The following is a 55,023-nucleotide window of genomic DNA, read 5'->3' as shown; positions in this document are numbered from 1 at the left end:
TCACGTCGAAGCTGTACCAGGCGTCATCCAGCCAGGCTTCAGCCCAGGCGTGACTGGCCAGGTGTTCGCTGTTCTCGCTGTACAAATACCCCGACACATAACGCGAGGGAATGCCCAGGCTGCGGGCGCAGGCGAGGAACGCATGGGTGTGGTCCTGGCAGACACCGGAACGCCCGGCGAAAGCCTGGGCGGCGCTGGTGTCTACTTCAGTGGAACCCGGCGTGTAGGTCATGTGCTGGTTCAGGCCATGCATCAAATCGATCAGCGCCGTACGATCCCGGCGTTGTTTGCAGGCCTTCTCGGCGAATGCGCGCAGCGCTTCGTCGGCCTCGGTCAGGCGCGTGAAGCGCAGGAACGGCAGCGCCGACTGGCTTTCATGCTCGGCTTCGCGCAGTTCGTCGATGTCCACCTGCCCTCGGGCGCCGATAATGATTGCCTCGTGGGGTTCGTCCAGGGTCAGCACATGCAGAATGTTGCCGAATGGATCGAGTTGCGCGCGCACCGGGCGTGGCAGGTCGAGCTGCCAGCTGAGCACGTGTTGGCGCTCGCTGTCGTGTGGGGTCAGTCGCAGGTACTGGATGCTCGCCCGCACCTGATCTTCGTAGTGATAGGTGGTCTCGTGGCTAATGGAAAGTCTCATGCAGCCTCCAGGTAGGAACTGTGTATGGCGTTGCCCAACTGGCGCACCAGCGGGATGAACTCGGTCAGCCAGGCATGCAGGCCTTCGTCGAGGATTTCGTTGATACCGGTGTAGCGCAGGCGCGCGTCCATTTCTGCCGCCAAACGCTGGGCAGGACGGCCGTTGGCCCCCGGCAATTGGGCGAGGATCTGGTCGATTTCTTCGGTGCAGGCCCGCAAAGATCGCGGCACGTCGGCGCGCAGCAGCAGCAACTCGGCCACATGCCGGGCGCCAGGAGCGTCGCGATAGATCTCGGTATAGGCCTCGAACGACGACAAAGCCCGCAGCAAGGCGCTCCACTGGTAATAGGCGTGAGCCGTGCCGTCGCTGACCGCTTCGGCCTGATCGCCGGCCATTTCGTAACGGGCGTCGAGCAGGCGCAAGGTGTTGTCAGCCCTTTCGATAAAGGTGCCAAGACGAATGAAGCGGAACGCGTCGTTACGCATGATGGTGCCGTAGGACGCGCCACGGAACAGGTGGGAACGTTCCTTGATCCACTCACAGAAACGGCTCATGCCGTAGCGACTCAAGCCCTGCTCGGCGATCCCGCGAATCTCCAGCCAGGTGGCGTTGATGTTTTCCCACATGTCGGCGGTGATCCGCCCACGCACCGCATGGGCGCTGGCTCGCGCAGCACCGAGGCAGCTATAGATGCTCGCCGGGTTGGCCGCATCCAGGGCGAAAAAATGCAGCAGCCGTTCGGCGTGCAAATCGCCGTGGCGCTCCAGGTAATCGTCCAGAGTACCGGTGATCAGCAACGGCATGGCGAGTTCGTGCAAGCCATCGCCACGACCGTCCTGAGGCATCAGTGACAGCGAATAACTGATGTCGAGCATCCGTGCGAGGTTTTCGGCCCGCTCCAGGTAACGCGACATCCAATACAGATCCGAGGCAGTTCTACTTAACATGGCAGGCTTCCTTCAATCCTCGACCACCCAGGTGTCCTTGGTTCCGCCGCCCTGGGAGGAATTCACCACCAGGGAGCCTTCGCGCAAGGCGACACGGGTCAAACCGCCGGGCACAACCCGGGTTTCGCGGCCAGACAATACAAACGGACGCAGGTCGATATGGCGTGGAGCGATGCCGTTTTCAACAAAGGTCGGACAGGTCGATAAAGACAACGTCGGTTGGGCGATGTACGCGTGGGGCTTGGCTTTGATCCGCTCACGGAAAGATTCGATTTCCGCCGCCGTCGCCGCCGGCCCCACCAGCATTCCGTAACCACCGGAGCCCTGGGTTTCCTTGACCACCAGTTCTGGAAGATTGGCCAGCACGTGGGACAGCTCAGAGGGATTACGACACTGCCATGTCGGCACGTTCTTCAGGATCGGCTCTTCATCCAGATAGAAACGAATCATGTCCGTGACGAAGGGGTACACCGACTTGTCATCCGCGACCCCGGTGCCGATGGCATTCGCCAGCACCACGTTGCCGGAACGGTAGGACGACAGCAGACCTGGAACGCCGAGCATCGAGTCCGGGTTGAACGCCAACGGATCGAGGAAGGCATCGTCGAGGCGACGATAGATCACGTCGACGGCTTTCGGCCCGTCCGTGGTGCGCATGAACACCTTGTCGTCACGCACGAACAGGTCCGCGCCCTCCACCAGTTCAACGCCCATTTCCCGAGCCAGGAACGCATGCTCGAAAAACGCGCTGTTGAAGCGCCCCGGCGTCAGTACCACCACGCTCGGGTTGTCGATCGGACTGGAGCTTTTCAGGGTGTCGAGCAACAGGTTCGGATAGTGGTCGATCGGCGCGATGCGCTGGGCGGCGAACAATTCGGGGAACAATCGCATCATCATCTTGCGATCTTCGAGCATGTAGCTCACGCCGCTGGGGGTACGAAGATTGTCTTCGAGCACGTAGTACGTGCCGTCGCCATCGCGCACCAGGTCGACGCCGGAAATGTGCGAATAGATATCGCGGTGCAGATCCAGCCCCTGCATCGCCAACTGGTATTGCTCGTTGGCCAGCACTTGCTCGGCCGGGATGATGCCGGCCTTGATGATGCGCTGCTCGTGATAGAGGTCGGCAAGGAACATGTTCAATGCCTTGACCCGCTGAATGCAGCCGCGCTCGACGACCCGCCATTCACTGGCGGGGATACTGCGAGGAATGGTGTCGAAGGGAATCAGGCGCTCTGTCCCTTGCTCATCACCATAGAGCGTGAATGTAATCCCGGCACGATGAAATAACAGATCGGCCTCGCGTCGCCGTTGTGCCAAAAGCTCGTCAGGCGTTTCGGCCAGCCAACGGGCAAACTCCCGATAATGCGGGCGGACCTGGCCGCCGGCATCGTACATCTCATCAAAATAGGTGCGGATCATGCCGTACTCCTTGTCACCCGGACATCCAGACCTTCGCAAGGCCCGTGCCATCGGCATAAACGCTTTGATATCAATCAGTTGGATAATGACGCAACACGCACCGCACCAATTCTGTGCGGTAAATGCCCCAACCTGATTGCCCCCGCTTCATGGCGAAGCAATGCTGTCGCCTATCAGCAGCATAGCCAGAGTTGATTTCACTGCCCGGGGGGCGATGCGGATAATCCGCGCATTCGCTGGAAAACCTGACCGAAACTTCCCTTTAGCCGCCTGCTCAGGCGGTTTTTTTTGTTTTTTTGAAACGTTATGAATCAAAAACCCAGATCAAAAGATCGCAGCCTCGTTTCACCTGTAGGAGCTGTCGAGTGAAACGAGGCTGCGATCTCTTGATCTTCCCCCCACAAACGAAAACGGCCAACCCAAAGGTCAGCCGTTGCTGAGTGTTGTCACTGTTCATAAAGTTATGCGAGTAGCCCTCGTACCTCCTGCTTGACGCCCCATCCTTCGATGATACCGCCCAGAGGCTCGACCACCGCCTCGAAGTCCTGCTCAAAGTCGCCGATCCCGTCGTAGGTGGCGTACATCACTTTGCTCAGTTCCAGATGCCACGCGCCGTCATCGCGCACGCTGATCTGGGCATTCAAGGATTCACCACTGAAATGACCTGCCGCCCTGCGTGCCCGCTCCTCGTCCGGAAAAATGGCGTAGAACTCGATGGGATGGAATCGTGAAAAGTCGAAACCGCCTTCTTTCATGCGGCGCAGCACGCTGCTGCTGATGTCTTCTTGATAGGCTGTGCTCATGAAACGTCCCCCTCAGACTGATGGATAGACTTTCCGTATTCCCTGCACTTTCAACCGATTGGTGAGAGCGATACGGCAACAGAGGTTGCCGATGGGAAACAAGCATGTAGCTGACAAGACCAGACCTTAGCGAGTCATTCGCTGATCTCGCTTGCAGAGTAGCCCCAAGATAGAGCTGCTGCCAAGGTCTGGGTGTGAATGTGACAAGAGGTGTATCAGATCGGGGTAATACTGATGATTTCAATGCTGTTCTGGGATTTCAGACTTTTGACGGTCGGATCATCGGTACGACCCTCCAGATCATTGAGATCCAGTTCGGCAGCGATCGGCAGGCGTCGGGCGCGAATGAGTTTGGCGGCTTGCTCGCTATTCGGGCATTCCTCGCACTCGAAGAGTTCGTCCACTGTTTCACCGTGATCATCCACGAAAGTGATTTTCCACTTTTGCATCGGTGCCTCCTCGATAAAACCCATGGATGGGCTTACTTCTATCTGGACTTTACCCCTGACTGATCGTTCAACGGATTACCGCGTGTCGGCATGAAAAAACACAGGACCTGTGGGAGCGTGGCTTGCCCGCGATAGGATCGCCGCGTTGCAGCTGACAGACCGCAGCGCCTGCATCGCGGGCAAGCCACGCTCCCACAGGTTCAGTGTTGCAGGCGAAACAAGTCAGATCCGCACATTGCCCCTCGGCCCGGCGATGGCCCAGATGATCAGGCCCAGGACCGGCAGCAGCAGGATCAATAGCACCCAGATGATTTTCATCCCGGTCTCGGCGCCACTTTTAAGCACGTTGATGATGGCCCAGATATCCAGGGCAAGAATAATCAGGCCAACCAGGCTGTTGAACGTGGAACCCATGGTGACGCTCCCGAAGAGTGGTATGCCCTCTTAGGATAGTCGGGCCTTACGAGGGTTCCGTTTTATTACCGTCCTGGACAGCTTCAGACGTGGATCGCGACTTTCAAGGCTTCCAGGGATGGCGCCGCGGCGATGCCGACTTCGGCGCACAACTCCAGCACCCGTGGCACGTCATTACCGTAGACCAGCACCACTTGCAGTTCGTCGTCGAGCAACTGGCTGAAGTTCATCAGCGTGTAACCGCCGTTTTCCTTGTTCATGCTGCCCATCTGCACCTGAATGCGATTGAGCGCCGTCAGGGCTTCGGTCTTGGCCAGTTGCTTGGGTTTGATGTTGAAATCGACGCCGGGGCCGAACGAAGCGACGATCTGCGCGAACAGGTCCATGTAGGTGTCGGCCTGGAACAGCACGGTTTCCGGCAAGCTGCCGACGACCACCCACTCACCCAACGGGATCGGGAAGGTGTCGTCGTAGTTGATGTCTGGATTGGCCGTCAGAAAAGCTTCTGGATCGGCGTAGGCCTGAGCCGCTTCGTCAGCGACTTTCAGGATTTCGTCATCGCTCATGCACCCGGAGCTGATTTTGCTGATGAGTTCGACGAGTGCGGCTTTCATGAGGTGGATCCTGTAGCGAGGGAGGTTTGAGGGCGCGAAGGATAACGCATTTTGTGGCGAGGGAGCTTGCTCCCGCTGGGTTGCGAAGCAGCCCCAAAATCAGCCACCGCAGTCGTTCAGATAGACCGCATTCGCCGGATTTACGACTGCTTCGCAGCCGAACGGGGGCAAGCCCCCTCGCCACAAAAGCCCCGCAGCACCACAGAGGTCAGGCCAGGAGTTTCTGCAATTGTGCTGTGGTATCCACCGCCCCCATGGTTTTGGCCGCGTCCAGCGCGGATACGCCATTGGCATCCTTGGCTTTCGGATCGGCGCCTTTACTGATCAGGTAGTCGACGATTTCGACGCGGTTGAACATTGCCGCCATCATCAACGCAGTGCGACCGTCGAAGGACGAACCTTCCACTTGCGCGCCACCTTCCACCAACGCCTTGACCACCGCCAGATCACCTTTGAATGCCGCGCCGGCAATCGGGCTCTGGCCGTTGTCATTGCGGATTTCCGGGTCGGCCTTGTGCTCGAGCAGCACTTTTACCGTGTCGACATGGCCGTGGTACGCGGCGAGCATCAGCAAGGTGTCGCCCTTGTGGTTGCGCAGGTTCGGCGGTAAGCCCTTGGTCAGCAGCGCAGCCATCATGGCCGCATCGCCCTCGCGCGCTTTGTTGAACACCTGTTCGGCAAATTCAGCAGCTTCTTCGGGCGTCATCTGGCGGCTTTTGTCTGACATTGGGGACTCCACATTCGGTCAATCGGAAAAGCGGATAGTTTCCCGAGCGGTCTGGAACCTGTCACTTCTTTTTTCTCATGAATAGCCATAGCTACATTTAATAAGAACCACATTCAATAACGGTACTTGCCGTCCTGGATATCCGCCAGCACCTGCTGGGTGACTTGCACGTAAGTCTGGGTGCCCGGCAACCAGGCGTAGATGGGGTCATCGCCGGTTTTGTTCGGGTCGAAGGCTTCATCCTTGAGCCGCGTCTTCTGGTATTTGAAGGTCCCGGTGGTTTCCATTTTCACTTTCACCCGTAGGAAAAGTGGCACCGCATAGGCAGGCATTTGCTGTCTGGCGAAAGCCAGCAACTCGCTGAAATCCAGGGTCGCCAGGGATTCAGCCGGCGTGATTGCCGCCATCCCGGCACGCCCGTTGGTGTTGTGGATTTCCACACCATAAGCCACGGCTTCGGCGATCTGCGGATGTTGCAGGAGGATGTTTTCGACCTCGGTGGTCGAGACGTTTTCGCCCTTCCAGCGGTAGGTGTCGCCCAAACGATCGACAAACTGCGCATGGCCAAAACCGATGTTGCGCAGCAGGTCACCGGTATTGAAGTAGCGGTCGCCCTTCTTGAACACATCGTGGAGCACGACTTTTGCGGTCTTCTGCGGATCGGTGTAGCCGTCCAGCGGCGCCTTGTCGTCGATCCTCGCCAGCAGCAAGCCCTGCTCGCCCTTGGCCACTTTGCGCATGAAGCCCTTGGTATCACGGGTGGGGGCACCGCTGTCGTGGTCGTACGCCACCAGTTCCCAGGCCATCAGGGAAAAACCGATGGTGTTGTCGAAGTTGAGGATGTTGGTGAAGCCGATATTGCCGTCGCTGGCGGCGTACAGCTCGCAGATATGGTCAATGGCAAAACGCGTCTTGAACTCGCTCCACGCGCCGGGGCGCAGGCCATTGCCGATCATCTTCGTCACGCTGTGCCGACTGTCGTCGACGCTGCGCGGTTGATCCACCAGGTAGCGGCACAATTCACCGACGTAACCGAGGGTGGTCGCCCGGTATTTGCGCACGTCACTCCAGAACTGGCTGGCGCTGAACTTGCGGCGGATGGCAAACCCCGACGCCCCGCTGATTGCCGAGCCCCAGCACACGCAGAGCCCGGTGGCGTGGTACAGCGGCAAGGTGCAATAGACGACGTCCTGCGGCTGCATGTCCAGGGCAATCAACCCGAAGCTGGCGGAGCTGCGCATCCAGCGGCCGTGTTTGAACACCCCGGCTTTGGGCAACCCGGTGGTGCCCGAGGTATAAATGTAGAAACAAGGATCGTCGAGAAAAACCTGCTGGCTGCTGACGGGGTTATCGCTGCACGCTTGGGCGCTGACTGTCATCAGGTTGATGAAGTCATCGGGCGAATTGCCCGGATCGCGATAAGTGTCACGATCGGCGACAAACCAGGTACGCGCAGCGTCGATGGACACCCGCTCGCGAACCGCATTGAAGGCCGGAACCAGCTCTTCTCCGACCACGATCGCCACCGGCGCCACCAGGTTCAGGCTGTGGGCCAGGGTATCGCGGGTCTGGGAGGTATTGAGCAAGGCGCTGATCGCACCGACCTTGGCCACCGCCAATATCGTCACCAGCAGTTCCGGACGGTTTTCGATAAAAATCGCCACCACATCGCCCTTGCCGATGCCTTGGGCAATCAGGTGATGGGCGATTCGATTGGCCCACTGATTGACCTGGGCATAAGTGAGCGCCACCTCACCCTGCAGCAAGGCCGGGCCATCGGGGTTGCGCAACGTCGCCTGCTCGAAGCTCCAGCCGAGGCCACACGGTTGGGTCGGGTCCTTGACGTTGGCGGCTTTCATGCCCTTCACCACGCGGGGAATGGCTTTGGCAATGGAAGGCAGCTTGCGGAGCATCATGCCCCAGGTAATCGTGTCGTTCAGCGTGCGGCTCATTGATGCTCCCGTTCGATTTTCTTATTGTCGGGTGGCGTTGTTTGAGGCCGAAAATACGTCAGCGGTTCTTGAGCTGTACACGCGGTTTTTGCAATGTTTTGTATCCGGAACCCTGGCGTAGCGATTGGTTCCATCGAATTCGCGACCGACCACGCAAAATGCAGGATGCACGATGGCCATTCATGCAGATTGCACGAAAGCATAGAAATACAATTTTTATAACTTATTGATTTATAAGTATTTTTAAAAAATCAGGTGCTGGCACAATCACTGCAACTACCTCTCCATGTAGCCCTTCAAAGCACTCACGGAGCTGATAGACATGAGCCTGATCCAGGAAAAATTTTCGTCGCTATTCTCCAACTTCGAAGTGACCACCCAGCCACGGCCTGACGGCGGCATTCTGCTGACCCTGCGCAGTACGGACGGCAAAGTCTTCAAACGTTCGATTTCCTACCAGCAATTGCATGCCGGCGATCAGCTGTCGTGGGTGATCAGCGCGATACGTCGTGATGTCGCCGAACAGGCCAGCGAACTGCCGCAGATCTCCATGCTGCAAAGCCAGCAACGGTTCGCCTTGCCGACTTATCACTCGGTTTAAATCCTGCAGTTGTAAAATAAACACGCTACAAACAAACAGGCCGTGAACGCTTTCGCTTCACGGCCTGAGTTGTTTCCATGTGCCAGATTCCTCGCCTCCACAGGATCGGCTCAGTCCTCGAGACGCGGGAAACGGCTGGCGATGTCATCGCCGGTGAAATTGGCCACCCAGGCTTCGGAGTTGTTGAACAGGCGGATTGCGACGAAATGCGGGTGCTCGCCCATGTCGAACCAATGCGGCGTACCGGCAGGCACCAGGATCAGGTCGTTTTTCTCGCAGAGCACGGCGTAGACATAATCGCCGATGTGCAGGGAGAACAAACCACGGCCAGCGACGAAAAATCGTACTTCGTCTTCAGCGTAACGGTGTTCATCGAGGAACTTGGCGCGCAGTTCGGCTTTTTGCGGGTGATCGCTGTTCAAACTGACGACGTCGACAGTGAGGTAACCGCGCTCGGTCATCAATTTGTCGATTTGCTCCTGATACGCGGCGATCACTTCTTCCTGGTTGGCACCGGGCTGGATTTTCGCCGTGGCTTGCCAACGGTCGAAGCGCACGCCCTGTTCGGCCAGGGTCGAGGTGATGTCCTCGAGGTGGGTCAGGACTTTGTTTGGTATTTCAGGGCTGGAGACGTGATAAACGGACAGGCTGCTCATGGCAAATCCTCAAAGGTTCAAGAGGGAGCGCGTCTTCAACTCGCACTCGAACAAAAATTCAAAAGCCTCGATCTGCCGCAGCGCGTCGCTCATGCGCGCGCCCTACATGTAGAGGCCATGGCTACGGATGGCAAGGCTTCGGTCGGCGACAGGCGGGTCGAGTATTTGCTGCTGGTGGCCGGCGACCAGCGGCGGTCATACAGAAAACGCCCCGCATCGATGATTTCCTGGGCGAGATGTTCGCAGGTAAGGCTCATGGCCTGTCCTCTTGCATACGTGTGGCAATGATAACGGCAGCGGCGAAGGCTGCGAGACTGGCAATACTAAAGGTCAATGTGGCGCCGAGGGCATTCCAGCTGTAACCGGAATACAACGCGCCCAGTGCGCCGCCGGTGCCAGCCAACGCGGCATACAACGCCTGGCCCTGGCCTTGCTGACGGGCGCCGAAGCTACGTTGCACGAATTGGATGGCAGCCGCGTGAAAGCTGCCGAAGGTTGCGGCGTGCAGCACTTGGGCAAACAGCAGCACCCAGAGGAATTCAGCAAACGAACCGAGCAACAACCAACGCAACGCCGCCAGCAGGAAACTCGCCAGCAGCACCCGGCGCACCGAGAAGCGTGCAAGGATCTTGCTCATGGCCAGAAACATCAAGACTTCGGCAACCACGCCGACCGCCCAGAGCATGCCGATCAGCCCACGACTGTAACCAAGTTGCTCAAGGTGCAGGGTCACAAAGGTGTAATACGGCCCGTGACTCATCTGCATCAGCGCCACGCAACCATAGAATGCCAACACGCCGGGGTTGCGCAATTGCTGGAGGAATCCCTCCCCCGCCAACCGTTCACTCTGAACCGGTTGCGCGTTGGGTACCCACAAACTGCTGACCACGATCCCGGCCATGATCAGCACCAGTGCCAGCGGATAGATGTCCAGGCTGAGCCATTCGAACATCCGACCGAGGGCGACCACGGTGATAATGAAACCAATGGAACCCCACAGGCGAATCTGACTGTAGCGAGACGTTTGGCCGTTCAAATGCGCCAGGGTGATGACTTCGAACTGCGGCAACACCGCATGCCAGAAGAACGCGTGCAAGGCCATGACCATTGCCAGCCACGCGTAGCTTTTGCTGACGAAAATCAGTGAGAAGGTCAGCAGCGTACAGACCGCGCCGAACCGCACGATGGCCAGCCGTCGCCCGGTGTAGTCACCGAGCCAGCCCCAGATGTTCGGCGCCACGCAGCGCATCAGCATCGGGATCGCCACCAGTTCGCCAATGCGCGCACTGGAAAAGCCCAGGTGATCGAAGTACAGCGCCAGGAATGGCGCTGTCGAACCGAGCAAGGCGAAATAGAACAGATAGAAACTGGAAAGCCGCCAGTACGGAAGCGCCGTCACGTCGTCAGGCCCCGGCGGCTATGAGGCTCTGCACAAAAACTGCCTGCGCGACGAGTTTTCGTACAGACCCTGCGTCAGCCATTAAAGCTGACCCAGCACCGGAGTGCTCACGCGCACATCGACGTTCTGCCCGCGGTGACGCAGCAGGTGATCCATCAATACGATGGCCATCATCGCTTCGGCAATCGGCGTGGCGCGGATGCCGACGCACGGGTCGTGACGGCCCTTGGTGACGACCTCAACCGGGTTGCCATGGATGTCGATGGAACGGCCCGGTGTGGTGATGCTTGATGTCGGCTTAAGCGCCAGGTGCGCCACGATCGGCTGACCGGACGAGATGCCACCGAGAATGCCGCCGGCGTTGTTGCTGAGGAAACCTTCCGGGGTCATTTCATCACGGTGTTCGGTGCCGCGCTGGGCGATGCTGGCAAAACCGGCGCCGATCTCAACGCCTTTGACCGCGTTGATGCTCATCAGCGCATGGGCCAGTTCCGCGTCGAGGCGGTCGAAGATCGGCTCGCCGAGGCCCGGCATCACGCCTTCGGCGACCACGGTGATTTTCGCGCCGACCGAATCCTGGTCGCGACGCAACTGGTCCATATAGGCTTCCAGCTCCGGCACTTTGTCCGGGTCGGGGCTGAAGAAGGCGTTTTCTTCCACCGAATCCCAGGTCTTGAACGGGATTTCAATCGGGCCGAGCTGGCTCATGTAGCCACGAATGACGATGCCTTGGGTGGCCAGGTACTTTTTCGCAATCGCCCCTGCCGCCACGCGCATGGCGGTTTCACGGGCCGAACTGCGACCGCCGCCGCGGTAATCGCGCTCGCCGTATTTGTGGTGGTAGGTGTAGTCGGCGTGGGCCGGGCGGAACAGATCCTTGATTGCCGAATAGTCCTTGGACTTCTGGTCGGTGTTGCGGATCAACAGGCCGATGGCGCAACCGGTGGTGCGGCCTTCGAACACGCCGGAGAGGATTTCGACTTCGTCGGCTTCCTGGCGCTGGGTGGTGTGGCGGCTGGTGCCGGGCTTGCGGCGATCCAGGTCGCGCTGCAGATCCTCAAGGGAAATCTCCAGGCCCGGCGGGCAGCCATCGACAATGGCGACCAACGCCGGACCATGGCTTTCGCCCGCGGTGGTGACAGTGAACAGCTTGCCGTAGGTATTGCCGGACATGCGGGACGCTCCGTGAAATCGAAACTAAAATACGTAATGCGCGCCAGTATACGCAGGCTACCCGACTAGTTCATCCTCGAACCTTATGCTCGAACCTTATGGCCGCCTGCGAGTCCAACCGGCACCGAGTGGATGATGGCGTGATGATGCTGCGAGTTCTAGCCTTGAGCCTTACCCTGTTTACCGGCTTTGCACAGGCCACTGTCCTGCAACGCCCGATTACATTGGACACCGGCAGCGGCGAGCTTTTCGGCTCACTGTTGCTGCCCAAGTCCGACACGCCTGTGCCGGTTGTCCTGATCATTTCCGGCTCCGGTCCTACGGATCGTGACGGAAACAACCCCGACGGCGGACGCAACGACAGCCTCAAACGGCTGGCCTGGGTGCTGGCCAAACACAACATCGCCAGCGTGCGCTACGACAAACGCGGCGTGGCGGCGAGCCTGTCTGCGACTCCAGACGAACGTAATCTGTCGGTGGACGCCTATGTGGCCGACGCCGAAGCCTGGGGCCACAAGCTCAAAACCGATCCGCGCTTTGGCAAACTGATTTTGCTCGGCCACAGCGAAGGTGCGTTGATCGCCAGCCTCGCGGCACCAAACATCGATGCCGCGGCGGTGATTTCCATGTCCGGCAGCGCCCGACCGATCGATCAGGTACTGCGCCAGCAGTTGAGCAATCGCCTGCCGCCACCGTTGATGCTGCGCAGCAATGAACTGCTCGACAGCCTCAAGGCCGGCCACACCGACGACAACGTGCCACCTCAGTTGCAGGTGATTTTCCGCCCCAGCGTGCAGCCGTATCTGATCTCACTATTCCGCCAAGACCCGGCGGCGGCCTTCGGCAAATTGAAAATGCCGGCGCTGATCATCCAGGGCAGCAACGACATTCAGGTCGGCGTCGGTGATGCCCAAGCGCTCAAGGCGGCCAAACCGGACGCCGAACTGGCGCTGATCGAAGGCATGAACCACGTGATGCGCATCGTGCCCAACGACGTGAAGCGGCAATTGGCCTCCTATAAAGATCCGCAATTACCACTGGCGGCCGAACTCGGCGCGCGAATCCTCGAGTTTATTGACGGACTTCGCACCCGTTAAACGCTGTCAGAAGGCGTTCTCAACCAGTTTTCACGCCGTGAAAACCGGTTGAGAACGTCCCTGGCCCTCCAGTCCTGAAAAAAACGGCCGATAAGCCTTTGTCGCCAGCGCACTGGCTGGTGGCAAGCAGGGCTTGGACAGGATCTCGCCGTTATGACTGATACCCAGACTTCACCCGACACCACCGCTGAAAAAGACGCACCGCCAGCGGTCGAGCTGCCGTGGGCGGACGTCCACGTCGAGCACCACAAAATGCTCCGCCTGGCGCCGTTGAAAACCGACCGCAACACCGGTGGACGGCCGTTGCGCTTTGTCGAATTCGGTTACGCCGAACGCAATAGCAAGGAACACAGCCTGCTGCGCATGACCATCAAGCTGCCGGGCCAGCGTGTGCGCAAAGAACAGAATCATCTGGATGTCTGGGTTGATCACGCTGCCAAACGCGTGCATTTCGGCCCGGAAAGTGGCTTGCAGATCGAGCCGTTGAACCGTGGCATCGGGCGTTACATGGCCGCTCAGGGCATTACGTGGGCGAAGAAAAGATGGCCCGCCTACACCGTCGATGGTACTGACCTGAACAACAAGGATGCGCTGAACGAAGACACTCGCCTGCGCCGCGATCACTTTCTGCGGGTGCACGGTTTTGACGTGGTCTACGCCGACGCCCAGCATTTGAAGGGCAGCGTTAAAGAGGTGTCGGTAGGTGATTTGCTCGGCGACTGGAACAGCGAAAAGTTGCAGCAGGTGGAAATCCTCGAAGCCGCGCAGATGCTCCAACAAGCCGAGCAGAACCTGGCGGAACAGGAAGTCAAACTGAAGAAGCACGAAGAAAAAGTCAGCAAGTACAAACGCGAAGACGCCGGGCTGCGTTTTACCATTACCTGTCTGGTGGCGTTTGCGGTGTTTCAGGCGGGATTGTTGATCTGGATTGCTACGCACCGTTGAAGGCTTGAGACCGCAGCGCTGCCATCGCGGGCAAGCCACGCTCCCACAGTTTTGTGTTGTGTCCAATTGATCTGGCACACACAAAACCTGTGGGAGCGTGGCTTGCCCGCGAAGGCTTTCTAGAGTCAGACGCGAGAAGCGAACAACGCCTGATGATCGCGGCACTGCTGCGCCGTCAGCATGAACACCCCATGCCCACCGCGCTCGAACTCCAGCCAGGCGAAGTCGACTTCCGGGTACAGCGCCTCGACGTGAACCTGGCTGTTACCCACCTCGACAATCAGCAAACCTTTCTCGGTCAGATGATCCGCCGCTTCGGCGAGCATGCGGCGCACCAGGTTCAAACCGTCGTCGCCACAGGCCAGGCCCAGCTCCGGTTCGTGCTGATACTCGTCCGGCATGTCGGCGAAATCTTCCGCATCGACGTAGGGCGGGTTCGACACAATCAGGTCGAAACGTTGACCTGGCAAGCCATCAAAACCATCGCCCTGAACAGTGAACACGCGCTCATCGACACCGTGACGCTCGATGTTCTGGTTCGCCACTTCCAGCGCTTCGAACGACAGATCGGCCAGTACCACTTCGGCGTTCTGGAACTCATAAGCACAGGCGATGCCGATGCAACCGGAACCGGTGCACAGGTCGAGAATGCGCGCAGGTTCGGCACCCAACCACGGTTCGAAACGCTTTTCGATCAGCTCGCCAATTGGCGAACGCGGGATCAGCACGCGTTCGTCGACAATGAACGACATACCGCAGAACCAGGCTTCGCCCAGCAGGTAAGCGGTCGGAATGCGCTCTTCGATGCGACGTTTGAGCAGGCGCTGCAAGTTGACCAGTTCGTCCTCTTCCAGATTGCAGTCGAGGTAGCTATCGGCGATTTCCCACGGCAAGTGCAGCGCACCCAACACCAGTTGACGGGCTTCGTCCCAGGCGTTGTCGGTCCCATGGCCGAAAAACAGATCCTCCCCATGGAAGCGGCTGACGGCCCAACGGATATGGTCACGCAGGGTACGAAGTCGGGAAGTGATCACGGGGCAAACTCCAGAAAAAACGACTGACGATTCTAACAGCCAAAAGACGCCACGACGACGCAGGAAAAACACCGGACCAGATGTAGGACTCTTCTATTTTTTCAGCAAGCTATTGAACAGAACGAGTATCTTGACAAGGCTGCGACCCAACAACGGCGGTGCCTACGATGGTAGCGATTCACAGAAGCGCTCAGCCAGAGGACAATGTCGCAAAAGCCCCACTCGAAGGAGCCCCAGAATGTCCGTTCCAAAAACGATGTTTCAACTCAGCGGCCGTGGTTATGCAGCGGCCAATCTGGGTCATGCGACCCTTGTCATCATCGATGCCCAGAAAGAATACCTCAGCGGCCCCTTGGCACTGAGCGGCATGGATGCTGCCGTCGCGAACATCAAGCAACTGGTGGCCGCTGCCCGTGCAGCCGGTCGGCCGATCGTGCACGTGCGCCACCTCGGCACCGTCGGTGGGCTGTTCGACCCGCAAGGCGAGCGCGGTGAGTTCATCCCGGGCCTGGAGCCACAGGGCGATGAAACCATCATCGGCAAATTGCTGCCGAGTGCGTTTCATGGCACCGAACTGCTGGAGCGCCTGCAGAATCTCGGCTCGCTGGACCTTATCGTCTGCGGCTTCATGAGCCATTCCAGCGTCAGCACTACCGTGCGCGCCGCGAAGAACCTGGGCTTTCGTTGCACATTGGTTGAAGACGCCTGCGCGACTCGCGACCTGCCCTCCAAGGGTGGCGTCCTGAGCGCCGAGCATGTTCAGCACACCGAGATGGCGATCATGGCGGACAATTTCGCCACCCTCGCCCAGACCCGCGAACTGATCTGATCGACCGTCGATGAGCGGCCCATGCCGCCGCTCATCCGCAAAAGCCTCTCATTTGCTGTAATTGCCCTAGCCTCAGGAACATCCCGGTCAACTCCCGGTCGAAGGGCCGATACCCATTGAGGAAGGTCGGAATGAAGTTATCCGATGGTTTTGATGCACGCCGCTTGCGGCCCAAAGGCCAAAGCAACTGGCGTTTTCGCTTCGGCGCAGCCATTGCCGCTCTGCTGGCGATGTGCGGCGTGCTGCTGGTGATGGCAGGTGCCGCCAGCCTGCTCGGCCAAGCGCCCGCCCTGGGTGAGTTGAATACCAACCGGGTCGGTTCGGCAGTGATTTTGGCGATTGGCCTGTTCGTGCTGTACATCGGCGTGTGGCTGTGGCGCCGCTGCCGCCGCCGTTCGCGTCAATCGCAAGAGCTGAACATGTCCCCGCATTTGATGAAAAAACACGACTGAGCCGAACGCCACGCGTTTTGTCGCGCCCCATTCGCTTCGACTTGGGTAAACTGGCCGCCCTTCGCGGAGGCTGACATGCAAGACGACGATTTTTCCCTGTTCAAAAGCGCGATCCAAGGCGTCAAGCCGATCAAGCACGATCGCGCCGAAACCGGCAAACCCAAGGCCGACCGCGCGCAAATCGCCAAGCTGCGCCAGGCCGCCACCGTGCGCACCGATGCCACCACCGTTGATGGGCTGTCCGATCAGTTCGTCATTGATGTCGGCCCCGAAGATGAGCTGATGTGGGCCCGCGACGGTGTCCAGGAAAGCCAGATGCGCAAGCTCAAGATCGGACAGATTCCGTTCGAAGGCAGCCTCGACCTGCATGGCATGAACGTGGAAAAGGCCCGTGAGACCCTATGGGCCTTTCTGGCCGAAGCGACCAAATTCGAAATCCGCTGCGTACGTGTCACCCACGGCAAAGCGGTGCGCCTGGACGGCAAGCGGCCGATGATCAAAAGCCACGTCAACACCTGGCTACGTCAGCATTCACAGGTGCTTGGCTTCACCTCGTGCCAACCGAAACACGGCGGCGCCGGAGCGGTTTATGTGATGCTCAAACGCACTATGATGGAAGGTCGCGACGAGTGATGCCGTCGCTTCACGCTTGCAGCGCCGTGTCCGTCACCGTACCCTTGCCCTTTGCGTAAAATCCCACAGGTAGTTTCATGTCCCTGGAACAGAATTACACCGACATGTTGAGGGGTGTTTGCTAAGTCGCTAGGGGCAATGAAATCAGGGGTTTGATGCCCAGGCGAACTCAGTTTTTCGTGCTAAAACCCACCTATTGGTACAAAAATTGGTACGAGATCCTTTCCCTTCCTAAGGGGAAGGTCGGTAGTTCGAACCTGCCCTGGGACACCATATATTTCAATGGTTTCACAGTTTTAGCTCCGCGCAATTTTAGTTCGCAGGTGCGTAGTGGGTGCAAATGGATGTGAACCCTTCGCTTCTCAGGCCCGCAAATCTTCCGGGTCCCTCGTCAGGGGCATTCATCCTTCTGCATCTTTCATCATTCGAATGCAGGATGTGTCCATGAGTCGAGTTCTTAAACGTATCTACTGTTTTAGAGTCATCAACCCTGCTGGCGACCTGGTGAATTGCAGTCCAGCGCTTATCGATATCTCCGATAAACTGAGTATCGGCCAGACAGAAATCCAGATGTTTGAAGATGTCGTGCGTATACAGCGGTTTCGAGATTCTCCGGTGGGGAGGCTCTACCATCTCGCAAGATACTCACCTGGCACCCATAGCTCGACGCTAACCCCAAAGGCAATTGGCAAGCTCGACGATGAGGGCGTTTTAGGTGCACCTGCAGGCAAAGAGATCAAGACTGGGGAATGTTACGCACTCATAAGCGAGCACAACGTGTTGTTTTGCGGGCATGGACTGACACATCAAAAATGTGCGGGTTATTTTTTCATGCTCATGAAGTCGCAAAAATACCAGCTCAACCCTATAAAATTTCACGCCTCAAGCAACATTGACAAAGTCGCTATCCTTAATGCGCAAGGGGCGAAATCTATCCGGTTAAATGTAAATGCCTATAAGTTGAGTCTGCCGAAGGCAGATGAAGGATGGCTTGGCGGTGTACTTGCCTCCGTAGGGGAAGAAGTGATGGCGCTGATTGGCAAAGATCCTAATCGCTCCCAGGAAAAGTCTCTCCAGGACATGACCGTAGCGCTAGAGATAGGGTTGGATGGCAATTCTCGGGCCACGGTCGAGTCCCAAAGTACAATCACTGACTTGGCGAACGAGATCCTTTCTGACGATGACTCTCCTGTCGATAGCTTCACCATTCTGACGCGCGATGGAACACCGATCACTAGCGATGATGTCAAACTTCACTCTGCCATCAGCGTTGAGAAAAATGGGACATCGGTAAATCATGTCGAGATTTGGGATGCTATGGTCAGGTACTTGGGGCAACTCAAGAATCAAAAATTGCTGGAGCAATAATGAATATTGACTGGCGTCGGCTTCTATTCTTCCTGGGTGCGGCCGTTGTCAGCGGCTGGTGTGGTTGGTATGGGCAACCTTTGGTGCACGAGAATAACGACGCCAGGGCAATGATTACTGACGTTTTCTCGATCTTGGCCGGTTTTCTGATGACCGTCCTTACTCTGCTGATTGAGCCTAAGCCCACCGCTAAGATTTGGCGAGAAGCGGCAGCAAAGAAGACTACCTTCATAAACCGCATAATTCGCTATAAATGGCTATTTATGCTCTATCTTGCGGTTCTAGGACTGGTATTTGCCGCGAACCTTTTGGGCAAGAGCAAAGATTCTGTTGAGCTACTTCTCTGGGTGGAAAGGGTTTATCTGACGCTTGCGACCTTGGCCTTCATTGTCTCTTTGACGCTGCCAAATCAGCTGATGCAACTTCAAGTCGGGAGGTATAACGAGATGATCGATGAAAGGAAGAAGCCAGAGGTCGAAAAGATTTCAGGTAATTAAATCTTTTATACGCATACGGTGTTGCTAGTGTTGCGTATGACAGCCTGGAACCTGCTACCCGCCTGCTCGGCCAGCAGCCGGCGCTCCAGGGGACAAGATGAATGTGAGCGACGAAGCACATCGACTAAGATTGCCGACACGGTAATGGCCGTTCAGCATGTCCGCTAGGGGTCGAAAGCAACCGGTGACAACTTCACTAGCTGACCATGCGCCAATTGTGCTTGGATATGTGGTGGTTTTGGTGGGAGAGGCCCGTGTTTGTTGGCCGTAACGCGCTTTCTTGCCTGCTTGCACAAATGCATAGTGGGCATTGAATGGCATGGTTTGCGTACGGTTTGCTCCATTTTTGCCCCATTGTTCCCCTATACCCAAATCTGCTGCGCTCAGCCACACCACCCTTTCGCCTCGACAACTTCTTCCAAGCTCCAACTGCGGCCACTGTCGTTGCTATGCTTAGGCTTTCTCGGAAGGAATCGACACAATGCCAAGCGATTATTCATTGCCAGATGTACTGGAGAGGCTGTATGAAAACCAGCACGCCCTGGAGGCGGCCATTATGGAATTGACACTTCTGATTGAGGAGCAAGGGGCACAGGAAGTGGGCGGAAATGTCCGTGGTGCACTGTGGACCATGGCTGAAAACGCTGGTCATATCAAACAAGGCCTGGCTCGATTGAAAAAATTGGACATCGGTTAGCCGATTGCATATCCAAGGCCCGTCGACAGTCATTGTCGAGGTAGATTCGAGGAACGAGTCCGGTTCACCTCACAGACAGCTATCGGCCAGAAGCAGCAAATCCACAGGAACAGGGCGTATCACAAGTATCAGAAACTAATTGAGCATCAAGGCTCGCTCTCATACTTGTCCCGACCCATCACTTTGAACAAGCTTGCCGAGCCTTATAACTCTACAACTTCCATTGGCAACTACTGACCGAAGTGCTCTAGGATCATTATCAACACTTTCAGAGGCTAATACTCTTCCTCTATTATTATTAAAGAGATCCATGGATTTTTCCAAAATAGGATTCTCCGGAAAATCCTCATGCGCTGACGACCATTTCTCTGCACTGCTTAAGCCGATTGACGGATTTGATGCCATCAAAAAATTCCAGTACATATGCCTATAAGCATCTCCACTTCCATTATGCAACGAGCTTGGATCATATAAAGTACTAGACACATCTAAGGCTGTACGAGCTTCTAAAAAAACGCGCCCCCCTAAAACAGGATCCGAATTAAAAATTAATCTTTCCGCATCATTGAGCTTTGATTCAACATACGGCAAATCCGAATAATCTTGTAAGGTGACGTCTCCCCCTGAGTCAATTTTATCAATCAGTAACTTTATTTTATTCAATTCTGGCAAGTAAGCCAATCTCCACAGCGAATCACCATCATCCGCAACGGAACTAATTGATTGAATATCATACACCTGGAATAACTTTACCGTAACAATCAAATCGTTGTAATCGTCATCTGCCCCATAGGCGTCGTCAAACTCAATTACTGTGATTTTACCGTTAGCGTCTTTTTGTTCGCGCATTTTAGATGGCCGATTCTCACCAGAAAAACCAGCAATCACAATTTCAGTAGATTGAGAGACTGCACGTACCTCTCTTAAATTCTGACTGGGAACAATATTTGGGTATGGCGCATCCTTTCCGTTTCGCCGTAATGCCAATGTTGCATAATTGTATGCTCCTGCAGCACTTGCCGCCGCCACGGTAAAACCGAAGCCGGCCGGAAGCTTAATTATCGAAGTGTTACTCATGATTCAAAACCTCGCTGACCGGAACTAATAGGGAATCCATAAAATGTTTTAGGCCAATGATTCTTCGCTGATCTTCAGATTGATTACTTAACGGCTCACTTTTAACACTTTCTTTAATGTTATCGTACTGAGATAACAGAGAGTTTATCTGCGCTTTTTTCCCCAAGAGCCAATCACAATCCGTCGGTGCAAGATTAAGCTGTTTGAATACCTCTTCCGAAGCAATCTCCGTCGCGCGCTCATCAACCTCACCATCATATTTTTGTCTAAGCCGCGAAGTTCTAATTATAGAGTTAGCTTGCTGTGCAAGCGCTAAAAAACACTTAGCCTCCGTCTTCATACTCTCATCACCTTGTGACCTAGCGATAACATCAGTGGCTACATCATCGGAAATGTCGGATCTGAGAAGCGGCAGTCGAGCCCTCCAATATAAATCAATATATTCAGGCAGCTGGAAAAGTGCATCATCGCCACAGGATTTCACATTAGCAGCATACATACATCCCGAAAGCCATTCCTTCAGAGCAGATATTTTTTTATCCAACTCAAGCATTGATTTTTTAATATTGTCAGCGCCTCTAGTGCTCTCTTCAATTTGTGCAACGTAGAAAAAGTTCAATCCAGCTTTTTGAGGATCCCCTCCAAGATTACCTATCAGTTCTTCGTACGCTAAAGCCAGATCATTTTTGACACTCTGAAGCCGAAGTAATTGCCTTTGAATTTGATTTGCGCTGATCCAATAACCTACATTTGAGAGGCCAGCGAAGGCTGGAAGCGAATCATACCTCACAACTGTCATATAAATCGGGGATGGATTGGTTTTTGCCACAGTTGGTAGAGTCTTATAAGCCAATATAACACTCTCTTTGTCCGAGGGAAGCGACTGATAGTCGCCGCCATATTGCCATGTATCTATCCTCAACTTAGCTTTTTTCTTTTCTACTTCTTCCTGTATTTTTGATTTGCCATCTACCTTAAACATATCTCCAGGACCAGAAGCATTTAACGAAATCTGTAATTCTTTTTTTTCATTAAATTTTAAACTATCAAACTGCAACGTACTTACAAAAAATGCTCCTAACGCTATCTGAGCAACATAACCATCACCACACAATTTTCTAAACTGATCAAATTTTCCACTGGTGACCAGCTTCAACGCTTCCGGCTTTAAATCAATTACCGGCAACTGGCCTACTACTTTTGCACCTAGTTGTGGCGGCTGGAGATTCATAGCGCTTGTGATAAAATCAGCTTTGGCAACTACTGTAACCTTGGTTGTTGACGTCTTAGTTTCGATATCCTGCGAATATGACCCGCCACCAGAGTATCCAGCATAGTTAGCGCTAGCACTTATACTCGAACTCACCTTCCTCCAATACATCTCATCATCAGTAACTTCGGACAAGTAACTAACAGCAGAATTTACAGAACTCGACTGAATACCACCATAATCAATACAGACAACTGGCCGCCTAACTCCTTTTATCAAGTCATATCCTTCGGCAGGGTATACCAAATCGACTGGCTGCGTAGGCAATGCAACAACAAACGATTCCGCCGCCGTCAGTGACCTTATATGCTCAGGACGGGCTGCATTTGGTTTTAAAAAAGTATCGGCTCGGCCTAACTCAAAAGCCTCAGCGTTTGTCGCGAGCGCAAACACCAAAATCATTATTTTTTTAATTTTGAGGCCCTCCCTTTAACTTGATTAAAGACGGTAGATCAGAAAATAAAAAGTTTCAATTTTTCCGTTATATAAAATCGAAATACGCAATCTATCAAATAGACACATAGCAGTGACAGGCATCAAAAATAGAACTCACCGCCTGAAGTCATTTTGATCTCCCGACTATCAAGATCAATAAATAACGCCGTATATTTTTATCGGAGCTAGATCTTACACACCACAGATAACATGAGGCGTGCCTATTAGACGTCTAAGTATTAACGCAGCTTGACTGGCGGTCCATTGCCCCTTCCCGGCTGTTTGAGATCAACCAGGTCAACCTTGGATCTACCATATCGAGCCTTTGTACTGAGTCGAGCAGCACGGATCAGCCGATGTCGCCTTGGTCGAATGCGGTCATTGCAATGACTTTCGAGGAAAGCGTAGATAGGGATTCGAACCCCTTCAGGTGGACGCCAAGACCGCTACAGGCCTCATAATCAGGCCTTACGGACGAGTCGGCGTGGCCTAAAGCGGCCTATTGCGGCTCCCGTTCTGCCCTAAAAATGCCCTAAACCTTTCGCCTTTTGAAAAATCAAACCGAATCTGTGATCGAACAAAGCAAAGGCTTTCGTGCTACCCGCTACCGCTTCAGAACCTATCTAGGTCGCTTCCCCTCCACGAAGGCGTGAAAATCTTCGTAGGAGATGGGAATCTTATTGTGGAGGAAGGTACGAGACGCGTGTTGATAGAAGTTCTGGGGAGACTTCACAAATTTTTTGGCTTTGGCACGTTCTGCTCTCACCAAATCCCGACTCCGGTATCCGGCTTTCGCAACCTGGTTGCTCACGATCTGTTCGACGATCTCGCTGCGGCCCGCTGCGTTGAAGCTCATAACCATAAACGTTGCCAGGGTTCTGTAGAACCACTCGCCGCTGTGAAACAACATGAGCTGATCGTCAAGTGCAACGAGCCCATCTTGGAGGTCCCCAGATTTCACTGTCGCCTTGTAGAAGCCCATTATGACGTCTTGAAGCTGGCCAGCTCGTATCACATCCTGCGCTGCTATGACAAAGTTGAAGGGACAGGGGGCTGTGAAGTTGACGAACTTAGATATCTCGAACCCGTAGCACGCCGCAAGAACGATTCCTACGTTGTTGTTAGTGGCTTGGTTGATTTCGGCTACGTGTCGGACCAATTCATCCCACCCCACATACTCATTACTCGCATGGACGTAGAGCCCTTTATCTGGGTCGCCATGGCACTCAAAGTGGAGCACTGGATAGAGGACACCGGATTTACATTCGGTGAGCACTGACTTCAGAGCCGCGATCATCATCTGTTTGCTTTTGATCGAGTAGTACGTGCAATAGCCTCGCCGGCCTATTTCATGGCTGTAGTCGAGGAGATCCTCGTGAAGTCGCCGCCCCGTTTGCAGCTCAGCCTCGCCAAGCGCATCAAAAATAATAAGTCCGTTGTTGCGGCAAATTGAGGTGTATGTCAACTCGTGCATGAGGATTTGGCGGCTCCGACAGAATGGCAAACACTATGCCTGTAGCCGGCGCATCGTTCCATACGCCAATTGTGCTGGGGTATGTAGCGGCTTTGGCACGGAAAGCCCGGGTTTACTAGCCGCAACGCTCATCCTCACCCGCTTGCATAAACGCATAATGGGCATTGAATGGCATAGTTTGGCGTACGGTTGGCCCCATTTTTGCCCCACATGCCCCTCCACAGGAAAAACGCAGGTGTATTCTCGCTACATTGCGCATGGGATACCGCCTGACTATCTTGTCCAGATAGACCGCGAGATCGTGGCTGAGGAGAAGGAATGGATAGTAGAATTTTGGAGCTTATAGCTGACAACTCTTTTGAGTTGGGCCTGTACGATGCAGCCGTTCGTAACCTCGCCGATATAAATAATAAATTGCGATTCAACAACTTCGCCTATGCCATGAGAGAGCTGAGTCGTCACATATTATTCCGCCTTGCCCCCGACTCAGAGGTATTACAGTGCAGTTGGTACAAGAACGTTACCAACCGCCCTCACGGGATCTCCCGAGTCCAACGCGCGATCTACGCTACCCAGGGCGGCCTGTCAGATCATTACGTACGAAACAAACTGAATCTAGACCCAACAGCGGCGCATAAAGCCCTTCAAAGCGCTATCGATGGCCTGAGCCGTTACACCCACATTGAAATGGACGTATTCGACCTAGCTCCCGATGTAGTTCAACAGCTCGCCCAAGAAACAACCGAGGCTGTCGCCGGATTTGCCGAAGTGATCAAGGCTTGCCGCAGCCATGTCATTGATGGGCTAGAGGATGCCATCCAAGACAGCGCAATTCAGGAGGTGCTTGATGACTCCCTGCCAGCTATAGATGAATTGGCGACGCACTTCTCACTCGAAGAAGTCTATGTCGACTCATCAGAGGTCACCGACATAACCCACGACACTATCCATTTCCAGGCTAAAGGATCTATCTCAGTAACTTTGCAGTGGGGATCAAACTCCGACCTTCGGAACGGCGATGGAGCGGAGCTGGACCAGACTTTTGGCTTCACCTGCAACCTTACATGCCCGTCGACCTCCCCTACACCTGAGAACCTTGAAGTTGAAGAGGACTCGGTGATGGTCGATACTGGCAGTTGGCGAGACGATCCCCGGGATGATGAATGGGATAATATTGAGCTATTACCCCCCAACACTGAGGACCAAAGATTCTAATCGATCGATATTAAATTGAATTAGAAAGGCAAGCGAACAGCTCAGACTCTAGAGATGTAATAATTTCAATCTTGTGTCCGCGCCGCATAACTTTTTGGGCAACCACCGCATCGTACACATCTTTTAAGCATCGGCAACTTATATGCCCACGGTGAAAAGTGGCATAGCTTGCCAACACCTCAGCACGCATATAGGTAAGATCGAAGGCATCAATCGCTTCTATGCAGCATGCGTGTGAGTCATGCTGCAAAAATGGGTGCTCTTCTTGCGAGACAAGAACATGAAACTGGTCTTGACCTCTAACGATATAGAATTGATTAACTTCAGAATTAATCACCAACACCAACAAACGGGGAGCAATCGACGCAACTAACAAATATTTATTCTTCGGCGGCGTGCAAAAGTCACACCACGTATACACCACCGAACCTACCTTTAGATTTCGCAGCAGCGCTTCTTCTACCCAATTCAATGCTATGAAATCCTTTTCAAAAAGTTCAGTATCTATTAGATACCAGAGCCTTCAACAACTCAGAATCATCGAGAGATTCTAATATATAATCATCAGGCATGTAATGCTTGTTTAGCTTGCGCGCTTTAGTCCACGCGTCATCATGACTCAAATCACCCAAATCTTTTGTGCGAGAAAGCTCAATAACTTCGTCAATGCACTCTAAATCAGACTCACTAAACAGCTCATCATCAAATGACCGCTTAACAACTACCTTTATCCCCTGAACACGAACAGGAGAGTCGATCTCACATACCAAACTGCCTGTCTCACGCAGCTGTTGAATCAGAGTATATGCGCGAGAGGGAACCGGCCCCTTATTCATCGCCACATAACTTTCATCAAATATAAAACGACCGAACCGCTCCATATGCATTTTATCCGCCAGATAAAACACCTTCAGAACATTATATATATTATCTTTATTTCTATTTTTTTCAGCAATATATGCGAACGCCTCAAGCGTCCGCTTTGTTTGCTCAATAGCTTTGCTATCCATAGTCATAGCCATTTTCTTCACCTCTGCGTTCCGCCCCCGATGAGGGCGCGCGTATTCTATAGAAATCGCTTGAAAAAATCTAAAAAATATTTTTCAGCTTTTCCGTTTTCGAGGCTCTGTCCAATAATGTAGCCCCATATTCGTGACCGTGTGAACCTTCCTGCATATTTCTTTTGACCGACCACAGTGCCAATGAGTTCGAGAGGCGATCCCCATCTCACCATCCACAATTGACCCAAACGGGTCCTTATCGGTGAGCGATACGAGGTAGACGTGCGCAGTACGGATATTCAGCACCTCATCCAGCGAAATCAGTGCCTCGATGTGATCGGCCGCTGGCGACGAAAAGCCGACCGGAACGAGACACAGCGGCACCTTCAAGGCGTCTTGAGTGATGGAGCCTCAAATTGAGTAGCACATGACGCAAGCCCCAAATACTGTACATACATACAGTTAACTTTTTCTGAAGACTTTGGTCAATTGATGTGGAAAAAATCTGACAGGCGGGAGAATGTGTCCCGGAGATATCTAAGCAGGCTTGCGCGCTGTTTCCCTTTTTTCAGAGATGTCCTACAGCCCTCCCCATCCTGCCTGAGGTAACGTCTCGCCCACTTCTCTGGGCAAACAAGGACGCTCATGGCTCGCAACAAGGACATACCTCGGATTGCAAACCCACCCTCAGGTGACGGCCATCTCATCACCCATCGCTATATGACAGCCACTGAGCTGGCCGAGCGGGATGCCAGGCAGAAATCCTACGACGACATGCTCAGTCGACAGCAGGCATATGAAGATCGACGTACGCAGCATCAGAAAGACAAAGGACCAACAGCTGGCTGCGTGTTCACCAAGAGCTGCGCGCTGCCAAACGGCGTGATTGATTACACCAATCCGTCCGGATTCATCCCTACCAGTGGAATCAGCGATTACGGCAATTTCACTTTGCTGGGCGGACGCGATGCCGATGCCGAAGGGCTGACGCCCCTAAAAAAGATCAGTGGCAGTAAGTTACCCAGCAGCGTGACAAACCTTGCACTCGGCGGTATCGCTGTAGGCGCGGCAACTGCATCTTGTGCTGGCCTCTGCGCGGCCGGTGGCACGATTGCAGGTGCTGGAGCCACCACAACAGTAGCGGCCAGCAGCACCGGAGCACTGACGGCCGGTGTAGTGTCTGGCGGATTGATGGGCATCGTTGCCCTGTTGTGGCCGTCGAACTTGACGGACAGCAGCCTTTACACCGAGGAACAGCTGCAATCGCTGAAGGAAGGACGAACGCGTGTTCGGTTGCATGTAGAACAGCAAGCAGATGGCACTCTCAAAGGCTACGGGTACAACACCCAAAAACGCCGCGACTGGGAAATGATCCCTGTGATTCAGTTCACGGCTCAGGGCACCCAGCAGGTGGCGGACCTCGGTGACGGCGTGACATTGATTTGGACGCCTTCGGTTGATCCGACCAACGTAACCGGCATTCCACCGCTTGAGGCACCACCACAGGCGCCGCAAATTTGGATTTATCCGCCCACCGAACAGGCGGATAACATCATCATTAATCCGATCTACCCTCCCGAATACCAGGACTTCATCCTTCTGTTCCCTGCCGACTCAGGCGTGCCGCCGCTATACGTTGTAATGAACGTCCGCAAGATTCCCGGCACCGCCAGCGGTCACGGCGAGGATACTCCAGGGATCTGGCTCATTGGAGCTGGCTCAGGCATGGGTGTTCCCATTCCTACCCAAGTGGCAGATACGCTGAGAGGCCGCAACTTCAAAAGCTTTGACGCATTCAGGTCTGCCCTCTGGGAGGCCGTTTCTGCGTCCAGTGCTGCGGATCAATTTATCCCCCAGAACGTCGACCGGATGAGAACTGGCCGAGCTCCGAGGGTGCGAAAAGCCGACCGCGCTGGAGGTAGACTGTCGTACGAACTGCACCACTTGGAAAAAGTCTCAGAGGGCGGCGGCGTTTACGACATCGATAACCTGCGGGTCAACACGCCAAAGAACCACATCGATATTCATCGGAACGAATAGCACAGCCATGACAGATACCCTTACGAAAAACAGCATCACTGAGTACACAGAAGCCGAGTTCGTCGAGCTGCTGCAGGAACTCGCCAATGAGGACGCGCAGGCCAGCACGGACGACCGAGCCGATTTGTTGCTGCTGCATTTTGAAAAAATCAGCGAGCACCCTGCTGGCTCTGATCTGATCTATTACCCGGAACCAGGTGCAGACAGCTCACCTGCCGGCGTCACAAAAATCGTGAAGCAATGGCGCGCTGCCCAAGGCTTGCCAAGCTTCAGAGCTTAAGACGAATTCACACGAAAGGTGGCCGATGGCGACGGCCACCCACCTTCCCCGCATGAGCAACTCTGCAGCGATCGGAAACTAAGCGACCGACTGCATGATTTACAGGTTTCGTGTAAAGAACAGTTTAACTGTGCATTGCAAAATATATCGACCAACTCAGTCAGAACAAGCTTCTCCAGCCACTTCCTAGGATTTTAACTACTGAACAAGCAACTAACGCCTGTGCATGTTTTCCACTTTTCGTGTAAGAAACAGACGTAGGAAACTGCTAATAAATAGTTCCCCGCAGATACGCCGCGCATACACCCAACACCCGAATCCCAATCCCCCCCGCACACACCCCCAACCCTCCAAAAACACAGCGTATACACCTTAAGCCCTAGGGCAATGTGGGCAAATTGGACACAACGGGCTTAATGGGAAGATTGGTTAAACAGGCAACTTACAACGAAGACTTTCTTCATCTTTATTTACCCCAAGGGATTGACGGCACCCAGCTTAAACCTCTAGTTTAAATAACGACCTACATCACCCACGAACACCGCGCCTCACTGCGCGGCATGTTTCTTTGCGAGAAGAAAAAATGAATGTGCTGCTTCTTCTAATGGCAACTGTCGAGTTTCTTATCAAACTCACTGAGCTGCTGCAGCTTTGGGGCATCGGTTGCCCAGGGTTCGGGCCATGGTGATCAAAACAGTCCGCCCAACGCTGCTGGCTCCCAATTCATGATCACCAGCTCGCCACTGACGTCAGCCTTCGCTTGGCGCTGGTTTGTGGTGGTGTAACGAATGTCTAAGGTTTCGAAATGAAAGCCATCGAACACCCGCCGGATGTCCGAGTGGTCGTTGATGCTGACCATCACCTTGCCTTTGCAGCGCCGCATGAAGTCGGCCATGCGCTCATAGTTCTCGAACGGAAAATCCACGCCATACCCGGCGGTCTGCCAGTACGGTGGATCCATGTAGTGGAAGGTATGGGCACGGTCATAGCGTTCGGCGCATTCAAGCCAAGGGAGGTTTTCGACGTAGGTGCCAGACAGACGCTGCCAGGCGGCCGAGAGGTTTTCCTCGATTCGCAGCAGGTTGATGGCCGGACCGGTGGTGGCGGTACCGAATGTCTGCCCGGTGACCTTGCCGGCGAAGGCATGGTGTTGCAGGTAGAAGAATCGGGCGGCGCGCTGGATGTCGGTGAGGGTTTCCGGGCGGGTCATCTTCTGCCACTCGAACACCTGACGAGAACTGAGCGCCCATTTGAACTGGCGCACAAACTCTTCGAGGTGGTTCTGCACGACGCGATACAGCGTGACCAGGTCGCCATTGATGTCGTTGAGGACTTCAACTGGCGCAGCCTGGGGTCGCATGAAGTAGAGCGCGGCACCGCCGGCAAAGACTTCAACGTAGCATTCGTGGGGTGGAAAGAGCGGAATGAGGCGGTCGGCCAGGCGGCGTTTGCCGCCCATCCAAGGGATGATGGGTGTAGACATTGAAAGCAAGACCTTTACTGTATGGATAAACAGGTGCTAGGCTCGCCGCGCTTCGTGCACGGAGTAGGAGCCTTGGCTGGACTTGCAGGGACATTCTGCAGGGACGGCGGCCGGGTTGGATGTTGACGCATCCACTCCGGCCGCTCTTTTTCACTTCGGTGTTGAGACTTCTTTGGCGTAGGCCTGACAGGCCGCCAAGGCGATCAATCCTTGGTCGCCGGTATCGGTGATGCCGATAATTCGTTGAGCATGCGCTGGGTCAAGTTGGGCTCTTGTGGCGCCATGAACCACGCCGCCGGTTGGGGTGGCGGCTGACACTGCGCCGCTACTGGCCGCAGCGGTGGCATCGAGTAGGACTGACAAGCGCAGATCAGCAGTGGCAAGACGGTCGCGGAGGCGACCTTGATCACGTTGGGCATCGCTCAGAGCTCGGTAGTGGGTTTGTTCACTGGCTGAAAGCCGCTGCTCCAGAGCCAGACGTTTGTCCTGCTCGGCTTGTTGCTGTGCTGCAGCCGCCAGAGTCTGTTGGTTGAGGCTTTCCGCCTGCAGACGGGCTTGTTGCTCCAGCTGCCGACCGTAGCGCCAGTCCTGAACCTGCCACGCTAACGCGGCAGATCCGCCGGCCAATGCGGCCAGCAGCACACCTTGGGCCAGCAGCCTATACGGTGCTGGGATCAGGTCGACGAGACGCATAGCACTGCCCTCGCCCGTTCCCACAATTGCAATCGATCCGCCAGGCCATTGAGGCCGCCGTTAATCCTGCGGGTAATCGCCTCGAACTCATCCCGATCCGCCAGGGCATTCAGCTCTCGCACCCACCAAAACCACGCGGCCGACTCGGCAGCCCATTGCGGCAGCTCGAGCAGCTCCGGGGTGCGCAGCAATCGCTCGTCGCCGAACAATGCCAGGCTGCAGCGCAGGTAGTTGTTGCGGCCGGTGATCTGAATCAGGCCGCGACCGCGATAGCGCTGACCATCACCGTCAGGCTCTGGGCTGTTGCCCAGTTTCGCGGCCAGATTGCCAGTGTCGTACTTGCTCAGGTACTGATCGCCGCCCAGTTCGCGAACGTACTGCAGTTGACCCGACTCGTGCCCGACCTGAGCCAGGAATGCGGCCTGCCGCTTCGGCGTGTTGATTTGCCGGTGGGCCATGGCGGTGTTTAGGGCGGATACAAAAACGCCCGCTTGGCGGCGGGCGTTCGGCATGATGAGTTGCAGCTGTTGCTCGGTTAAGGACATACAAACTCCAGGCATAAAAAAACCGCACTCGGCGGCTATGGATTCGTTTTCGCATTACTTCAGGGATACGACTTTGACCGGCTTCGCCTCCTTCTTCTTTTTCCTGCCCTTGGCCTTGCCGTTCTTGCCGCCATTGCATTCGACGGTGGTCGACCAGCCGGCTTGGGTGTAGACCTGCTCCACCGAGTCCGCCAGATACTCGCCATCAAGCCCGACCTTGAATCCCTGGGCATTGATCGTCCGCTCGGCAAACAGGTCCGTGCGCCCGGGCATTTCAAACCGAACATCCGCGCTCGAGCGGTTGAACGCCGCCAAACGCGCCTTGGCCGCCGATTCCGCGGCGGTCTTGTTCGGATGAATGTGCCGATCGGTATGCACCGCCGGCAGGCCGTCCGGCACGTCGTCATTGTCCAGGGAGACGACCGCGAGCTTTCCGGTCTTCTTGTTCTGGTGCTTGGTGGCCACCGCCTTGTGTGCGCTGCGATCGCCAAAGCGAAACTGCCAGCGACTGACATCACTACGGGTTAGCGTGACCGCCCCGAACGCCTTGCCGCTGGCCGTCTGCCCGCCTTGGCGGGGCATCACCAACAGCTTCCCGTCGCCGACCTTGGCGGTACAGTCGTATTGTTTGGCGAGGCGCGTGATGAAGTTGAAATCAGACTCGCTGAGCTGGTCGGCCCGGGCGACCTTCGTCGTGACCGGGCACACCGGCTGCCAGCCATTACGCGTAGCGACATCGCTGACGATCTTGGACAACGGCACGTTCTCCCAGCTACCGCTGCGGATGGTCTTGCCGCTGCCGCGCATGTCGCTGGCCTTGCCCTTGATCACGATCACATCCGGCGGACCGGATACTGTGACCTCATCCACCACATAACGCCCCAGGCGTGCCAGGGTTGTCTCGGTATAGCCCAGATAGATCTCGATGCCGATGCCCTTACGGGGCAGCGTCACCAGCCCGTCGCGATCATCAATGCGCAACTCGAACTCGTCCGACTCCATGCCGGGCTTGTCCGTGGTGCTGAGCTGCAACAGCCGATCGTTGATCAGGCTCGTGATATCGGCACCATCCGCCACGATACGAAAGATGGGCGTCATGAATTTTTTCCAAAAAAATACCCGCACAAGGCGGGCAAGAAAGTAAGGAGCTTGAAGAAATGAACGACACGAGTGTAGACCATCAATCCCATAGCGTTACCTGCTCCGTAGCGGGGGCCAGCAAATCCGGCAGGGTGATGACTACCCCGGCGCGATAGGGTTGAGGCTCGTCAGCCAACCCCTGATTGGCATCCAGCACCGCCTCGACACTGCCGACCAGATGGCCGTAATAGTTGTGACAGATGGTGTCCAACAGATCCCCGTCAGACGTTCTGCATGTCGTCGCCATAGCGTACAAACTCCAGCGTGAACCCTTGTTTGCGCGGGATGCCACCCTGCATCAGCGCGCTCTGTTCTTCTTCAATGCTCTTGAGGCACCAGTTCCCCAGCACGTCGCCATAGCCCGTCACCAGACTCAACGGTTCAAGCCTGGCGCCGATCGCGCGCAACGTGTCGAGCTGCTTCAGGCCGCCCTTGAACCCCGGAAAGATCGCGCCCTTGAGCGTGATCTTCTCGTCACCCATGCCCACGGCTTGCTGCGCCGGCCGGCGCGACAGGCGCTCCTGGGAAGCCCAGCGGAATTCGGTCGAGCGTCGCAGCTCGTCAAAGGCCGCCGTGTCGAGGTTGAAGAAATACGGCTGCGCCTTAGGGTCTTGGGGCTGGATGATCAGCAAGTGCGGGAACGGCTTCACCGCCTCCGGTGCCGGCGTCGAATCCGTGGCAAAGGCCCCGGTGGGCACGATATTGGCCAGCGCCGGACTGACCTTGCCGGCAATCTTGTTGATCGCCGTCGCCGCCTTGCTCGCCTGCTCCTTCAGCACCCCCATGCGCTCGTCAATCTGCGACAGCGCCCGGGTGGCCGTGTTGTAGGTGGCCACCACCTGCCCGACCTTGGCCTGAGCCGCACTCACCCCGCGCATGACGCGCTGCAGCTTGGCCCCCATTGCGGGGCCGACAATGGGCAGCCCCTCCAGCTCGGACGCCGCGCCGGTGATTTCCCCGATCGCGCCGTTCACCGGTCCCAGCATGCCGTCCAGACTGCGCCGGCCTGTTTCCCCGGCCGAGGCCAGGTACTTCAGCCCCGACTGTAATTGCCCCAATGCTTCCATGAGCCCTCCTGATTAAACGTGCGGTTCGTCGTAGAGCTTGCGGCCTTCCAGTTGCTTGGCGACATCGCGGTAATGCTGATCGAGAAACGGTTTGATTTGCGCATACACCGCTGCCCCGTCTTTCACATCACCATTAACCACCAGCGAAAACGGCGCCTGAATGTCCACCTTGGATTCGATCTTGGCGGGCTCCGGCCTCGCGGCCGGCGCCAGGACCTTGGCCAGCGGCCCCGCCCCGATATCAGCGCTGGCCGGCGGCAACATCATCGAGCGCGCGGCATCACCGGGCTGCGTTTCGGCAGCAGTGGCAGCGCGGGCGGGCACAGCGGCGGCCGGCGTCACCGGACCATTGCCACGGGCCATCACCAGCGACCCGGCCACTGGCGCCGCGAACGACTTGGCAATGCCACCCATCACTGGCGGAATGTCCTTGCCGGCATTGCTCATCATCAACGGACCGGCGGCCGGCATCCGCTTCAGCTCATCGGGCGTGCCAAACATCGACTTGCCGATGGCACCACCCAGCGCGTCACCGCCCTGGCTGCCGAGATACCCCCCAATCAATCCGCCGACAAAGGTGCCAATCACCGGCAACACCGCCGTACCGATCGCCGCACCAGCGGCGGCACCGGTCAGCGTGCCCGCGAGCCCACCCGCTGCCGCGCCGTAGCCCTCGGCTTTCTCGTCCCGCGTCTCGGCGTTCTGATAGGTGTCATAGGCCTTGTAACCAGCTTCAGCGACGGCAAGTACCGCCGCCCCTTTGACCACCGCACCGACACCACCCCCACCACGCACGCCGCCGCCCTTGCCGCCCGCCCGGCCTTTCTTGCCCTTTTTGCCTTCGCCACCGGCATCGAGGTCGCCGCCATCCAGCCCGCCGGCACCACCGGCCGGCATATTGGTGACGATCACCTTTTGCGGGATGTTGGGATTGCCCATCAGCGAGCCGCGCCCGAGGTTCATCAGGCCCTTGGCAATCTTGAAGCTGCTCATGGCGGTCTGAAAGCCGATCACGGCCGCGACGGCCGCACCGATGCCCGTCACCAGCCGGGGTGACTCATCGGACAGTTTGGCGAGGCCTTGTGTGACGGAGGTCACCCCGTCGACCACTGCGTCAGTCACCGGCCGAAAGGCATCACCGATACCACGCATGGCGTCGTCGATGCCCTGAACCATTTCCGCCTGTTTCTGCGCGGAGGACTGCCGGCGTTCCTCAAGGTTTTTGTCGAGAATCCCCGTGGCGCTGGCCGACTCGCTTTTCAACTTCGCATACAGATCCTTGTTCTGCATGTACGCGGTCAAGGCACCCTTGACCTGCATGTCGGCGAACAGGTCGCCGGTGCGCAAGGCTTTCTCCAGGGAAGCAATCATGGCCTTGGCTTTTTCCGGATCGGTCTCCTGGCTGATCTTGGCCGTAGCTTCCGCCATGGCGGCGGCCTTCTTCGGATCGGTCGCCGCGATGTATTTTTGCGCCAGCTCAAAGCTGGATTCCAGCGTGGACTTGCCATTCTGCAGGCCGGTGTTCATCGAGCCCTGATAATCGATCCCGGCCTTTTTGTAGGCCTCGACCGTGTCACCCGAACCGATTTTTTCCATCCAGTTCTTGAGGTTGTTCGCCGCCTCGTCCGAGCCGCCGGCGGTCTTCATTTGCACCTGAAGCATCGCGCCCAGTTGCGTGACCGAATCCATCCCAGTGATGCCCAGCTTGCCCATGCCCGCGAGCAATTCAGGGAACCAGCGCGCCATATCGGCCGCCTCGAAACTGCCCGCCTGCCCTTGGTAGGCGATCGCCTCTAGCGCCTTCTGCATCATGGCCGGATCGGTGATTTTGGCGTTCTGCCCCAGAGCGTTGATCATGCGCGCGGTTTCGCCGCCATCCGAGCCCTGGCCCACGGCGAACTTGGCCGCCGTCGGGGCATATTGCAGGGCCTTGTCCAGCTCCATGCCGGCTCCCACCAGCGCGTTGACCACCTCGGCCACCTGATTGCGCGCCATGCCGGTGTCGCGAGAAGTGTCGATCACCGTCTGGGACAACTTCGCTTCTTCAGGCTTGTTGGCAATATTCGACTTGATCGCAATGTCACGAATGATCGCGCCGTAGTCCGCGCTGATCTTCGCCGGGAGCGCCAGCGCGGCCGTGCCGGCGACCGCCTGGCCGACACTGCTTCTCAGGCGCTGCTTGCCCTCATCGAGCTGATGGTGACCTTTGGCTTTCAGCTCAGCCTTGGCCGCCATCTGCCCCATGGTGTTGTAGGCCTTGGCCAGATTGCGGACTTCAACGCCTTGCTTCTTCAGGCTGCTGAGATTGCTTTCCAGCTGTTTCAGCAGTGCGCCGGCGCCCTTCTCGCCCGCCATGTGTGCCTTGCGCCATTCATCGCGCAACCGCATGGTGTCGCCAATGGTCTTTTCCAGCACCCGGGCTTTTTTGCCTTCGGCCTCCAAGCGCTTGATGCGACTGGTGACATCCTTGAACGCTGAACCCACGGTGGAGCTGACCGCCCCGCCAATGACCAGGCCGAGCGCGAGTTTGTTCGCCATGTACTTGCCCTATACGTCGGGTCGATCAAACAGCGGCTCAATCCGTGAGCCACCAAACCATCTCATCAAAGGGCATGGCCGTAATCTCGGCAGCAGAGAAACCGGTCTCTTTTGCCAAGCGCTGGGCCGCCATCTTCAGGGTGGTCGCGTTAAACGTCGTCTTCTTCGACCAGGCGAAAATAGCCCGCCGATAGGCGCTGATAGTCCTTGTATTTCAGGCTCAGCAATTCCGCCTCGGTGAGCCCCAGCAGGCTGCTGAACAGCGACAATTCCTGTTTTTCATAGTCGCCATTGCCCGCCACCTTTGAGGCGCGCCAATCCATGACGCTGGGCGCACGCATCATCAGTTTGTCGGTCAGGACACCGCTGATCAGGGTTTTGTATTTGAGCGTTACGGTCACACCCTCATCGCTCAGCTTGAGCCAGCTCGGCAGCTCTTGGTCTTGGGTTACTTGAGTCATGTGCTTTTGTCCTTAGAGGCCGAGGGCCGAGCGTTCGGCGGCAGCTTGGTCGACACCGTCGACCACCATCACCATGTTGAGCGGGTCAATCTCGTACATGACCCGACCGTCGATCTCCAGCTTGTAGTAGACGAGCTTCACCGCGTGCTTGATTTCAGCCTTGTCGGCCGGTTTCCAGTCGCCCATGTCGACCTCTTTGATGCCGCCGCGCATGGTCACAATCACCGGCGTGACCACGCCCCGCAGGCCCTTGAAGGCACCGCGAAACACGAGATTGCAAGCGGTCTGATCGGCCAGGCCGAAGTACTTCAGCGCCTCGCGGCGCACGCCGTTGGTGGTAAACGCCGCTTCCAGCTTTTCCAGGCCCATGGCGATTTCGACCGGCGACAACATGCCGCCGCCCTGATAGTCGTCGGTCTTTTGGGTCAGCTTGGGCAGCGACAGGGTCGGCACGTCGCCGGCAAAGCTGACGCCGTCAACGAACGCGTTACAGTTGGAGAGAACTTGAGGAATCATCGAACGGCCCCCTTAGGCAGCTTCAAGAACTTCGGTCGCCCATTGATCGGTGACTTCGAAGAGGAAATTCGGGTTTTCCGCCGGCGGCACGTCAGTGAAACGGATGCGCCAGTAGACTTTGCCCTGCATGATTTGGCTGGCCGTGCTCATTTCGTCGTCGGCGTAGACTTCGAAATTGATCACCGCCCCCCGGTTCTTCTCGTCGCGCATGAACGCCTGAAGACCTTCGGTCACGTCCTTGACGTAGGTCTTGGTGATCGAGCGGTCGACCGCCCACTTGTGTCCGGCCTGGACCGCATCCATGAGGATGTCGCACGTCCGCACGCGAGTGATGAACGCCCATTTCGGATCGCTGGACAGCGTGCGGTTGCCCCACAAACGGAAACCGCCGTCACGAATGATCGTGGTGATATTCGCGTTGTTGAGCAGGTTGGCCCGGCAGGTGGCGTCGCCGTCCAGGTATTCGACCGGACGGCTCGTGCCGGTGATGCCGACAAATTCCTTGTTCGATGGCGACGCCCAGTAGCCGTACTCGGCATCGGTCCAGGCAAACAGCCCTGCCGTCCACGCCGAGCCCGGCGCATCCACCGTCGCACTCTCGACGGTGTCCCAGAACTGCACACCCGGATCGACCAGAAACAGCCGCTTGCTGCCGAAGTTCAAGGCGTAGGCCATGGCGGCCTCATCGGTGGTGTTCGGCCCGTCGATGATGGCGATCGCGCGCAACTTGCCGGCCAGGGCATCCATGGCGGTGGCCACGGCCTGCGTCGCTGAATGCCCCGGGGCAATCAACAGTTTGGGCTGGGCGTTGTGCTTGCTCTTGCCGTCCAGCAGCGCCTGAAGGCCGGTACGCTGACCATCGGCAAGCACGCCACCGATGATGGCGGATGTTTGCAGCGCGGCGTCTTCGAGTTTGGGTACGCCGACAGCGACGATGACCGCCTTGGCCCGCACATAGATCGCAGCCGCCGCCTTGGCGATGGCCGAACCCGCGCCGAACGCCGCGACGGCTTCGCGCTCGGAGGTGATCAACTTCAGTTCGCCGGCCTTGGCCGTGCCGCCGCCGAGGATGCCCGGGGTGAAGGTGTCGCACAGACCGATGATCGACGACGACGGCAGCGAAATAGTCCGCGCCCCGGTGTCGAGCAGCGTGGTCGTAACGCCGTGAAAGAAACTCATAAGGCAATCTCCAGAAACCAGAAAGCCCCGCATAAGCGAGGCTGTGAGGGATGTTCGTGTTACGCGTAACGGAAAAGAAAACGCCCCGTCAGTGCGGGGCGTTTATTGGACTTGGCCAGCAATCCAATTAGGCAGTGTCGGCCGGGCAGCATGACTCGGGAACTCAGGACTTAAAGGCCAATCACGAAGAGCCTGGATGTAATCCAGAAGCTCATTGAACTGATCGACGGAGAGCGTAGGCTCTCGCCTCCTGTCCTGCTCGTCACGGTGTCGCTCGCGCAACCACAGCACCCGCTCGATCTCACCGTCACGCCAACCACGCTCGACATCTGCCAGTGATTGGGCAGACGGATCGGTCAAAATTGGCAGCCCGAAATCATCGTGACCGCGCACTTTACCCGGTTCAGGATTGCCGATAACTTCAAGCAAACGAGCCTGCGTGATCAACACCGCGTCACCGGGCATATCCGCGTGCAGCCCTTCCAAATACGTGCAGCCAGTTGATTGGCTGTAATAGCTCTTCATAAGCGCTCCTTAGCGACCAATGGCGATGGCCCCGAAACTGCACGGCAGCATTGAGGTATATGCGGCGAATCCCGTCAGTGTTTTAGCACCCAGCGAGACGCTGCCAGGTGACGAACCGTTCACGCAGGTCAGCCATACCCCGAAGCAAGATGTTGGAAATGCCAGAGGAAATGTCGAGTTCGCACCTTGTGCCCCGGCGGTGGTAGTTCCGATCCATTGAATAATGAGACCGCCTAGCCACGATGGAAAAACGATATAGCCGTTAATGGCCAGGAGGATCGCGAAGCCAAACCGCAGCTTCTTGGGGGTGACAATCGTTGTATCGTCCGCGCCCGCTTCGACAAGCGACTGTGTTGCGATTTTTGCCGTGCCTTGATTTATTTCCGTGGCCTGATGCGCCAAAGCCGCCAGCGCGGCGATATCAATGTTTCCCTGATTGATCGGCGCGTTCCAGGCCTTGATGCACCACATCACCGCCAAGTTGCGCGGTCTAGCGGCACCACCGTGAGTGGTGGAAGGAGCGACTGTGAGCGGGGCAGACCCAGACTGTGTTGCTGTGTATCTAACGGTAGCGGCCGCCGGAGTCCCAGTAAAAACATCCCAACCGAGTCCCTCCTTGTCAGACGAGTTATGGACATAGATTACTTCGTCGGCCAGGTTGTTATCACCCGGAAGAAAGCTGCCGATTTGTGCACTGCCGATTGCTCGACCAGCATCAACACCGCGCCCATGATCCCAACCACGCAGGAACTCGCCGCGCGATTCTGGCAGGCGGAAGTTGCCGGCACCCTCATCGCCCTTGTTAAAGGCTGTGCCGAGGAACGTCGCCAGATCCGGATAGGCCGCAATGCTTTTGACGCTGCCGTCCAGCTCCAGAAACCCGGGAGCGACCTTGTCTAGTGGAAACGCCACCGTGGCCCCCACCGGCAACGCCGAGGCCTGCGCAATCATCGCCTCGATTTGGGTCTTGGTGTAGCTGTCCGTGATACCCATTCCGGCCAACGTGCTGGGGTTATCACCTGATACAACAATCCCGCGATCGTTGGTCTTGACTCGAGTCCATTCGCCGGGGGCCTTGTTCTTCGGCAGCACTTCCAGAATGGCCGCGTCGACGTAGGCCCGTGAGGCCAGCACAATCGCCGGATCGATCTTGAGCGTGATGTTGCCGGCGCTGGTGACGATGAAGTTCATCCGCACGATTTGCGTGCGGCCCGAGCCCTGCGACAGGATCGGCTTGAAGCTCGGCGCGCAGTTGGCCACCGCCACCAGATCGCCGTCCGCGTCGTACAGGCCGATTTCGCGAATCCACTTACCGCCCTCATCCGCCGGGATAATCTGCTCGGCGATCAGCACCGCCGGATTAACCGGATCGATCTTGAGCTGATTCAGCGGCCGGCGCCGCCATTCGTTGATTAGGGTGGTTTGCGCGGCATTGGGGATTGGGTCGGTGTTGTTGGCATCGCCCACGCCCATTTCGGTGATCTTCCAGGGAATACCGAGCGCGTCGGCGTTCGCCTGCTTGACCATGCCCACGTTCGTGAGGATGGCGAAAAACTGGGAATTCACATCAATCATGGTAAACGTCCAGGGTGTCTATGGAGTGTTCGCGCCCCACCACGCCGAAGCGGCCCGTGACCTCGATGTCACGCATCACCGGCGGGTAAACGTCGATTTCGTCGCCTTCGTACAGGGCGACACTGATGTTCAGATTGCCTTGGGTTTCGAGGCTGATCGCCAGCCCGGTCAGGTGCCGGGTCACGGGCTTGGCATCGTCGATCAGGCGCTCCAGCTCCTGATACATTTCCTCGGTGATCCCGGTATCCAGAACGCCGACCTTCAGCGCGAAGGTGCCCGGCACGCCCTTCGGCACCGTCTTGAACCACTCGACGATTTCGATCAGGTAGCCCAGGGGCTCGACCACCCGGCGCAAAGCGCCAATGGTCCCCTTGTGGGCATGGATGTAGAACGAGGCCTTGATCGCGGCGCGCTTGGTTGCTTCAGGCCACCGGTAATCCCAGCGATCGACCGACCACGCCCATGCCAGATGGGGCAGCAGATGCACCGGGCAGGTATCGGCGTTATAGAGCGTGCGCAGCGGCACAATCGTGCGCTCGTAAAACGTCGCCTCCAGGGCGCGCTCCAGTTGCGTGCTATTGCTGGGTAGCAGACTCCTCATGTCGCCCCCGCCATCGTCACGCTATAGTCGAAGCACCAGGCCGCCTGGGCCTTGGTCGGAGCCAGATCGACCCAGCCGGGCAACTCGACCCGGGAAACGCCGGCAACGTGCAACTGAGCGTCAATCGCCGAGCGCGCCACCTCAACCCCCAACCGCTTGCGCGGGTTGATCCAGGCCGCCAGTCGCTTGATGGCTTCGGCCAAACTGGCATCCCCTTCAGGCCCGGCGCTGCTCATGTGCAAAATGGCGTCGATGCGGTAGCGGATAATCTCCGCACTCTGCACCGTCACCCAGTCGGTCAGCGGCCGCACATCTTCATCATTCAGTGCCGTGTCCACGACGGCCAACAGCTCAGGGCCGGCCTCGCCTTCCCCTTCCGAACTCAGCACCGTTACCGTAACGCAGCACGGCGCCGGGCTTTCCGCCGTGGCATCCGCCACCAGCCCCGACGCGTTACGCGCATGCAGGATGTAGCTGTTACGCGGGCCGGCCGTGGTCAATCCCTCAAAGGCCAACTGGATGCGCTCGCGAAACGGGTCGTCCTTTTCCTTGATCTCTGGTACCGGCGGCACCGCTGTCAGATCCTCGGCCTGAATCACCAGACGCTTCAGATTGTAATTGGCCCCCAACTGGTCGAGGTCGCTGCCGATGGCATGGGCCAGTAACAGCGCCTTGGCGCCGTCGTTGACCCGGGCGCGGTTCCCGACCTTGATGTAAGCCCCGACCTCGATCACTTTGGTGACCGGGTCACTTTCCAGCGTCGCGGTCCAGTTGCTCCCCATGTAGCCACGAAAGACGCCCAGCCCTTCCTCATAGGTCGCCTCAAAGTCCAAAGGCTCCAGCACGTCCGGCGCCGGCAGGGCCGACAGATCCAGCAGACTCATACGCTGACCTCAACAAGAAACTCATCGCCGAGATAGTCGCCGGCAATGCTCAGATTGATTTGCCCGCCCAGCACCGACAGCACGCGCACGCGCTCCAGTTTCAGCCGCGGCTCCCAGCGTTCCAGAGCGCGGATGGCTTCCGCTTGCACGGAGCTTTTCCACCCCTCATTGACGGGCAAGTCCACGTAGGAGCGGACCTTGCTGCCGTACTCTGGCCGGTGCCGGCGGCTGCCCAGTGACGTGCCCAGGACGTCGCCCATGGACTGGCGCAGATGCTCGATGCCGGAAATGGGCTGGCCGGTGTGGCGATCCATTCCGATCATCTACATCACTCCTTCAGCGGCTCAAGCTCGGGGTGGGTCTTCAGGTACGCGACGGCCTGCTCATCGGAAACCGACACCTCGACACGCCCCTTGGCCACCGACAGCGTGCGATCACTGTCAGGGATGATCAGGGTGCGCGACGTATAAACCTTGTCGCGAAAGGTCAGCAGCAGATCCGCCGGCGACTGATCGGCGGCAGGCTGTTCGGTGGTCTTGGCCATGTTTTCTCCAGGCATAAAAAACCCGCACTGGGCGGGCTGGATGGGTTGTTGATTAATGCGTGTGATGGTTGTCGCTGGATCCTGCAGCGAGGATCGAGGCGCCACCGGTGATGTTCTGCGTTACGTGCAACGGTCCGTCGATTTCCACCGCCGCGACCAACTTGATCGCGGCCGATTTGACCGTCACCGAATCGGGCGTAAACGCGGCCTCGGTGCCGCCGACCTTCACCGTCACGGCGTTATCCGTAGCGGTGACCTCGGTGCTTCCGACCTTGATCGTTACCGTTCCGGTGGGCAGCGTGATGGTGTAGGTCTTGGCCTGCCAGTCGTAAATCAGCGAGCCCCCATCATCAAAGCGCCAGACCTCCACATGATCGCGGTTGTCCGGCTGGGCCCCGGCATTGCCATACAGACCCGGGATAAAGGTGCCCATGCCGGCCTGCCCGCTGGGATTGAACAACACCCCCTGCTCGCCCGGGGACGGCGCGCGCCAGTGTCGCGCCTTGCCGGCTGCGAGGCTGTGCCAGCGCACCCAGGCGCTGGTCCATTCACCATTGGACACCCGGACCATCGCCGCCGCCAGATCCACCCCGACCACCACGCAAGGCATCAGCATGGCGGCGATCATGCGGTCATGTTCCGCACTGGCGTAGCTCACGACAGATCCTCCGGCGCTACAAAATCCTCTTTGGCATCGTCATTGATGCCAACCATCAACGTACCCGGCGGCTCGTCCGGCCATGGCCATTCCTCAATACCCAAATAAATCTGGTGGGTCCACTCCACCAACCAGACCACATAGCCGTCGAGCTCCGGTTTGGTCCAGTCCTGTGTGGCCTGCACGAACTCGGCGGGCTCTACCTCCAAGCCCCAGGTTTGCAGGCGCAACAACACGGCCAATTGCGCCGCCAGGTGCGCGGCCTGCTGGCAGTGCTTCGGGCGGATCGGATCAACGATGATCCGCGCTTCGAACCGGCAAATCAGGCTGGTCTCGCCGGTACCGATATCAACACCCGGTTCCATTTCTGCCATTTCAATGAACACCACCGGCAATGCGATGCGGTCCTTGACGTCGGGCCACGCTGTGACCGCTTTGACGCCAGACAGATTGCTCACCAGGTGCTGCTCTATCGCGTGATAAAGCTGGTCCAGACTAAAAGACTCGTCAGACATGGGCCGTCCCCTTCAGGTACTTCTGCAGCTCAAAGTTGAGCTCCTGGTGCAGGATCTCCAGCAGACGCGCATCGGCCCGTTTGACCCAGGTGTCGAAGTGCGGACGGGCTTGCTCCAGCGATACTTTGGCTTTGGCCAACGGAAAGCGATCGCCGTTTTCCGCGACCCAACCCGAACTGGCACCACCGCCTCCCGACACTGTGCTGTCGGGATAGTCGTCCGCGTTGAAGTGCTTGCTCGCGGTGCGGATCCAGATGTCGGGTTTGTTGCCATAGACCTTCTTGAGGAAGGCCCCTTGATACCGCCGCCCGGCCACCGACACGCCGCTGCCGGACTGTCGTGCTCGCCCGATCCGGCTGGACTCGATCGCGTTGAGACCAAACCACAACTTGCCGCTCGTGGCTCCCCCGGACACCGGATAACTGCGCAGCCGCTGACGCACCGCCGCAACGGCGATGCGCTCTTGCCGGCTGACGGCGCGGGCAATGTGCGTGCGCAGCCAACCCAGCGTCTTGTTGATCGCTCGGCGATGCGCCGCTGCGGCTGCTTTCGGTACCAGCTTGGCGAAGTCCTGAAACGCTTTCAGGTCCGCAGCCGAGGATTGGATGGAGAGCATCCCGCCCCCCGCCGACGGTTTGAAGTAGCTGCCGACACTCATGCGCGCATCCTCAGGATCAGGGCGACCAGACCGTCACCGCTGGGCTCCAGCTGCAGCAGGTCGTACTCGCCACCACCGTCCAACTCAGGCAGTTCGATGGTGACCAGCAAACCTTGCTCCAGTCCGTGCGAGTCGCTGACGCGAATCTCGAAACGAGGCTCGCGCAGACCGGTGTTGAGCTTGCCGATCTTCGGCTGCAGCCAGGGCGCCGAGAACATACCCAGCACCGGCTCATCCCGGCCTTCGATCCGTGCGGTGTCGCCCAGGGTTTCGAACACCACCGCATCGACCTCGGCAATCAGATCGCGAAAGCCCATGGTCAGAGCTCCAATAGGATCTGCGCCAACGGTCGAGTGCATAGGTGCAAGGGGTTGGACTGGGCTTCACCGGCCATGCCTTTATTGAACGGCATCGGTTCGATCTTGCTGTAGTACGGCACGCCTTCGGTGTTGACCGTTTCCATGTAGTCAGCCGGCGCGAACACCGAGATGTAGAGATCCGGCACACCTTCGGGAATCAACAGCGCCTTGTCGTCATGGATGAAGGTGACGCCCGCAATCTTGCCGCGATAGCGTTCCCAGACGATGCCGCCATATTCGAAGCTTTCGCGAGCGTCACCGCGCAATGCCGCTGCCTGCTGGGTGTTAAGAAAGGTCTCTTTGACCTTTTCATGAGTGATCAGCTTGTTCCAGAAGTTCTTGCCACAGAACGCCCGGGCGCCACTACTGGTGATGCTACCCAGCGCGTCTTCTTGCAGATCGAGGGCTTCACCGCACTGGACGCGGACCTCGGTATCGGGGTTTGTGAGGCCCATCGACATTTTCTTGCGGGTGACACCGAAGACCTTGTAGATATCGAGCAAAACCGTTTTGCCGTCTGCGTCGAGAATCTGGCCATTGAGCGCACCCATGCGCTGGAATTCGTGCGTCGCATCGAGCTGTCGACGCGCTTTGGCCAGCCGTTTGTTGACCACGTCCTGCACAGCCTGCAACTCGGAACGGGTACCAAAAGCGCGGATGCCTTGAATCTCATCGGCCTTGATCGCAAAGCGCTGTGGCAGATGCACGGTGTTGAACGGGATCAGGTTGCGTTTGGTGCCAGACACCACCAGACCGGACGTGCCGCGCTCGCTCGCAGGTACCAAGGCCAAGGTGTCGCCGTCCTTCTCAATCTGCACCGTCAGGGTGGTGATGCCCTCCTCCTGGAACAAACCGAGGCTGCTGATGCGGCCCGGCAAGTATTCCTGTTCGTTGATCGCGGCGGTCAGCGAAGAGACCGAAAACGCGTCATCGTTAAAGATTTCAATGTCAGCCATGAAGCTATCTCCAGAAAGCAAAAAACCCGCACTCGGCGGGTTCGGTAATCAGGGGGATCGTCTTAGCGGACGATCAGGAAATGGGTGGCCAGCGCCTTTTCAGCGGCCGGATCCAGACCGGTGAGATGGGCTTCGCTGACCTCGGCCAAGCGCACCACGGCACGGCCGCGACGGACCACATCGGATTCGCCCAGCGGACCGTAGAGAATGGCGATAGCGTTTTCGCTGCCGTCTTCGGCGGTTGGGTTGTACGGGGCGAACTCACTGCTAATGCTCACCAGGCCGAGGATCTGCCCCGGCTCCAGCGCAGGCCCTGCCGCGACATTGATGGCTTCGCGGGAAATGGTGCCGGCGGCTTCGGACAGGAGGAACTCGCCCGCATGCATCGGCTCTCGTTGAATCGTCATCGTCTTGCTCCTGTAGCAGATTGAGGTTTAGCGGAGCGCGCGGCTTGGCGCGCCGACCAGATAGAGGGTTGATCGATTTGCTTGGCCTGCACCTTTGGCGGTGGGTCTGCGTCCAGCGGCAGGCTGTTGTCGATTTCGAAGCCCTTGCCGCTGCCGACGATCTTGTCGAACAGACGCGCCCGCACTGCCGGAGCATCCAAACCCGCCGCGACGTACTCGGCACTGAACTCCGGCAGTCGTGCGGCCACACAGAGGTCATTCACCGCCTTGGCCCGTGTCAGACCGGCCTGGACGATTTCTTCGCTTTCGAGATTGGTCGAACTGAGCAGCGGCGCGACCAGGTTGCTGATGCCCGCCTCCGCGCAACGCTGGGTGATCATCAAGGCCAACTTGGCAGCGTCGACTATGGTCGGTTCCGGTGGCGGGTTGTCTGGCTCTAACTCCGGATCAGGTTCAGGGGGCTCGTCGAGCTGGGCCAGCAATTCGGCCGGTGCGTGTTGATAACGCTGCAGCACACCACCCTGGCCGAGGCACGCCTTGACTTTGATGCCCTCACCGACTTCATCGGCCAAGCCCAACGCCACGGCTTCGTTGGCCGTCAGCCAAGTCTCTGCAGCGACCAATCGCCGCAACTCGACCTCATCAATCTCCGGCGCCTTCGCCTTGTAGGCCGCGATGATCGCTTCCATGGTTTGGTCGAGGACGTCGGCCACCTTGCGGAAGTCTTCGGCATCCCCTGCCGCGTAGGTCCATGGGTTGTGAATCATCAGCATGGCGTTGGCTGCGATCACGACCTTGTGTGCCCCGCAGACTGCGACGCTGGCCGCACTGGCAGCCAATGCATCGATTCGACCGGTGCAACGCTCGCCCAGACGCGACAGCGCGTTGTGCATGGCCAACCCATCAAACAGGTCGCCGCCGATGCTGTTGAACGCCGCGATCACCTGCGAGACGCCATCGTCCATGGCGCGCAGATCCTGCACGAACTGATTGGCGGTAATGCCCCAGGCACCGATCTCTCCATAGACGAAGACTTCGATGACTCGCTCGGCGGCTTCGCCGCTGGCTTGCAGGGCATACCAGGTTTTATCCTGTACCTGCACGCGTTGGCCCGCTCGGTTGTAAACGCGCGGGCGCGCTTTCTTGCTCATGGTTGCTCCTTGTCGTCGATGGGGACGAAAGCTTCGAGAGTGGTGTAATTGAGGCCTAGAGCTGTGGCCCGGGCCATATCGGCGGCGTTTTCCGCGTCGACCGTTTCCGCGTCGTAGCCGGTGCGCAGGACCATCTCGCTACGCGAGGCGAAGCCCGCTTGCACTTCCATCCGCCGGGCCTGCACGTCCTGCACCGGCTGGATGTAGGCCCAACCTTGTGGCACCCAACGTGTGCGCAGGTATTCGCGGCGACGCTGTGCGTAGTCTTCCAGCACCAGAGCGCCCGACAGCACCGCCATGTCCATCCAGGCAGCCCGAACCGGGCGGCAGAGCTGATGGACGTAAACGCTGAACTGCAGTTGTTCCAGGCGGCGTCGGAACTCGTTGAGCACCACGCGCAGCGCCCGGTCGTTGACCTCGCGCATGTCCCCCGTGAGGATCTCGTAGGGCGTGCCCGTTCCCGCCGCAGCGGCCATAAGTTGCTGCCGCATAAAGTCCGGGTAGTTGTTGCCGGCGTCCGGCGGTTTGGAGAATTCGACCTCTTCACCTGGCCCCAGCTCCTGCATGGTGCCGGGCTCCAGCGCCACCATCGGCGTGAAGCCGTCACGATCAAGGCTCAACGGTTGGCCGGTGACCGGGTCTCTCGGTACCGGTCCAGAGTCTTGCGGTGGTCGACTGATGAAGCCGGCAAACAGGTTGGCCACCTCCTGACGGAACAGCACCGCATCATCGTAATTGTCGAGGCTGCGCAGGCGTTTCAGCACCGGCGACAAGCGCGGCACACCGCGCAGCTGGCCCGGCTCGACCGGTTCGAAGATGTGCAACACCTGGGCGGCCGGCACGCGCACCAAATGGTTGTATCCGGCGTTCAGCGACGACGCATCACGCGGATGCGACAGGTACATCCAGTACGCCATGCGCTTGCCGCCCGGGGTGAACTCGATCCCGGCACGGATAATGTTGCCATCTCGGGTGGTCTCGAACTTGTCGTGGGGAACAAATTCCGGCGCCAGTGCCTGGATCTGCAACGGCACCGCTAGGCCCTCGTCCAGACTGCGCGGCCGCAAGCGAACAAAGCATTCGCCAGAGGTCTCGACCGTGCGAGCGATCAGAGCCTGCTGGCCGTAAAAGTCGGTGCGTTCATCGGCGTCCGACTCGTCGACCCAGTCCTCCCAGAGCTCCTGCAGCAACTTGCGCAGGGCTTCGTCGTCGGTTTTCGGTCGCGGCGTAATGCCGGTGCCGATCAGGTTACTGACACGCTTGTCGATCACGTTGAAGGCATACGGGTCATTGCGAACCGCTGCCCGTGAACGCGAGCGCAAGTTGCGCAGTGCCGGGGTGTTGATGCTGTTGATCCCGTTGTCGGGAGCATCCCAGCCAGTGGATCGGCGGCCCTCTCCGGCGCCTTCATAACTGGCCTTGATATTCGACGGCAGCAAGAATCCGTTACGGGTCAGCGTCGGATAGTGGCGGGCCATTAGACTCCTTTGCCTCCGTGGTACAGCCGGACCACGCGCGAACGCGGCCCGGCAGCATTGATCAGCGAGGAGCGGATCTCTTCGCGAGCCTTGAGCAGCTCGTCGACGGTGCGGTACTCCACGGTGCGGTCGGTGTAGCGCACGGTTTTCTCACCGCGAGCAATGGCCGCCTCAACCGCGTCGAGGTGCTTCTGGGTAAATGACATATCAGCGTCTCTTCAGGTAACCGCTGGTGGAGCTGCGGCGTTGAGGTGGTATTGCAGCGGGTCGCGATTGCGCGACCGGAGCAGCGGGTTGCTGAGTCGGTTGTAGAGCGACAACGGGAATTGCATGGTCAGCACTGCTGACGCGTTCGCCCTGAACGGGCTTGATGCCCAAGGCTTCGTCAAACAGACCGGACTGTGCCAGGGACTGACGCACCCGCTCCCAGTCGTGTTCCTTGTAACGGTTGAGGCCCAGGTAGTGCGCCATGGCCAGGCAGTACACCATCAGGTCGAGAGCTTCGTTGCGCTCGGCCTTGCCCTTGACCCACTCAATGCGCTTGTGTCCGCGCACATAGCGGGCAACTTTGCGCTCGGCAACGCACTGGTCGAAGAAGTCATCCGGCAGGTCATTGGCAAAGTGCAGCGCGCCCGGCCCGGCCTCGAACGGGTAGCGGTTGTAGATCCAGTCCTTCGCCGTGTCAGTACCGACGAACCACAGCTCGGCGCCATTGCGTTCGGTCTGGCCTTTCCAGGTCACATCGACCATGGATGGGCGCTGAGCGATTACTGGTTTGCCGGGCTTGCTTGCGCCCTTGATGGCGAACACGTTTCGCCAGCGGCGAACGCGGCAGAACTGGTAAACCTCATCGGTGTGATGACCACCGGAGTCGACAGCCACCGCGAGAATGCCAAGACCGACGCCGCACGGATGGCGGTATTTAGCCTTGAGCAGTTCGTCCAGCGCGGCCCAGGTGCGCTCGTCGGCAGGATCACCCGACACTACCTGGTAGTCGACGACCCAGCGCTCCATGCCAACGCCCCAGCCCATGGCCATGAACTCCAGGCGGTTGGCCTGAACGTCGACGGCACCGGTGATCATCAGCACGGCCGCCGGCAGCGAGCCAAGACCGAAGCCTTCCAGCCGTGCCCGTTGTCTGAGCACATCGGCTTTGGTTTGCTCTTGGGCGGCGTCCCAGACCTTCGCCAGACGGGTGTTGTAGAACACCTGCATCGGCTCAAGATCGCCTTTGGCTTGGGCCTTCTTGGCCTTTTCGAATTGCTTGGCCAGTGACTTCCAGTCCATCCAGCCCAGCGGCGAATACAACGCGTTGAGGTGGAAGCCTACCGTCTCGCCGTCGCCCTCGGCATGAGCACGCCACTCGCCTTTGGCGAGCATTTCACCCTTGTGGTATTCCTCGATCAGCACGTCGCAGTCCATCCCGGACGCCGCGCACTTGTAATGCACTACGCTGAAGTCGGCCGAGTAGAGAAGGTTTTCCCACTCAAGCGTCTGCATGTGACCACAATACGGGCACGGCACGTAGTAATGACGCTGATCACTGCCGTCGAACAGATCGGAGATCCGCGAGGCGCCCTTGATCGTCGGCGAGCTGGAAAAGTAGAACTTCGCGTTGCGGCCGAAGGTACTACCCCGGGTTTCTGCCAGCTCGATGGGGTCGCCCTCCTCGCCAATGTCCACTTCCCAGCGATCGATCTCGTCGCCGTACACGTAGCGCGCCGAGAGCTCCGACAGGTTGGCCGCCGAGCCAGCGGTTGTGACGTACAAGGTCCCGCCCTCGAACTCCTTGGTGTCCATGGTGTTGCGTGAATCCCGCGAGCGGTTGGCCGCCACTCGCTCCCGCAGCACCGGTGTCGCTTTGATCGTCTTGCCGATCCGTGATGACACCCGTTTGGCCAGGCCGAGGCTTGGCAGCAGCGCCAGAATGTTCGACGGCGCCATGTGCATCAACCCGCCGATCCAGTTCAGACCGATCTGGGTTTTCATCAGCTGCGACGCGACCATGGTGATCACGCGCTTGCAGGGATGAGCCGGCGACAGACAGCGCATAGGCTCGCGGGCATACGGCGTGCGCGAGGTGCGGTACTGGCCCGGCTCAGCGGCGCCGGTGTCACGCGGAATCCGCATGTATTCATCGGCCCACTGATCGATCCAGACGTCCGGGTCAGGCCGTAGCCCACGGAAATACGCCTCGCGGTACACCTCTGCACCGTCAGGAATTTCCGTGGGCATGGGCTTAACTCGTGGTCAGTGCGTGTTCAAGATCCGCTGAAGACATGCGCTCGGCATCCTCCAGCGAGAGACGGATCGCCGCCGTAAGGTGCTTTTCGATTTCCCAAGGATCGGTCATGGAGGCCAGTTCGGGTGCCAGCTGCGGCGGCATGCCCAGCAGTTGATCGCGCAGCATGCGGCCGGCGTTGTAGGCGCCGGTCTGCACCGCCGACATCGCAACCAGCGAACCCTTGGCCTTGTGCAATTCGATCTCGGCGAGCTGGGCTAGGTTGTGTTCGCGCAGAGCGCGGGCCTTCTGGAAGTCGGGCAGCTGCCCCGCAGGGGTGATCGCGGGCGGCGGCGCAGCCATTGAAGTCGGTTCGACCTGGCTGGATAGCTGGCTGTACACGTCACGCTGAAGCCGGTCTTGGTGGTGCCGATCAGCGACGGCGGTCTTGCTGGGGTCCGCGGTGTCGCGAATCAACGCTTCGCTGGCAGTGACATCGACCTGTTTACCATCGGCGGTCAGTACCAGACGGTCGTTGTTTTTCAACCAGGTGATGTAGCTGGGCGCCCTGCCGATCCGAGCCGCGAAGGCGCTCTTTGACAGGTACATTGGTTCTGTCATAAGCCCTCCTTTTCAACGGCTTTTCAATGGAAACCTTTCAATTTCAATGGATTGAATTTCAGTAAGCTGGCAACCCTTCCGCTAACACTTTCCCGCGGGTTTCCGACCCCGTGTCCCTCGAATGCCGCCAGGGTCCCCCGCAATGAAACCGCCACACCCGTGTGGATTTCACCTGTATCGAACACGGTGGCACAATGAAAACAATAAACCCGCCAGGAGAATCCGATGCGCTTACCCATGACATGTTTCCAGTGTTTCACAGAGCTTACAGCCCCTTCACTACCCGTTTGGGTGGAGTACCAAGATAGTAATTTATATGAATTCACATGCCCAAATGGACATCAGTCAGCCTCAATACTGCAGCAACAAAAACTTGAGGTTTTATTCACTATAGGCACATCCGCAATAATAGACGGTTACTACAGAGAAGCAGTAGCTTCTTTTGCATCCAGTCTAGAGCGCTTCTATGAATACTTTATAAAAGTTAAGTTAATCCATGACAAAATCGAGTTAAGCGCGATTGATGATACTTGGAAAAATGTAGCAAAAATGTCGGAAAGACAACTGGGGGCTTTCATACTCCTTTATACTCAGGAATTCGGTGAAGCTCCTTCCCTCTTGGGTCAAAGAGAAGTCACATTCCGGAATGACGTAATACACAAAGGTCTAATACCAAACAGAGAGCAAGCGATTGAATACGGCCAGGCTGTTTTAGACGTTATAAACCCAATTACAGAAAAAATGTACGTCTCTTTCAAGGACGCAATGATGGAGATGAAATTGCAACAAATGAATAAATACGTAGCCACTTCAACCAAAGGCGAAACATCAAGCCCGTCAACGATAAACTCCCCCTCACTTCTAAATGTGACATCGCGCCACCCTGAATATGCTCCGTGCAGTTTACTCGAGGGATTAGAGCACATCAGAAGGTTGAAAAACTTTAGTTCTAATGTGATTTAGTGGCATCTGAAGATAAGATTCCGATCCTTTAGATGCCAAACCGCTTGGCGGCCCAGCGTTCGTACAGCCCGATGGCGACATCGGCACCGGCCATCGCGGTGAGGCATCCAATGCTCCCTGCCGCCAAGACTGACATGCCCGAAGCGAGCAGCAACATCATGGTGGAAAGCCCGCAGACCACGCAGGCCCCGGATCTAAGGAGCAAGCGGCGAACCAGAGACCAGCCGCTTACTCCCGCTTTGTCTGCTCGCCATGCCTCGCCCGAGATTCCACCTACCAGGGACAGCACGATTACCATCCAGATCGGCATATCAATAAGCGCTTGCTGCTCGTTCGTCATCGCACTACCCCATAAATGCAAAAACCCGGCGCAATGGCCGGGTTCAGTGTGGTGGTGTGTCCCGCAGCTTGCGGTCGCACCTATCGAAGATGACTACTTTTTACAGGTCGATTCCGGTGGCAGCAACCCCGGTTTAATGCCACCCGGTGAATAAGTGGGTAACACCGGGTGAACGCCTAGCGAATGTCGGCGAATATCCCACCCCGGCATTCTGCTGTTTCGGCGGCGTCCCATCTGTCCCACCATTCAGAGTCGAAGTGGGACGCCTGAGAGCGCCTAAATTCGGGGCTTCGCCCCACTGTCCTACTTATATCTTTCCATTCTCGTGTAAAGGAAGAATTTAAAGAACACGCGTGCGCGTGAAACGCGTGTATTGGTGCCCGCTACGCTTACACGGGCGGGAGACACTTTTAGCGGGACGGTGGGACAACCCAGCAACGACAAGGCCCGCACCTGTCCCACTGCATCAAAATGCAGCGGGACAAGACGGGCCGGTGGGACAACAACAGCCAAGATCATTCCTGGGGTCACGCAGCCATCCCCATCAACATGCCAAAGATGTGCAGATGCGCGTCATGCAGACGCTGGTAGTACGTATCGCGACCACAGCCGCAGTGCGCGTACCGCAAGCGCATGTCGACATCAAAATTGCAGTAGTGCTCCCGCACGACCTTCACCAAGTCGGAGCTCAGGTGCTTGGTCACAATCAGCTCAATGTCGAGAGAGCTTTCCAGCGGCGCACGGCTTGCGCGCCGGCCACGGATCAACTGTCCGTCACTCTCCATCATCATGGCGACCATGTTGCCCCCAGCGAGCCCGCCTTTCGACAGGTCGGAATGCAGCTCCTGCGCCCACAACCTGAGCCGCGAATCGACTTCCTTAATCAAAGCAAGGCTCCTCGACAGGTTCCCGCTTCAATGCCGAAGCACCGCCCCACCCTGCCGGCTTCTTGTAAGCCCACGGCCGCTGACCACTCTTCACCAACGGAGGCAACCGCACACGCCGCCAGCCCAACCGATGCATGATCGCCCCGACCCGCATCTGCTCCGGCTTACCCCAGTGACCGGCGTCAAGTTTCAACGGGCCGGACAACACTTCGCTGCCAGTGGTGGTTTCGCCAATCTGCGAATCCTCAAGCCAGGTCAGAATCGGACCTTCCCACTCATCCACCACAAAACGTTCGTCCTGCTCTTCGCCGAACATCGCCGCCTCATCCAGTGTCACCCACCAGAGATCGCCTGCGTCGTAGCAAAACACGGCCTCGGCCCACAGCTGATCACGGATCGAACGCAACAGCTCCAAATCCACCTTGGTACACGCCACCGGCCAATAGCGGCGGTTACCGGTCGCATCCTTGAGATACTCGTCCTGGTTCGTCGTCCCCACGAACACGCACTGACGCGGCACGTCCATGGTGCGACGGCCGTAGCTCTCGCGGTAAGTGTCAGTGGACGCCGAGAAAAACTGCTTTGCTTTGGTGCTCTCGGCCTTGTTGAAGCTGTCCAGCTCGCCCAGCTCCACAATCCACTTGCCCCGGATCGCTTGAAACCCGTCCTTGTCGCCCAGGGCGAAAGGCGTATCCATAAACCACTCGCCGCCGAGAATACTCATCGCCGTCGACTTACCGGCGCCCTGCGCGCCCTCGAGGATCATCACCGAGTCAGCCTTGCAGCCAGGCTTCATCACCCGCGCCACGGCCGACAACATCCAGCGCTTGCCCACCTTGGACGAGTAATCAGTGGCCTTGACGCCCATGACTTCAGTGAGCCAGCTCTCCAGACGCGGCACGCGATCCCATTCCAGCTTGCGCAGATACTGTCGCACTGGATGGAACGCATGATCATGCGCAACCACACTCACCGCCTCGATCACATGCGAGGCCTTGACCCGCAAGTTGTACTGCTGCGCGAGCCACTTCATCACCCTCACGTCATCAATGTCCGCCCAATCGCCCGTGCCGCCGCCATACGGCGCCGCACGCAGCTTCACGATCTTCGAACTGAAAGCGCTGTAGCTGATCACCCCGGCCCAGCGTTCGTCATTGGCCAGGATCAGCTCGACGTTCTGCATGTGCGCAATCAATGCCCCGCTTTCGCTACGAGCCAACAGATCTTTCCAGCCACCAGCGGCCGGCGGCTTGACCACGGCCAGCACCTGACGGCGCACCGCCTCCAAACCCTCCGCGACGTGCAGGTCATTGAAGTCGGTCCACTTGTCTTCCCGCTCACCAGAGAAGATCGGCGCAACCACCTGGCCACCAACGATCAACGCGGCGTTGTTCGCCTTTTCTTCACCAGGGTTCCAAGGCTCGCCATTCGGGCGCTTGGTCTTCCAGTCATCGTCGCGACAGACAATCAGTGGGCATCCTGGGAAACGTTCCCGCATGGCCTTGCAGACCACCAACAGGTTGCCCGCATCGAAGGCTATGGCCACGGTCAGCGAGGTCGCCATGTGCAGGCTCGCGCCGGTGGCGTAGCCCTCACATACCAGCACCGGCGCCCCCGGATCAGGGTGCGGACCGATCAAGTGAAAGGCGCCCTCTTTGGACATCCCGTAGGGCCAGTAGGATTTGTCCCGGCCGGTGTCTTCCTGCTTGGTTGGATATACCACCTGCAAGCCGACAATCTCATCGCGCGCGTTGCTCATCGGCACCAGGAAAGCGCCGGTACGCGGCGCGTAACGAACGCCAATGCCAACAATTTGCTTCCGATCCAGATAGTCGCTACGGCCCTTTTCCGGCATGCGCTTGAACAGGCCTGCCGCCCGGTTCGCGGCGCGACGCGCTGCATTGGCCTTAACCTCGG

Annotated in this window: 62 protein-coding genes and 2 pseudogenes (2 of these 64 only partly in view); 13 read left to right on the top strand and 51 right to left on the bottom strand. The window is 57.6% G+C overall.

The features are described 5' to 3' along the window. The 9 genes from ACZ9IM_RS03615 to ACZ9IM_RS03575 all read right to left on the bottom strand — a co-directional run. Nucleotides 1–640, bottom strand: the 5' portion of a protein-coding gene (locus ACZ9IM_RS03615) for a transglutaminase family protein (protein ID WP_048394414.1). 170 nt of this gene lie to the left of the window's left edge; 640 of the gene's 810 nt are visible here — the first part of the coding sequence; its start codon is at nt 638–640; its stop codon lies beyond the left edge, outside the window. Then, entirely contained in the window at nt 637–1,587 is a 951-nt protein-coding gene (locus tag ACZ9IM_RS03610; protein ID WP_010456611.1) for an alpha-E domain-containing protein, read from the bottom strand. Before ACZ9IM_RS03610 ends, ACZ9IM_RS03615 begins: the two co-directional genes overlap by 4 nt. A gap of 12 nt (nt 1,588–1,599) precedes the next feature. Continuing rightward, on the bottom strand, nt 1,600–3,009 hold the full coding sequence (locus tag ACZ9IM_RS03605) for a circularly permuted type 2 ATP-grasp protein (RefSeq protein WP_007902187.1): 1,410 nt from the start codon (nt 3,007–3,009) through the stop codon (nt 1,600–1,602). A 461-nt stretch (nt 3,010–3,470) separates the two neighbouring features. Then, entirely contained in the window at nt 3,471–3,812 is a 342-nt protein-coding gene (locus ACZ9IM_RS03600; protein WP_008005633.1) for a ribonuclease E inhibitor RraB, read from the bottom strand. 215 nt (nt 3,813–4,027) lie between these two features. Beyond that, nucleotides 4,028–4,261 (bottom strand): hypothetical protein, encoded by a 234-nt coding sequence (locus ACZ9IM_RS03595; protein ID WP_008073014.1) that lies wholly within the window; start codon nt 4,259–4,261, stop codon nt 4,028–4,030. Between the two features lie 222 nt (nt 4,262–4,483). Further along, nucleotides 4,484–4,675 (bottom strand): PLDc N-terminal domain-containing protein, encoded by a 192-nt coding sequence (locus tag ACZ9IM_RS03590; RefSeq protein ID WP_007902193.1) that lies wholly within the window; start codon nt 4,673–4,675, stop codon nt 4,484–4,486. Nucleotides 4,676–4,758: 83 nt separating this feature from the next. Next, the gene (locus tag ACZ9IM_RS03585; RefSeq protein WP_427625218.1) at nt 4,759–5,289 is read right to left on the bottom strand and encodes a hypothetical protein; all 531 of its coding nucleotides are present in this window, start codon (nt 5,287–5,289) and stop codon (nt 4,759–4,761) included. A 208-nt stretch (nt 5,290–5,497) separates the two neighbouring features. Next, nucleotides 5,498–6,016 (bottom strand): ankyrin repeat domain-containing protein, encoded by a 519-nt coding sequence (locus ACZ9IM_RS03580; protein ID WP_429433525.1) that lies wholly within the window; start codon nt 6,014–6,016, stop codon nt 5,498–5,500. Between the two features lie 113 nt (nt 6,017–6,129). Beyond that, nucleotides 6,130–7,968: a long-chain-acyl-CoA synthetase gene (locus ACZ9IM_RS03575; RefSeq protein ID WP_427625216.1), complete on the bottom strand. Its 1,839-nt coding sequence runs from the start codon at nt 7,966–7,968 to the stop codon at nt 6,130–6,132. 322 nt (nt 7,969–8,290) lie between these two features. Between ACZ9IM_RS03575 and ACZ9IM_RS03570 the strand changes: the two genes are divergently transcribed. Continuing rightward, the gene (locus ACZ9IM_RS03570; RefSeq protein WP_007898807.1) at nt 8,291–8,569 is read left to right on the top strand and encodes a DUF3509 domain-containing protein; all 279 of its coding nucleotides are present in this window, start codon (nt 8,291–8,293) and stop codon (nt 8,567–8,569) included. 110 nt (nt 8,570–8,679) lie between these two features. Here ACZ9IM_RS03570 and ACZ9IM_RS03565 read toward each other — a convergent pair whose 3' ends face one another. The 5 genes and pseudogenes from ACZ9IM_RS03565 to aroC all read right to left on the bottom strand — a co-directional run bounded on the left by ACZ9IM_RS03565 (nt 8,680) and on the right by aroC (nt 11,797). Further along, nucleotides 8,680–9,225 (bottom strand): 1,2-dihydroxy-3-keto-5-methylthiopentene dioxygenase, encoded by a 546-nt coding sequence (locus tag ACZ9IM_RS03565; RefSeq protein ID WP_476223393.1) that lies wholly within the window; start codon nt 9,223–9,225, stop codon nt 8,680–8,682. Between the two features lie 9 nt (nt 9,226–9,234). Then, nucleotides 9,235–9,354: pseudogene (locus ACZ9IM_RS03560) on the bottom strand (methylthioribulose 1-phosphate dehydratase); the annotation flags it as partial. Then, nucleotides 9,345–9,482, bottom strand: a pseudogene (locus tag ACZ9IM_RS03555) (methylthioribulose 1-phosphate dehydratase); the annotation flags it as partial. The pseudogenes ACZ9IM_RS03555 and ACZ9IM_RS03560, both read right to left, overlap by 10 nt. Then, nucleotides 9,479–10,624: an MFS transporter gene (locus ACZ9IM_RS03550; RefSeq protein ID WP_427625211.1), complete on the bottom strand. Its 1,146-nt coding sequence runs from the start codon at nt 10,622–10,624 to the stop codon at nt 9,479–9,481. The pseudogene ACZ9IM_RS03555 and the gene ACZ9IM_RS03550, both read right to left, overlap by 4 nt. Before the next feature lie 81 nt (nt 10,625–10,705). Then, entirely contained in the window at nt 10,706–11,797 is a 1,092-nt protein-coding gene (aroC, locus tag ACZ9IM_RS03545; protein WP_030131637.1) for a chorismate synthase, read from the bottom strand. 98 nt (nt 11,798–11,895) lie between these two features. Between aroC and ACZ9IM_RS03540 the strand changes: the two genes are divergently transcribed. Together ACZ9IM_RS03540 and ACZ9IM_RS03535 are read left to right on the top strand one after the other, a co-directional pair. Further along, a complete protein-coding gene (locus tag ACZ9IM_RS03540) occupies nt 11,896–12,894 on the top strand; it encodes an alpha/beta hydrolase (protein ID WP_476223392.1) in 999 nt (332 codons plus the stop codon). Nucleotides 12,895–13,047: 153 nt separating this feature from the next. Beyond that, entirely contained in the window at nt 13,048–13,839 is a 792-nt protein-coding gene (locus ACZ9IM_RS03535; RefSeq protein ID WP_476223391.1) for a hypothetical protein, read from the top strand. Nucleotides 13,840–13,964: 125 nt separating this feature from the next. On the opposite strand, the gene prmB is transcribed toward ACZ9IM_RS03535, so the two are convergent. Next, nucleotides 13,965–14,873 carry a 50S ribosomal protein L3 N(5)-glutamine methyltransferase gene (gene prmB / locus ACZ9IM_RS03530; RefSeq protein WP_427625208.1) on the bottom strand — a complete coding sequence of 303 codons (909 nt, stop codon included), beginning with the start codon at nt 14,871–14,873 and terminating at the stop codon, nt 13,965–13,967. 238 nt (nt 14,874–15,111) lie between these two features. On the opposite strand from prmB, the gene ACZ9IM_RS03525 reads away from it, so the two are divergent. From ACZ9IM_RS03525 to ACZ9IM_RS03500, 6 genes are all read left to right on the top strand, one after another. Next, nucleotides 15,112–15,702: a cysteine hydrolase family protein gene (locus ACZ9IM_RS03525; protein ID WP_008076357.1), complete on the top strand. Its 591-nt coding sequence runs from the start codon at nt 15,112–15,114 to the stop codon at nt 15,700–15,702. 131 nt (nt 15,703–15,833) lie between these two features. Further along, a complete protein-coding gene (locus ACZ9IM_RS03520; protein WP_007898816.1) occupies nt 15,834–16,154 on the top strand; it encodes a hypothetical protein in 321 nt (106 codons plus the stop codon). Nucleotides 16,155–16,229: 75 nt separating this feature from the next. Next, the gene (locus ACZ9IM_RS03515) at nt 16,230–16,787 is read left to right on the top strand and encodes a Smr/MutS family protein (RefSeq protein WP_007898817.1); all 558 of its coding nucleotides are present in this window, start codon (nt 16,230–16,232) and stop codon (nt 16,785–16,787) included. Nucleotides 16,788–17,231: 444 nt separating this feature from the next. Then, nucleotides 17,232–18,155 carry a ubiquitin family protein gene (locus ACZ9IM_RS03510; protein WP_476223390.1) on the top strand — a complete coding sequence of 308 codons (924 nt, stop codon included), beginning with the start codon at nt 17,232–17,234 and terminating at the stop codon, nt 18,153–18,155. Beyond that, on the top strand, nt 18,155–18,652 hold the full coding sequence (locus ACZ9IM_RS03505) for a hypothetical protein (protein ID WP_476223389.1): 498 nt from the start codon (nt 18,155–18,157) through the stop codon (nt 18,650–18,652). The genes ACZ9IM_RS03510 and ACZ9IM_RS03505 overlap by 1 nt, the downstream gene beginning before the upstream one ends. A 481-nt stretch (nt 18,653–19,133) precedes the next feature. Next, nucleotides 19,134–19,349: a hypothetical protein gene (locus tag ACZ9IM_RS03500; protein WP_476223388.1), complete on the top strand. Its 216-nt coding sequence runs from the start codon at nt 19,134–19,136 to the stop codon at nt 19,347–19,349. 159 nt (nt 19,350–19,508) lie between these two features. Here the strand turns inward: ACZ9IM_RS03500 and ACZ9IM_RS03495 are convergent, their stop codons facing one another. The 3 genes from ACZ9IM_RS03495 to ACZ9IM_RS03485 form a co-directional block, all read right to left on the bottom strand. Further along, nucleotides 19,509–20,426, bottom strand: a complete 918-nt coding sequence (locus ACZ9IM_RS03495; RefSeq protein WP_476223387.1) for a DUF6973 domain-containing protein — start codon at nt 20,424–20,426, stop codon at nt 19,509–19,511. Next, nucleotides 20,419–22,098 (bottom strand): hypothetical protein, encoded by a 1,680-nt coding sequence (locus ACZ9IM_RS03490; protein WP_476223386.1) that lies wholly within the window; start codon nt 22,096–22,098, stop codon nt 20,419–20,421. The genes ACZ9IM_RS03495 and ACZ9IM_RS03490 overlap by 8 nt, the downstream gene beginning before the upstream one ends. 652 nt (nt 22,099–22,750) lie before the next feature. Beyond that, entirely contained in the window at nt 22,751–23,605 is an 855-nt protein-coding gene (locus ACZ9IM_RS03485) for a hypothetical protein (protein WP_476223385.1), read from the bottom strand. A 318-nt stretch (nt 23,606–23,923) separates the two neighbouring features. Here ACZ9IM_RS03485 and ACZ9IM_RS03480 point away from each other — a divergent pair, with 318 nt between their 5' ends. After that, a complete protein-coding gene (locus ACZ9IM_RS03480; RefSeq protein ID WP_476223384.1) occupies nt 23,924–24,820 on the top strand; it encodes a pPIWI-associating nuclease domain-containing protein in 897 nt (298 codons plus the stop codon). Between the two features lie 10 nt (nt 24,821–24,830). Here the strand turns inward: ACZ9IM_RS03480 and ACZ9IM_RS03475 are convergent, their stop codons facing one another. Together ACZ9IM_RS03475 and ACZ9IM_RS03470 are read right to left on the bottom strand one after the other, a co-directional pair. After that, the gene (locus ACZ9IM_RS03475; RefSeq protein WP_476223383.1) at nt 24,831–25,292 is read right to left on the bottom strand and encodes a hypothetical protein; all 462 of its coding nucleotides are present in this window, start codon (nt 25,290–25,292) and stop codon (nt 24,831–24,833) included. Between the two features lie 25 nt (nt 25,293–25,317). Further along, complete coding sequence (locus tag ACZ9IM_RS03470) at nt 25,318–25,842, bottom strand: Panacea domain-containing protein (protein WP_476223382.1); 525 nt, start codon at nt 25,840–25,842, stop codon at nt 25,318–25,320. Nucleotides 25,843–26,466: 624 nt separating this feature from the next. On the opposite strand from ACZ9IM_RS03470, the gene ACZ9IM_RS03465 reads away from it, so the two are divergent. After that, complete coding sequence (locus tag ACZ9IM_RS03465) at nt 26,467–27,861, top strand: S-type pyocin domain-containing protein (RefSeq protein ID WP_476223381.1); 1,395 nt, start codon at nt 26,467–26,469, stop codon at nt 27,859–27,861. Nucleotides 27,862–27,868: 7 nt separating this feature from the next. Then, on the top strand, nt 27,869–28,141 hold the full coding sequence (locus ACZ9IM_RS03460; protein WP_476223380.1) for a bacteriocin immunity protein: 273 nt from the start codon (nt 27,869–27,871) through the stop codon (nt 28,139–28,141). Between the two features lie 688 nt (nt 28,142–28,829). On the opposite strand, the gene ACZ9IM_RS03455 is transcribed toward ACZ9IM_RS03460, so the two are convergent. From ACZ9IM_RS03455 to ACZ9IM_RS03320, 28 genes are all read right to left on the bottom strand, one after another. Continuing rightward, nucleotides 28,830–29,624, bottom strand: coding sequence for a DNA adenine methylase (locus ACZ9IM_RS03455; RefSeq protein WP_476223379.1), 795 nt, complete (start codon nt 29,622–29,624; stop codon nt 28,830–28,832). A gap of 150 nt (nt 29,625–29,774) precedes the next feature. Next, entirely contained in the window at nt 29,775–30,317 is a 543-nt protein-coding gene (locus tag ACZ9IM_RS03450) for a lysis protein (protein WP_476223378.1), read from the bottom strand. Then, on the bottom strand, nt 30,299–30,862 hold the full coding sequence (locus tag ACZ9IM_RS03445; RefSeq protein ID WP_476223377.1) for a glycoside hydrolase family 19 protein: 564 nt from the start codon (nt 30,860–30,862) through the stop codon (nt 30,299–30,301). Before ACZ9IM_RS03445 ends, ACZ9IM_RS03450 begins: the two co-directional genes overlap by 19 nt. Before the next feature lie 54 nt (nt 30,863–30,916). After that, nucleotides 30,917–31,960 (bottom strand): phage late control D family protein, encoded by a 1,044-nt coding sequence (locus ACZ9IM_RS03440; protein WP_476223376.1) that lies wholly within the window; start codon nt 31,958–31,960, stop codon nt 30,917–30,919. 82 nt (nt 31,961–32,042) lie between these two features. After that, a complete protein-coding gene (locus tag ACZ9IM_RS03435; RefSeq protein WP_123720933.1) occupies nt 32,043–32,249 on the bottom strand; it encodes a tail protein X in 207 nt (68 codons plus the stop codon). Next, on the bottom strand, nt 32,224–33,069 hold the full coding sequence (locus ACZ9IM_RS03430; protein WP_476223375.1) for a phage tail protein: 846 nt from the start codon (nt 33,067–33,069) through the stop codon (nt 32,224–32,226). The genes ACZ9IM_RS03435 and ACZ9IM_RS03430 overlap by 26 nt, the downstream gene beginning before the upstream one ends. A gap of 12 nt (nt 33,070–33,081) precedes the next feature. After that, nucleotides 33,082–35,607, bottom strand: a complete 2,526-nt coding sequence (locus ACZ9IM_RS03425; RefSeq protein ID WP_476223374.1) for a phage tail tape measure protein — start codon at nt 35,605–35,607, stop codon at nt 33,082–33,084. Nucleotides 35,608–35,756: 149 nt separating this feature from the next. Further along, on the bottom strand, nt 35,757–36,068 hold the full coding sequence (locus ACZ9IM_RS03420; protein ID WP_123720930.1) for a phage tail assembly protein: 312 nt from the start codon (nt 36,066–36,068) through the stop codon (nt 35,757–35,759). Nucleotides 36,069–36,080: 12 nt separating this feature from the next. Continuing rightward, complete coding sequence (locus tag ACZ9IM_RS03415) at nt 36,081–36,584, bottom strand: phage major tail tube protein (RefSeq protein ID WP_201059377.1); 504 nt, start codon at nt 36,582–36,584, stop codon at nt 36,081–36,083. A 12-nt stretch (nt 36,585–36,596) separates the two neighbouring features. Next, a complete protein-coding gene (locus tag ACZ9IM_RS03410; protein ID WP_476223373.1) occupies nt 36,597–37,763 on the bottom strand; it encodes a phage tail sheath subtilisin-like domain-containing protein in 1,167 nt (388 codons plus the stop codon). A 102-nt stretch (nt 37,764–37,865) separates the two neighbouring features. Continuing rightward, nucleotides 37,866–38,288 carry a tail fiber assembly protein gene (locus ACZ9IM_RS03405; protein WP_476223372.1) on the bottom strand — a complete coding sequence of 141 codons (423 nt, stop codon included), beginning with the start codon at nt 38,286–38,288 and terminating at the stop codon, nt 37,866–37,868. Nucleotides 38,289–38,297: 9 nt separating this feature from the next. Further along, a complete protein-coding gene (locus ACZ9IM_RS03400) occupies nt 38,298–39,863 on the bottom strand; it encodes a phage tail protein (RefSeq protein WP_476223371.1) in 1,566 nt (521 codons plus the stop codon). After that, nucleotides 39,856–40,464, bottom strand: coding sequence for a phage tail protein I (locus ACZ9IM_RS03395; RefSeq protein ID WP_454246942.1), 609 nt, complete (start codon nt 40,462–40,464; stop codon nt 39,856–39,858). Before ACZ9IM_RS03395 ends, ACZ9IM_RS03400 begins: the two co-directional genes overlap by 8 nt. Continuing rightward, nucleotides 40,461–41,348, bottom strand: a complete 888-nt coding sequence (locus ACZ9IM_RS03390; protein WP_476223370.1) for a baseplate assembly protein — start codon at nt 41,346–41,348, stop codon at nt 40,461–40,463. Before ACZ9IM_RS03390 ends, ACZ9IM_RS03395 begins: the two co-directional genes overlap by 4 nt. Then, nucleotides 41,345–41,671 (bottom strand): GPW/gp25 family protein, encoded by a 327-nt coding sequence (locus ACZ9IM_RS03385; protein ID WP_476223369.1) that lies wholly within the window; start codon nt 41,669–41,671, stop codon nt 41,345–41,347. Before ACZ9IM_RS03385 ends, ACZ9IM_RS03390 begins: the two co-directional genes overlap by 4 nt. A gap of 5 nt (nt 41,672–41,676) precedes the next feature. Then, the gene (locus ACZ9IM_RS03380) at nt 41,677–41,892 is read right to left on the bottom strand and encodes a hypothetical protein (RefSeq protein WP_476223368.1); all 216 of its coding nucleotides are present in this window, start codon (nt 41,890–41,892) and stop codon (nt 41,677–41,679) included. Nucleotides 41,893–41,944: 52 nt separating this feature from the next. Next, nucleotides 41,945–42,550: a phage baseplate assembly protein V gene (locus ACZ9IM_RS03375; RefSeq protein ID WP_476223367.1), complete on the bottom strand. Its 606-nt coding sequence runs from the start codon at nt 42,548–42,550 to the stop codon at nt 41,945–41,947. Next, nucleotides 42,547–43,065, bottom strand: a complete 519-nt coding sequence (locus ACZ9IM_RS03370; protein WP_476223366.1) for a hypothetical protein — start codon at nt 43,063–43,065, stop codon at nt 42,547–42,549. Before ACZ9IM_RS03370 ends, ACZ9IM_RS03375 begins: the two co-directional genes overlap by 4 nt. After that, nucleotides 43,058–43,723 (bottom strand): hypothetical protein, encoded by a 666-nt coding sequence (locus tag ACZ9IM_RS03365; protein WP_476223365.1) that lies wholly within the window; start codon nt 43,721–43,723, stop codon nt 43,058–43,060. The genes ACZ9IM_RS03370 and ACZ9IM_RS03365 overlap by 8 nt, the downstream gene beginning before the upstream one ends. Beyond that, complete coding sequence (locus ACZ9IM_RS03360; RefSeq protein ID WP_429580558.1) at nt 43,720–44,040, bottom strand: head-tail joining protein; 321 nt, start codon at nt 44,038–44,040, stop codon at nt 43,720–43,722. The genes ACZ9IM_RS03365 and ACZ9IM_RS03360 overlap by 4 nt, the downstream gene beginning before the upstream one ends. 2 nt (nt 44,041–44,042) lie before the next feature. Next, nucleotides 44,043–45,038, bottom strand: coding sequence for a major capsid protein (locus ACZ9IM_RS03355; RefSeq protein ID WP_476223364.1), 996 nt, complete (start codon nt 45,036–45,038; stop codon nt 44,043–44,045). 62 nt (nt 45,039–45,100) lie between these two features. Further along, nucleotides 45,101–45,445, bottom strand: coding sequence for a head decoration protein (locus ACZ9IM_RS03350; RefSeq protein ID WP_476223363.1), 345 nt, complete (start codon nt 45,443–45,445; stop codon nt 45,101–45,103). Further along, nucleotides 45,442–46,596 carry a head maturation protease, ClpP-related gene (locus tag ACZ9IM_RS03345; protein ID WP_476223362.1) on the bottom strand — a complete coding sequence of 385 codons (1,155 nt, stop codon included), beginning with the start codon at nt 46,594–46,596 and terminating at the stop codon, nt 45,442–45,444. The genes ACZ9IM_RS03350 and ACZ9IM_RS03345 overlap by 4 nt, the downstream gene beginning before the upstream one ends. Next, nucleotides 46,593–48,074, bottom strand: a complete 1,482-nt coding sequence (locus tag ACZ9IM_RS03340) for a phage portal protein (protein ID WP_476223361.1) — start codon at nt 48,072–48,074, stop codon at nt 46,593–46,595. The genes ACZ9IM_RS03345 and ACZ9IM_RS03340 overlap by 4 nt, the downstream gene beginning before the upstream one ends. Next, entirely contained in the window at nt 48,074–48,280 is a 207-nt protein-coding gene (locus tag ACZ9IM_RS03335; RefSeq protein ID WP_462026447.1) for a phage head-tail joining protein, read from the bottom strand. The genes ACZ9IM_RS03340 and ACZ9IM_RS03335 overlap by 1 nt, the downstream gene beginning before the upstream one ends. Before the next feature lies 1 nt (nt 48,281). Continuing rightward, nucleotides 48,282–50,309 (bottom strand): phage terminase large subunit family protein, encoded by a 2,028-nt coding sequence (locus tag ACZ9IM_RS03330; RefSeq protein WP_476223360.1) that lies wholly within the window; start codon nt 50,307–50,309, stop codon nt 48,282–48,284. A 4-nt stretch (nt 50,310–50,313) separates the two neighbouring features. Beyond that, nucleotides 50,314–50,916: a terminase small subunit gene (locus ACZ9IM_RS03325; RefSeq protein ID WP_476223359.1), complete on the bottom strand. Its 603-nt coding sequence runs from the start codon at nt 50,914–50,916 to the stop codon at nt 50,314–50,316. Between the two features lie 23 nt (nt 50,917–50,939). Beyond that, nucleotides 50,940–51,155 (bottom strand): hypothetical protein, encoded by a 216-nt coding sequence (locus ACZ9IM_RS03320; RefSeq protein WP_476223358.1) that lies wholly within the window; start codon nt 51,153–51,155, stop codon nt 50,940–50,942. On the opposite strand from ACZ9IM_RS03320, the gene ACZ9IM_RS03315 reads away from it, so the two are divergent. Beyond that, nucleotides 51,142–51,879 carry a hypothetical protein gene (locus tag ACZ9IM_RS03315; RefSeq protein WP_476223357.1) on the top strand — a complete coding sequence of 246 codons (738 nt, stop codon included), beginning with the start codon at nt 51,142–51,144 and terminating at the stop codon, nt 51,877–51,879. The two genes, ACZ9IM_RS03320 and ACZ9IM_RS03315, sit on opposite strands and share 14 nt — an antisense overlap. A gap of 28 nt (nt 51,880–51,907) precedes the next feature. On the opposite strand, the gene ACZ9IM_RS03310 is transcribed toward ACZ9IM_RS03315, so the two are convergent. The 3 genes from ACZ9IM_RS03310 to ACZ9IM_RS03300 form a co-directional block, all read right to left on the bottom strand. After that, nucleotides 51,908–52,219, bottom strand: a complete 312-nt coding sequence (locus ACZ9IM_RS03310) for a phage holin family protein (RefSeq protein WP_476223356.1) — start codon at nt 52,217–52,219, stop codon at nt 51,908–51,910. Nucleotides 52,220–52,746: 527 nt separating this feature from the next. Next, complete coding sequence (locus ACZ9IM_RS03305; RefSeq protein WP_476223355.1) at nt 52,747–53,106, bottom strand: PA0613 family protein; 360 nt, start codon at nt 53,104–53,106, stop codon at nt 52,747–52,749. Continuing rightward, nucleotides 53,099–55,023, bottom strand: the 3' portion of a protein-coding gene (locus tag ACZ9IM_RS03300; protein ID WP_476223354.1) for a VapE domain-containing protein. 292 nt of this gene lie beyond the right edge of the window; only the last 1,925 of its 2,217 coding nucleotides appear in the window; the start codon falls outside the window, past its right edge — the gene reads right to left on this strand; its stop codon occupies nt 53,099–53,101. The genes ACZ9IM_RS03305 and ACZ9IM_RS03300 overlap by 8 nt, the downstream gene beginning before the upstream one ends.

The sequence above is a fragment of the Pseudomonas sp. TE12508 genome, from assembly GCF_056279485.1.
This window is presented reverse-complemented; position numbering and strand designations above follow the sequence as displayed.

Bases quoted from the DNA above. Each gene is read 5' to 3' on its own strand.
- ACZ9IM_RS03610 (WP_010456611.1), bottom strand. From the start codon at position 1,587: ATGTTAAGTAGAACTGCCTCGGATCTGTATTGGATGTCGCGTTACCTG.
- ACZ9IM_RS03605 (WP_007902187.1), bottom strand. From the start codon at position 3,009: ATGATCCGCACCTATTTTGATGAGATGTACGATGCCGGCGGCCAGGTC.
- ACZ9IM_RS03600 (WP_008005633.1), bottom strand. From the start codon at position 3,812: ATGAGCACAGCCTATCAAGAAGACATCAGCAGCAGCGTGCTGCGCCGC.
- ACZ9IM_RS03595 (WP_008073014.1), bottom strand. From the start codon at position 4,261: ATGCAAAAGTGGAAAATCACTTTCGTGGATGATCACGGTGAAACAGTG.
- ACZ9IM_RS03590 (WP_007902193.1), bottom strand. From the start codon at position 4,675: ATGGGTTCCACGTTCAACAGCCTGGTTGGCCTGATTATTCTTGCCCTG.
- ACZ9IM_RS03585 (WP_427625218.1), bottom strand. From the start codon at position 5,289: ATGAAAGCCGCACTCGTCGAACTCATCAGCAAAATCAGCTCCGGGTGC.
- ACZ9IM_RS03580 (WP_429433525.1), bottom strand. From the start codon at position 6,016: ATGTCAGACAAAAGCCGCCAGATGACGCCCGAAGAAGCTGCTGAATTT.
- ACZ9IM_RS03575 (WP_427625216.1), bottom strand. From the start codon at position 7,968: ATGAGCCGCACGCTGAACGACACGATTACCTGGGGCATGATGCTCCGC.
- ACZ9IM_RS03570 (WP_007898807.1), top strand. From the start codon at position 8,291: ATGAGCCTGATCCAGGAAAAATTTTCGTCGCTATTCTCCAACTTCGAA.
- ACZ9IM_RS03565 (WP_476223393.1), bottom strand. From the start codon at position 9,225: ATGAGCAGCCTGTCCGTTTATCACGTCTCCAGCCCTGAAATACCAAAC.
- aroC (WP_030131637.1), bottom strand. From the start codon at position 11,797: ATGTCCGGCAATACCTACGGCAAGCTGTTCACTGTCACCACCGCGGGC.
- ACZ9IM_RS03540 (WP_476223392.1), top strand. From the start codon at position 11,896: ATGGCCGCCTGCGAGTCCAACCGGCACCGAGTGGATGATGGCGTGATG.
- ACZ9IM_RS03535 (WP_476223391.1), top strand. From the start codon at position 13,048: ATGACTGATACCCAGACTTCACCCGACACCACCGCTGAAAAAGACGCA.
- ACZ9IM_RS03525 (WP_008076357.1), top strand. From the start codon at position 15,112: ATGTCCGTTCCAAAAACGATGTTTCAACTCAGCGGCCGTGGTTATGCA.
- ACZ9IM_RS03520 (WP_007898816.1), top strand. From the start codon at position 15,834: ATGAAGTTATCCGATGGTTTTGATGCACGCCGCTTGCGGCCCAAAGGC.
- ACZ9IM_RS03515 (WP_007898817.1), top strand. From the start codon at position 16,230: ATGCAAGACGACGATTTTTCCCTGTTCAAAAGCGCGATCCAAGGCGTC.
- ACZ9IM_RS03510 (WP_476223390.1), top strand. From the start codon at position 17,232: ATGAGTCGAGTTCTTAAACGTATCTACTGTTTTAGAGTCATCAACCCT.
- ACZ9IM_RS03505 (WP_476223389.1), top strand. From the start codon at position 18,155: ATGAATATTGACTGGCGTCGGCTTCTATTCTTCCTGGGTGCGGCCGTT.
- ACZ9IM_RS03500 (WP_476223388.1), top strand. From the start codon at position 19,134: ATGCCAAGCGATTATTCATTGCCAGATGTACTGGAGAGGCTGTATGAA.
- ACZ9IM_RS03495 (WP_476223387.1), bottom strand. From the start codon at position 20,426: ATGAGTAACACTTCGATAATTAAGCTTCCGGCCGGCTTCGGTTTTACC.
- ACZ9IM_RS03490 (WP_476223386.1), bottom strand. From the start codon at position 22,098: ATGATTTTGGTGTTTGCGCTCGCGACAAACGCTGAGGCTTTTGAGTTA.
- ACZ9IM_RS03485 (WP_476223385.1), bottom strand. From the start codon at position 23,605: ATGCACGAGTTGACATACACCTCAATTTGCCGCAACAACGGACTTATT.
- ACZ9IM_RS03480 (WP_476223384.1), top strand. From the start codon at position 23,924: ATGGATAGTAGAATTTTGGAGCTTATAGCTGACAACTCTTTTGAGTTG.
- ACZ9IM_RS03470 (WP_476223382.1), bottom strand. From the start codon at position 25,842: ATGGCTATGACTATGGATAGCAAAGCTATTGAGCAAACAAAGCGGACG.
- ACZ9IM_RS03465 (WP_476223381.1), top strand. From the start codon at position 26,467: ATGGCTCGCAACAAGGACATACCTCGGATTGCAAACCCACCCTCAGGT.
- ACZ9IM_RS03460 (WP_476223380.1), top strand. From the start codon at position 27,869: ATGACAGATACCCTTACGAAAAACAGCATCACTGAGTACACAGAAGCC.
- ACZ9IM_RS03455 (WP_476223379.1), bottom strand. From the start codon at position 29,624: ATGTCTACACCCATCATCCCTTGGATGGGCGGCAAACGCCGCCTGGCC.
- ACZ9IM_RS03450 (WP_476223378.1), bottom strand. From the start codon at position 30,317: ATGCGTCTCGTCGACCTGATCCCAGCACCGTATAGGCTGCTGGCCCAA.
- ACZ9IM_RS03445 (WP_476223377.1), bottom strand. From the start codon at position 30,862: ATGTCCTTAACCGAGCAACAGCTGCAACTCATCATGCCGAACGCCCGC.
- ACZ9IM_RS03440 (WP_476223376.1), bottom strand. From the start codon at position 31,960: ATGACGCCCATCTTTCGTATCGTGGCGGATGGTGCCGATATCACGAGC.
- ACZ9IM_RS03435 (WP_123720933.1), bottom strand. From the start codon at position 32,249: ATGGCGACGACATGCAGAACGTCTGACGGGGATCTGTTGGACACCATC.
- ACZ9IM_RS03430 (WP_476223375.1), bottom strand. From the start codon at position 33,069: ATGGAAGCATTGGGGCAATTACAGTCGGGGCTGAAGTACCTGGCCTCG.
- ACZ9IM_RS03425 (WP_476223374.1), bottom strand. From the start codon at position 35,607: ATGGCGAACAAACTCGCGCTCGGCCTGGTCATTGGCGGGGCGGTCAGC.
- ACZ9IM_RS03420 (WP_123720930.1), bottom strand. From the start codon at position 36,068: ATGACTCAAGTAACCCAAGACCAAGAGCTGCCGAGCTGGCTCAAGCTG.
- ACZ9IM_RS03415 (WP_201059377.1), bottom strand. From the start codon at position 36,584: ATGATTCCTCAAGTTCTCTCCAACTGTAACGCGTTCGTTGACGGCGTC.
- ACZ9IM_RS03410 (WP_476223373.1), bottom strand. From the start codon at position 37,763: ATGAGTTTCTTTCACGGCGTTACGACCACGCTGCTCGACACCGGGGCG.
- ACZ9IM_RS03405 (WP_476223372.1), bottom strand. From the start codon at position 38,288: ATGAAGAGCTATTACAGCCAATCAACTGGCTGCACGTATTTGGAAGGG.
- ACZ9IM_RS03400 (WP_476223371.1), bottom strand. From the start codon at position 39,863: ATGATTGATGTGAATTCCCAGTTTTTCGCCATCCTCACGAACGTGGGC.
- ACZ9IM_RS03395 (WP_454246942.1), bottom strand. From the start codon at position 40,464: ATGAGGAGTCTGCTACCCAGCAATAGCACGCAACTGGAGCGCGCCCTG.
- ACZ9IM_RS03390 (WP_476223370.1), bottom strand. From the start codon at position 41,348: ATGAGTCTGCTGGATCTGTCGGCCCTGCCGGCGCCGGACGTGCTGGAG.
- ACZ9IM_RS03385 (WP_476223369.1), bottom strand. From the start codon at position 41,671: ATGATCGGAATGGATCGCCACACCGGCCAGCCCATTTCCGGCATCGAG.
- ACZ9IM_RS03380 (WP_476223368.1), bottom strand. From the start codon at position 41,892: ATGGCCAAGACCACCGAACAGCCTGCCGCCGATCAGTCGCCGGCGGAT.
- ACZ9IM_RS03370 (WP_476223366.1), bottom strand. From the start codon at position 43,065: ATGTCTGACGAGTCTTTTAGTCTGGACCAGCTTTATCACGCGATAGAG.
- ACZ9IM_RS03365 (WP_476223365.1), bottom strand. From the start codon at position 43,723: ATGAGTGTCGGCAGCTACTTCAAACCGTCGGCGGGGGGCGGGATGCTC.
- ACZ9IM_RS03360 (WP_429580558.1), bottom strand. From the start codon at position 44,040: ATGGGCTTTCGCGATCTGATTGCCGAGGTCGATGCGGTGGTGTTCGAA.
- ACZ9IM_RS03355 (WP_476223364.1), bottom strand. From the start codon at position 45,038: ATGGCTGACATTGAAATCTTTAACGATGACGCGTTTTCGGTCTCTTCG.
- ACZ9IM_RS03350 (WP_476223363.1), bottom strand. From the start codon at position 45,445: ATGACGATTCAACGAGAGCCGATGCATGCGGGCGAGTTCCTCCTGTCC.
- ACZ9IM_RS03345 (WP_476223362.1), bottom strand. From the start codon at position 46,596: ATGAGCAAGAAAGCGCGCCCGCGCGTTTACAACCGAGCGGGCCAACGC.
- ACZ9IM_RS03340 (WP_476223361.1), bottom strand. From the start codon at position 48,074: ATGGCCCGCCACTATCCGACGCTGACCCGTAACGGATTCTTGCTGCCG.
- ACZ9IM_RS03335 (WP_462026447.1), bottom strand. From the start codon at position 48,280: ATGTCATTTACCCAGAAGCACCTCGACGCGGTTGAGGCGGCCATTGCT.
- ACZ9IM_RS03330 (WP_476223360.1), bottom strand. From the start codon at position 50,309: ATGCCCACGGAAATTCCTGACGGTGCAGAGGTGTACCGCGAGGCGTAT.
- ACZ9IM_RS03325 (WP_476223359.1), bottom strand. From the start codon at position 50,916: ATGACAGAACCAATGTACCTGTCAAAGAGCGCCTTCGCGGCTCGGATC.
- ACZ9IM_RS03315 (WP_476223357.1), top strand. From the start codon at position 51,142: ATGCGCTTACCCATGACATGTTTCCAGTGTTTCACAGAGCTTACAGCC.
- ACZ9IM_RS03320 (WP_476223358.1), bottom strand. From the start codon at position 51,155: ATGGGTAAGCGCATCGGATTCTCCTGGCGGGTTTATTGTTTTCATTGT.
- ACZ9IM_RS03310 (WP_476223356.1), bottom strand. From the start codon at position 52,219: ATGACGAACGAGCAGCAAGCGCTTATTGATATGCCGATCTGGATGGTA.